A 57,671-nucleotide genomic window follows, 5' to 3' on the forward strand; every position below is an offset into this window, starting at 1 on the left:
GGCGGAAGATGTTTCTGGCGGGCGAACCCGCAACGGCTTTGGCATGGGAGTCTCCGAACAAAGCCGCCCTAGAATGAGAGATAACGTGCTGCGTCACTGTCTCGTGGAGTGTAGGCGCGTAGGGCAGATACTCTTGCCCCAGTCTGGGGTGTATCAAGAGCGCTGGGATGCTGAAGCTTCCGCGAGCAGCTTCCTCGAACAGGCGGCGGAACGCCTCGATGAGTGGCTTTTTCCAGAAGCTGGGGGTGAGTTTCTGCGGGTCGACTATGTAGAGCACGCCTTCAGCGGAAAGCCCATCGTTCGATGGTCTGTCACATGCGAACGCGAGCGCGACCTTGAAGCATCGCGACCAGTCGATCAGGAGAGTGCCGGTGCGACGGCAGTCCTCATCGAAGTCTTCTGGATGCTGCTGCATGCGTCGATGAAGCTCATAGTGTTTGTCTTCGCTTCTTGAACGCTGCAGTTCGTCCGAGGGCACATTGCGAGCGAGTTGATCGAAATAGAAGCGCTTGTAGGCTTGCTCGACACCCTCAGCCGTCCTGATCTGTTTCTGGGTCTCGTCACTGCGGGCAAAGGTCGAGTTGATCGACCAGCTTGCGTCCCTCTGGCCGCGAAACAGGAGGTCACGCTGCGAGCCCTCGCGCAGCGCATCGAACAGCGCTTCGAGCGGTTGCAACGAATCGAACCCTGGTTCCAGCCGCCATGTGTAGTCGTCAACTTGCGTCATGTTGTCGAACTTCATGCGGTTACACCCTCAGTATGCAGGCCGAGATTCTGCTACGACAGCGCGGCTTCTGCGGGCAGGAGCCCGCGCTCTTCCACGGGGCCCCTGGGGAGCGGCGGGAGGCGGTCGATCAGCCCGAAGGGTCGCTGGCAGGGATGCCGGCGAGGGTTGTCGACAGGCCAGGGACGGCCTGTCCGAAAGCCCCGACCCACAGACGGAACCGAGCGTGCCTACATGACAATTGCGCTGGGAAGCGCGTCGTGCGGATTACATCCGGATCCGCTATGGTCGCCCGCTCGCCCCTCGCACAGGTTGATCCATGCAAAGCGCGCGCACGGTTTTCATGTTCTCTGGCCAGGGTTCGCACTATTACCAGATGGGCAGGCAACTGCTGGAGCAGGACCCGGGCTTTCGCGACTGCCTGCACAGCCTGGATGAGGTCGCCAGAAGAATCTCCGGCAAACGCGTACTCGATGCGGTGCTGGCCGGTGGCAAGGCCGATGTGTTCGACCGCACACTGCTTACGCATCCGGCGATTTTCATGTTCGAGTACGCGCTGGCGCAACGGCTGATCGCGGGCGGCCTGCGTCCGGATCTTGTGCTCGGTGCCAGCCTGGGCACGTTCGTGGCGGCGGTGATCGCCGGCAGCGTGGATGTCGAGGATGCGCTGGCTGCTGTGATCCACCAGGCCAAAGCCTTCGAGGCCCATTGCGAACGGGGCGGCATGATCGCCATTCTCGCCACACCGGCGCTCTACGCAGAGCCCTTCCTCAGCGAGCACAGCGAACTGGCCGCGCTGAATTTTGAGGGTCACTTCGCCGTCGCCGCCGCCCTGCCGTCGCTGGAACCGATCGAAGCCGAGTTGAAGCGCCGGGGCATCAGTCATCAGCGTCTGGCGGTGTCCTACGCATTTCATTCGCGCTGGATCGATGCTGCTCGCGACGACTTCCGGGCCTTCATGGGCGGGCTGCCCGTGCGCCCGCCGCGCCTGCCGCTGATCTGCTGTGCACGCGCGGCCGCGCTCGACCGGCTGGGGGCCGAGGACTTCTGGCATGTGGTGCGACATCCGATCCGCTTCCGCGAGGCGCTGGCGGCATTGGAGGCGCAGGGGCCGCACCGGTACGTCGACCTGGGCCCGTCCGGCACTTTGGCGACCTTCGTCAAGTACGCCTTGCCGAAGGACTCGGCATCCAGCGCACATGCCACCCTGACCCCCTACGGTCAGGACGCCCGCAATCTCGCCGCCGTGCTCGCGCTGGCCTGAGGACACTGTGCATGAACGAGTGGAGCCGTGAACTCGAAGCCGCCCTGCATTCCGGCGATGCCGAGCACATGCAGGCCGCGTTGACGCGCGTGCCCGACAACCTGCTGCATGCCGCCAGACCGTATCTGCAGCATATGGCCGAGCAGTGCGAGCAGCAGGGGCAGGACGAAGCCGCGCTGGGCTATCGCGAGCAACTGCTGCGGCTTGAGCCCGACCACCCCGAGCATCTTTCCGCCTGCGCGCGTCTGCTGCAGGGGCTAGGGCGCCTGAGCGAAGCCTTGCAGGCCGCGCGGCGCCTGCGGTCCGTGGAGCCTGCAGCGGGGCAGGCCCTGGAGCAAGCGATCGAGCAGGCCCTCCTGCAAGCACAGGCCGCAGCGGCTGCTGCCGAAGCCGATACGCAGACCTTCAAGGGCGTGAGCCCGGATGTGTTCGATGCGCCAGAACTGCCCGTCGATGCAGAGGACTTTCGCGTCGAAGGTCTGCGTCAGCTGTTGCGCCGCTACAGCGGCCAGCACGCACCGCGACACAGCCTGCAGCGTCTGCAGGATCCACAGTGGCTGGCGGCCTGGCAGCCGGTTCTGGATGGGCTATCGGGGGCCCGGCCCTGCTTTCGCGGCAGCGAACTCGGGGTGTTCGCTCTGCGCGCGCTGCAAGCCGGTGCTCAGCAGGTGCGCTGTGTGGAAGATCATCCACTGCAGGCGCGGATCGTTCAGGGCATGGCGCAGAAGCACTTTCTAGCGCATTGGCTGCCGGGCGAACTCGATGCAGTGCAGCTAGATGCACAGCCGGCGGATGCCGAGCAGGCGGCTGCCGCTCGCCAGGCGGCCTTCGAACAGTTCAGCGAGAGATTCTCTATCGAGTGCGCCGAGCACATTGCGGCTGGTGACGGTGATTGCCTGGTGTTCCCGGGCATCGACCATAGCCTGCTGGGCACTGGCATCGTGCAGGCTGTGCGTGAGTTCGCGCAGGGGCTGCCGGCGGATCAGGCACTGCGTGTCTTGCCGGCGTCTGCCCAGGTGTTCGTGATGGCGATCGAATGGCGCTATCCGCAAGCGCCTTTCGCCCTTGAGGCGCTGGCACCGCTGCGCTGGAGCCTGTATCCGCAGCCGCTGGATGCCGATCCCGCGCTGTGGTCGGCGCTGAGTGCGCCGGTCAGTGCCGGCCGCATCGATTTTGCGGACTTCCATGAGTGCAATTGGGAGTTGGCCTTGCCGGTGCTGCGCGCGGGCCGTGTTGACGCCTTGCTGTACTGGTTCGAGCTGGACCTCGGCACGCAGACGCTGAGCTCCGCACCTGACAGCCCGCTGCGCTCTCTGCGCCCCGCCGTGCAGCACGTGGGACCTGTCGAGGTCGCCGTTGAGCATCCCTTGCAGGTGCAGATCGCTGTGCGCGAGCAGCGCCTGCGTTTGCGCCTGCCGTTTGGCAACGAAGCGGTACGCGAGCCCCCCTTGCCGAGTTGGTTCGGCCCGATGCTGGGCGATGCGCAGCGCAACCGGGCCTATGCCGATGCCATCGCGCGGGAGCTTGCGGTCGCGCCGAAGGCACGGGTGCTGGACATCGGCGCGGGCTGTGGGCTGTTGTCGATGCTGGCGGCGCGCGCCGGCGCCGAGCAGGTCCTTGGCTGCGAACGCAGTCCAGCGCTGGCCAAGATCGCGGGCGATATCGTGGCGGCCAATGGGCTGGCCGAACAGATTCGGATCGTGGGCAAGGACTGCCGGCAACTGAAACTGCCGGAGGACCTGCCGCAGCGCGCGGACCTGGCGCTGTTCGAATTGTTCGACTGTGGCCTGCTGGGTGAGGGCATCCTGCATTTTCTGGCCTATGCCCGTGAACATCTGCTTGCAGCGCATGCGCGCTATCTGCCCCGCGCAGCGCGGCTGTTCGCGCAAGTGGTGGAGTACCGCTTCGAACGCGTACTGGGTATCGACGCCAGCCTGCTCAACCCCTATCTGGCAAGCCCTGGCTACAGCAATGTGGACGCGGCCTGCCTGCCCTATCGGCCGCTCTGCGCACCCATCGAAGTGTTCGCGTTCGATTTCGCACAGGCCGACCTCAGCCCCGCTACGCGCGAGTTATCGCCTGTCGTCATCGAGTCCGGCGTGGCCAGTGCGGTGCTGTTCTGGTTCGACCTGCAGCTGGACGGCGAGGGCCAGCTGTCGAATGCCCCTGGCTCGACCCTGCATTGGAAGCAGGCCCTGCAGTTCGTTGCTGAGCTTGAGGTCGATGCCGGCCAGACCTTGTCGATCGAGGCCAACCACGATGGCAGCGCACTGAGTTTTCGCTGGCGTCCGGAGGCGATGAACGCCGCGCGCTTCTCGCGAGTGCCGCGCATGGATCCACGCTGGCTGGCTGCCAGCGCGGAGCTCGATCAGCAGACGCAGAGCCTGCTGCAACACTGTGCCCAGCACCCGGAGGAGCGTGCCAAGGTGCGCGAACTGGCCCTGCGCATGGCGATCCTGCCGGCTGCGCACGGTCTGGATCCGGTGATCGCACAGCGCTTCGCCCACATGCTGATAGCGAGCCCATAGATCGCAGCCGGAAGACCTTCGGCCATGAATTGTTCTCCGCCCGCGATTGACCGCGCGTGCTGCGGAGCAGGCGCTCTCAATGCGAGTGCAGCGATGCGGTGAACCACTGGCGCACGTATGCGAGCGGCGAGGAGGTATGCGCGTCGTGGCTACGGATGATCGTGCCTGGCTAGGCAGTAGGTCCGAATCCACCGCAGCGCAGTGGGGGCAAGTCCAGCGCTTCGTCGTGGACGTCAGGAATGATCTGCCGCGCCCGCAGAAGAGTCGGTGCGGACGCTCGTTCGGCACACAGGGCGAGCAGGCAGGAGTCGCTGGGTGCCAGTTGCCAGAGCTGCCAGCGCTCCGCTGGATCGTTCAGTTCTGGATGTATCTGCAGTTGCACTCCATCGTCCGCTGGAAAGCGGAAACTGAAGCGATCCAGCGGCAGGGACAGGCCCATGCCACGCGCCTTGATGTAGGCCTCCTTGAAGGTCCAGTACTCGAAGAAGCGCCGCTGCTGCAGTGCGCCGGGCAATTTCGCTAGCGCTGCGGCCTCCTCTGCCGAGAAGAAGCGGTCGGCGATTCCGAGTGAGGGCTGGCGTTCGGCGAGATTCTCAACGTCGATGCCAAAGACGCGCCGCCGTGCCACCGCCAGCGCAATCAGGCCGCGAGTGTGCGAGAGGTTGAACTCCAGATCACTGCCGTGAGCTGGGTCGATGGCCGGCCGGCCGTAGGCGTTCTCAGCGAAGCGCCAGTCGGCAGGGGCGACCGTGGCGTAGCGCGACAGCACGCAGCGCACCAGGGCCCGGGTGAGCAGGTAGCGCTGACGATCGTCAGCGAAATGGAAGCGCTGCTGGCGCTCACGCTCGGTGGGGTTCAGCAGGCCCAGATAGTGCTGCAGCAGACGTGGATCGTGGATGCTCTGGTAGCGGCAGAGCCAGAGGTCGATTCTCCCGGGCTCGAGCTCAGGCCGTCTCATGGATACACAGCAGGCGCTTGGCTGCGATGACGTCTTCCTGCGGATAGCCGTAGGCGTTGTTGATGTAGCGCACTCCATCGATTTTCAGCGAGCGGTTGATGTGGCTGTGGCCGTATACGTGGATGTCTGGCTGCAGTCTGCGCAGCTGCTGCTCGATGCGCACACTGCCGAGCACCGGATCGAGTACGCGATGACGCGTAGGCACATAGCTCGGCACCAGATCGATGCGCGGCAGAAAGTGTGAATAGCTGATCACGGTCTTCACATCATGGCGCGCGGGTAGCCGATTCATGCGCTCGAACAGCAGGGCCACTTCGGCCATTTCCAGCTCTGGCCAGCAGCAGGCCCGATAGTCGGCCCAGGTTCGCAGCAGTTCCTCGCTGGGCGCGCCGAAACTGTAGTCATACCAGCCCAGCAGAGGCACCAGCAGGGTATCGCCGACCCGGCAGGCAGCGGTCTGTACCCCGCACTCGGCGGCGGTGCGCTGCACCTCCTCGAACTTGTCCAGCGAGGTTCTGCCGGGCTCGCCCGGCACCCACAGATCGTGGTTGCCGGGCACGAACAATACCTGCTGGAAGCAGGCCACCAGGGCCTGCAAGCTTGTCCGCAACAGGGCTTGCCGATGGCTGACATCGCCCGCCAGGATCAACACATCCTGGCGGTAGTCCTGGCGCGACAGGCCCTGGATCCAGCGGGCGTTGGCCTCGTAGTCGACGTGGATGTCGGAGAGCGCGAAGATCCTGCTCGGCATCAGGCGGCGCTGAGCTCGTCGAGGTCGAAGTAGCCGTTGTAGCCCTTCAGATAGACCGCGGCGCGATGGCCGAACAGCAGTACAGCCTCGCTGCGAGTTTCCAGAGCCTGCTCGGGCAGCAGCTTGGAGCGCACGGCGGTGCCGACCGGGTGCTGTTGGTTCCAGTGCGCAATCTTGCCTTCAGCCGCGAGCTGATGCGCAGGTGTGGCCCCGACCTGCGTCGGCGCGCTGACAGTCGGCGCGATCGTGGCTGGCGTTGGCACCTCGACGGCATTGCGCTGCGCTGAGGCAAGCTTCTCCTCGCTCAGAATTTGCTCGATCCGCGTCGCCGGGGTCTGCTGGCGGATCGCTTCGACCAGGCGGGTCAGCACCTCACCCGGGCCGAGTTCGACGAACTCGATCGGCTCATTGCGTGCCTGGGCCAGTGCCAGCAGGTACTGGACGCTGTCCGACCATTGCACCGTGTTGGCGATCTGCCGCGCGAGGGTGTCGAGCAGGGCACCGGCCTGGTAGGGGCGCGCGCTGACATTGGCGATCACCGGTATCGCGGGCGATACAAACTCGAACTCCTGCAGGAAAGCCCGGAAGGCCTCCATCGACTCACGCATATAGGCCGAGTGGAAGGCGCCGCTGGTGTTCAGGGGGTAGAAGCGGATCTTGCCTTGCTTGAAGCACTCGCGAGCACGCGCGATTTCCTCGGCCAGGCCGGAGATCACGATCTGCGACGGCGAGTTGTAGTTGGCCAGTGACAGGTTGGAAAGGCCGTTGTCGGCAAGGATCTGTTCGATTTGCTCGCGGCTCGCATTCAGCACGGCCGCCATGCCGCCGCCGACCACCTGGCCCATCAGCTCCCCGCGCTTCTGCACCAGGCGCAGGCCGGTTTCGAAGTCGAAACAGCCAGCGGCCAACAGGGCATTGAATTCGCCCAAACTGTGGCCGGCCAGAAAGTCAGGGCGGCCTGCGTCTTCGATGCGCGCATAGCCGCTCAAGGCATTGACCACATACAGGGCCGGTTGGGTGTACTGGGTCTTGCCCAGGCGCTCCTGCGGATCCTCAAGACACAGCTCGCGGATCGAATAGCCCAGCACGGCGTCGGCGCGCTCGCACAACTCGGGAAAGCGCTCGAACAGGCCGGCGCCCATTCCTTTGGCCTGTGAACCCTGGCCAGGAAACATATAGGTCTTCATTGCGACTCCGAATGACAGACGAAGGGGAGCAGGCGGTGCGCCTGCAGGGTCAAACGGCCTGGATGCAGACCGCGCTGTTGATGCCACCGAAGCCCATGCTGAGATTCAGTGCGGTGCGGATCGGGTGGGGCTCGGCGCTAACGCCGACCCAATCGAAATCCGCATCGATCGGGTGTTCGAGATTGCGGCAGGGATGCAGCTTTCCAGCGCGCATCTGCAGGAGCACGGCCACCAGCTCGACCGCACCCGCCGCACTCAGGCCATGCCCGGTGATCGACTTGGTGGTGTTCAGGCGCACGCCATGCAGGCCCGCGCGGCGCAAGGCCTCCAATTCGGTCACGTCGCCCAGTGGCGAGCCGGTACCGTGCGGATTCAGATAGTCGACCTGGGAGGCCTCGACCCCTGCCCTGCTCAGGGCCTGCGCAATGGCTGCGAGTTCGCCCTCTACCGAAGGATTGGGATTTCGATTGCCGTCCAGGCTCAGGCCCCAGCCACTCAGGCGCGCATAGGCGCTGCGGCGGCGCTGCTGCAAGGACGATTCGGATTCGACCACCACGGCAGCGCAGGACTCGCCGTAGATGAATCCATCGCGATCGCGGTCGAACGGGCGACAGGCCAGCGTTGGTTCGCTGGCATAGCGATCACTTCCCATCGCGCCCAGTGAACGCAGGCCCTGGCACTCCCAGTAGGACAGGTCCATCAGGCCACCGAGCGCGATGCAGATGTCGACGCGGCCACTATGCACCGCGCGCATCGCCTCTATCACGGCCACCTGGCCGCTGGCCGACGCGCTGCCCAGCGTATGCGCGAAGCCGCGGATCGGGAACAGTTCGGTGGCGAGTCCGCACAGGTCGCTGTCCATGAAGCTCAGCCCGTAGGTCGGGCGCAGGAAGGCCTCGCGTCCGCGATAGTGCTCGTGCTGGCAAACCAACTCGCGCTGCTGCAGGTTGGAACCGCCCACCACCAGACCGATACGCAGCGGATCGATGCCATCGAGCGCGGCATCTGCCCAGGCCTCGTGCAGGGTCGTCACTGCCACCTGCGCCGAGAGTGAGGCGGTGCGCAGTGAGCGTGCCGGCAGCTCGGCCGGCACCTGCAGTTGTTCGATTTCCGCGCCCAGATAACTCAGCGCGCTGCCGCCTTCCGGCGCTGGCCGCTGCCGGCCGGGCCGGCGCATCGGCGCAAAACGCTGAGCACCGGCCAGTAAAGCTTGCGAGAAGGCCTGCTGGCCCTGGCCGATGGCCGAACAGACGCCAAGCCCGCTGACGAGGGGCGCGGGCTCAGACACGGGCATGGAGGATGCCGGCCAACTCGCCCATGTTTTCGGCCTTGGCCATATCCACCAGGGGCACGTCCAGGGACAGGGTCTCCAAGGTCATCATGATGATGTCGGCGCGGTCGATCGAGTTGGCGCCGAGCGCGCGCAGCGAATCGCTGGGTTGCAGGCTGCGCCCTTCAAGTGCAGGCAGCACTTCCAGGGTGTGGCGGACGATGATTTCGAAGATGGCTTCACGGCTCTGCATGGTGGACTCCTTGGGACATCGGAAGGGGCGGGATAGATCGTGACGGGATGGATCGAGCGGCGTGTTGGCTCCCGGTGATCGCGTGCAACTCGACAGGCTCGGCATGCAAGGATCAGCGGCCGAACAGAGACTCGATGCGCTGCCGGACTTCCGGCTGGTGAAAGGTCTGCGCGTGCAGGGCGACTTCCCGTTCGATGCAGACAGGCAGTTGGGCGCGCAGCTCGGACACCAATTCATCCTTCAGCGCGACCAGCGAGACTCGTGGCTTCTCGGCCAGGCTGCGTGCGAGTTCCAGCGCGTGCGCCTGCACCTGCTCCCGAGGCAGCACAGTAAACGGCACGCCACGCAGCTTCAGGTCCTCGCCGCGGTAGGTGCCGGCGCCCAGCATCATCTCGGTCGCCAGCGCAGGGCCGAGCTTGTGCGGCAGGATCAGGGTCGAACCCATGCCCGGTGTGAAGCCGTACTTCATGAAGTTGGCCGTGTAGACACTCTCGCGAGCCAGCACCACCAAGTCGGCGAACAGACCGAGCACGAAGCCGCCACCAATGCCATGCCCCTGCATGGCGGCCACCACCGGGATCGGACAGTTCAGGGCCAGACTGTAGAGGTCCTTGTCGGTGAACTGGATGCGCCCCTCGTACAACTCACGCAGGCCTTCCTGGGTGCCGCCGCTGGAGAAATAGCTGTCGTATCCGGTCAGGATCACCACCTTGCAGTCGCCACGCTCGGCGATCTGCGCAAAGGCCTCACTCAGGCCGGCGATCAAGGCGTCGGTGAAGGTGTTCTTGTGCACGCGGTCCTGCATGGTCACCCGCACGATGCCGGGTTCGAGATCGACCATCTCGACCACGGACATCGGTGTTCCCGGAGCCTGCACGGACGCCGACATCAGTGTGTCTCCCAGGGGAAGCGACCGGTCTCCACGTAGCGCGAAATTCCGGCCAGATTGGTGAGATCACTGAACACTTCATGGTTGGCGGCCAGGGCCGGCGCACACGCGCGATCGATCAGGCTGTCGAGCTCGGCGGCGTAGCGCTTGTAGCGGGCGATCGCCCCCCGATCCAGGCAGCGCAGGCGGCGCAACTGTCGGCGCAGCAGGGCTGCGCTGTTGTCTTCGCAGGCATCCACAAGACCCCAGTCGCGGGCCTGGGTGGCTTGGATCGGCTGGGTGCTCAGAGTCATAAAGTTGGCTCGCGCCGGCCCGACCCGACGAATCAGGAAGGGCAGCACGCAGGCCGGCATCAGCCCGAACAGCAGCTCGGACAAGCCAAAGCTCGCGCTGTTATCAGCCAGTACGATGTCGCAGGCGGAGACAAAACCGACACCGCCGGCGTTGGCCCTCCCGCGCACATGCGCCAGGCTGATGCAGGGCCCCAGCGCGAGCCGCCGCCAGAGTGCGTACAGCGGTTTGGGATCCTGCGCGGGCTTGGCCTGCGCGGGCCCATCCTGGACCTGTGCTGCCTGGATTTCCGCGAAGTCGGCGCCGGCGCAGAACACTTCGGGCTGGCCCTCCAGCACGATCACGCCGACCTCGTGCTCAAGCGTGTCCAGAGCCTGAGCCAATTCCACCACCAGGCGGTCGTTGATCGCGTTGCCGGCTTCGGGCCGATGCAGTTGCAGGAAGCCCACGCCGTCCTCGATGCGCAGACGGATCGTCGAATACGCCGTGCTCATGAGATCCACTCGTACTCGCGATGGAACTCCCGGATCTGCTTCAGGAACAACACCGGCTGCCCAAGGGCCCGGTAGGCCTCCGGCACGAAGCTGGTATCGGGCTCCATGTTGCGGGTGCCGAATTTGATCGCGCGGCTGCGCTCAAGCAGCTCGTCGTACTGCGGCATGCTCAGCTCGTGACGACGATCCAGACGGGCGCCGATGCCCTGCGCGCGCAGACGCTCCTGACCTTCCTTGCGAGCAATGCCGCTGAAGAACTCAGAGCAGCAGCCGGAGCCATAGGAGAACACGCCGACCCGCTGCGGCAGTTCGAAATCGCCATGCTCAATGGTGCTGGCCAAGGACAGGGCTGCAGTGGCGCCCATGATGTTGCCGACCCGTTGGCAGTGCTGCAGGCCCGGGGTGACGCGCTTGTTGAAATCTGCCTCGATCTGGTCAGGCTTGGCCTTAACCAGCTTGCGCAGCATGTTGCGGTGTGCGCCCTTGACCATGCCGCCGAAGGGCGTGTGGTACGCCAGATATCCGAAGGTATGGCTGAAATCCGCGCCCTCCACGCGCTTCTGGTACTCCAGATACGCGTTCTCGCAGCAGGTCAGGTAGGAGAGCAGAGACAGATCGGTATCGCCGGCATCGCCATCGGTGGAAGGCCGGCAGGTGTCCATCACCTCATAGCCGTAGTAGCCGTTGGCTCCGACATCGATCTGGAACACGTGGGGGCGGTCGCTGATCAACATCGCCACAGCGCCGGAGCCGCTGCTGGGCTCGGCAAAGGACCAGTCGGCCGACAAGGCCTCGCCGCCTTCTTCGACCATGAAGCGGGAGATGTCGGTGGCGATCACCAACACCTTGGCACCCGGCGAGGTCTGTGACAGCACAAAATTGATCGCCATCTGCAGGCCCGCCACGCCCGAATAGCAGGCGTTCTTCAGCTCGAACAGTCGGCAGTTGCGATTGAGGCCAAGCAGATCGTGGCAGTAGGTACTCATCGATTTGCCGAAGTCGAAGGCGGATTCCGTACAGGTAATGACCATTTCGATACGGTCGCGTTCCTCCGGCGACAGCGCGTCGATTAGCGGCTTGGCGGCATTGACTGCATAGGTGATTGGATCTTCGCAGGGCAGTGCCACGGATTTTTCCTTCATGAGCAGATTCTCGAACCGGCTCATGTCGAGGCCGCGATGGGCCGCGAGTTTCTTGACATCCAAAAAGGCGGTGCCGGCAAAGGCATTCATCGCTTCGATTCCAACCTGGACCACGGGTGTTCTCCAATCAGGGGATTAGGCAGCAGACGCAGGGCCTGCCAGGGCGTGCGAATCAGCGGAAATTGAGCAGGGACTGGGCGCTTTGCCCGCGGCGCAGGCGATAGGCGGCGAACGAGTCGCGGTCGCGAAACTGCAAATACATGTTGAAACCCTGCACATCGCCGAAGCGCTGCCCAGGTGGGCGGACATAGGTATGCCCAGGAAACACATGCACCTGCGGGGGCAGCCTGCGCTTGAGCATTTCCAGGCTGTCAAACATCTGATGGGCCGCGTCGACGCTGGTGCAGATGCCGCAGCCCTCGGCGAACAACACATCGCCAGTGAACAGGTTGTCGCCGATCCGAAAGCACACGCAGCCCGGCGTGTGGCCGGGGGTGAGGATAGGTTCGATCCACAGGCCACCGACCTGCCAGGGCCGTTCGTCAATCGGCTGCAGGCTGGGGGCGCCGAAGCCCGAGTGCGCCACTTCCTGCGCGGACATCCAGATCGGGCAGTTGTAGAACTCGGCCAATGGGCGTGCGAGATCGATGTGGTCGTAATGGGCGTGAGTGAGCAGGATCCCGCTCACCTGTGCATCGGCCGCAGCGATAGTTGCCTGCAGCTTGTCGACCTGCCAGGCCGGGTCGACCAGCACGGCCTGCCGGCTGGACGGATCGACGATCAGGTAATTGTTGTTCTTCATGCGCCCCCGTTCGACCTCGATCAGAAAAACTCGGGGCGAGGAATCGGGGCGGTTCTGCAGTACTGCCTGGTTCATACCGGCCTGCTCATTCAGCCGGCTCCAACGCTCGTGCCTGCGCGGGTGCCGTCGCGCTGGCGAGGCCACGGACGTAGAAATTGCGCAGCAGCAGCAACAGTTCGCCACGACCGTTGAGAATGCGCAGGTCGAACTGCCGGATCTCACTGCCGATGCTGGCCGCGCGGGCAGGCTCGACCAGCACCAGGCACTGCGGCAGAAGGGGGCGATGCAGTTCGATGGCATCGATTGCGAACGGCAACAGCGGGCCGCTGCCCGGGCTCGCCAGCCCAAGCACGCTTTGCAGGGCGCCATCGATCAGGCTGGGATGCAGCAGGTACTGATCGAAGTCGCACAGACGTTCGGCTGCCAGTTCCAGCCGCGCCAGCGCGTAGTCGGCACCGATGTGCAGCTCGCGCAGGGTTCGGAAGCCTGGTCCGTAGACCAGCCCGTGCGCGGCCAGCTGGCGATAGCACTGCCCGCCATCCAACTGGCGCAGGGCGCGCTCGCGCAGGCTGTGCAGGTCCACCGGTGCTGGCGCCTGCAGCTCGGATTCACCGCAGATCAGGCGGGCCTCGCTGTGCAGTACGCGCTCCCCGTCGCCCGTGCCCGAGACCAGCAGGCAGTCCACGCCCAGGCCATTGCTGCGCAGCAGGGCCTTGAGGTTGGACCTTTCCTCACCGAGCACCAACGGCTGCATCCACACCAGGTCTTCGATGCGCCGCACGGGCTGCTCGCTGGCCATGGCTGCACTGACGCAGGCGATCTCCAACTGGATGGCGCCGGCCAGCACGGCTTGCCCCTGCACCTGATGGTCGAGTGCATACCAGGCGTGGGCGCTCAACTCGGCACTGAAGGCGGTCTGCTGCAGGGTCGAGACATTGGCTCGCAGCAGGGGATGCAGTCCGCTCGCAGGCGCAGTCGATGGCGCATTTGCGGGCGGTACCTGCAGCCAGTAGCGACGACGCTCGAACGGATAGGTCGGCAGGGGCAAGCGCTGTACGCGCTGAGCAGACTGCAGCTCCAGCCAGTCGAGTTGTTCGCCGCCGATCCAGCGTTCGGCCAGAGCAGCAAACTCGCCGGCGACGTACAGGCTGTGTGCCTCCATGCGCTGCGGGGCACTCGGGCGCCGCCGCTGATGCGGCTCGACGCGACCCAGCCACAGGTCTGCGCCCTCGCCTTCGGCGAGGTAGCGGGCCAACAGCATTTGCAGCGCGCTGCGATCAGGCACCACGGCCGCCAGGCGCTGAGGCATAGCTTCGCGGCCGCGCTGCAGGGTGCAGGCCAAGCGGCACAGATCCAGCGCGTCGTCGTTGGCCAGCCTTGCATGCAGGGCCTGCACCTGCTCGCGCAGACGTGCCTCATCACGCGCCGACAGCAGGATCAGCTGCGGCCCGGTGTGCTCCACCGTTGCCGGTGCTGGCAGGTACTCCTCCAGCAGCAGACTGGCGTTGACGCCACCGGCGCCGAAGCCATTGATCAAGGCGCGCCGCGGCTCACCGGCGGCTACCGGCCAGGGCTCCAACTGCAGGGGCAGGCGGAACGGGGAGCGCTGCAGATCCAGATCGGGATTGGGCGGCTGGCAGTGCAGGGTGGCGGCGATCTGTCGGTGGCGTAGTTGCAGCAGCAGTTTGGCCATGCCGGCGATACCGGCGGCAGCCTCGGCGTGGCCGAGATTGGACTTGACCGAGCCGAGCGCGCAGAACTGCCGGGCCTCACTGCTGCGGCGGAAGGCCTGGCTCAACGCGGCGACCTCCAGGCTGTCACCCAACTGAGTACCAGTACCGTGGGCCTCCACATAGCCGACTTTTTCAGCCGCGATCCCACTGCGTTGCAGCAGGCCGGCAATCAACTCGCCCTGGGCCTGTGGACTGGGGGCCGAATAGCCGTTCGAGCGCCCTGCGTGTGCGCAGGCGCTGCCAGCGATCAGCGCATAGATGTGGTCGCCATCGGCCTCGGCCTGCGCCAAGGGTTTGATGACGAAGGCGCCGACGCCCTCGCCCGGGACAAATCCATCGTCGCCCGCGCCGAAGCTGCGGCAGCGCCCCTGTTCAGCGAGCATGCGGCGGCCACACAGGGAGCGGTACTTGCTCGGGTGCAGATACAGGTTGACGCCGCCCGCCAGGGCCACTTGGCATTCGCCGCGACGCAGGCTTTCGCAGGCCTGGTGGATCGCCACCAGGGAGGACGAGCAGGCGGTATCCACCGGCAGGCTGGGGCCCTGGAAGTCGAACACATAGGACACCCGATTGGCGATCGACCAATCCATGCTGCCCGGCACCCGCTCTGGCACTCTTTCAGGCGTGCCGGTATCCAGCAGTGCATAGGTGCGCGTAGTCACGCCGACAAACACCCCCACCGCCGCGCCAGCGCCAGGCCGCTCAGAAGCAGGGTGGCGACGCTTCAGCTCGTCGCGGGTGTAGCCAGCATCTTCGAACGCGGCCCAGGCCGATTGCAGGAACAGCCGCTCCTGCGGATCGATCAACGGGGCGTCTTCTTCGTTGATGCCGAAGAACTCGGCATCGAAAGCGTCGACATCCTCCAGAAAGGCGCCGTCGCGACAGTAGATGCCGCGGCCTTCAGGATCCGGATCGAACAACTGTTCGGCGTCCCAGCGTTCGCGGGGCACGCGGCGAACCAGATCAGCGCCGCTGCTCAGGGCCTGCCAGAGCGCGTGCAGGGTGTCGGCTCCAGGCAGACGCACATGCACACCGACGATGGCGTAGCGCTCGGCTTCGCCAGGCGGCGGCTCGCTACGCACTGCCCGCGTTGTATGCGTGCCCGGCGCGACTGCGATGGCCTCAACTTCCCCCGGGTTCGGTTGTGTCTGCGTGGGGTGGGGCGCAGCAGCGCGCACTGGCAAATCAGGCTCACTCCGCAGGCAGCGGGCCAGTGCGGGTGCGGCGACGGCCTGCAGATGCGCGGCCAGTTCGGCGATGCTGGCGTACTCGTAGAACAGGGTGCGCGGCAGTTCGCCCAGATCCGCCTGCAGGCGATCGTTCAAGCGGCCCACCATCATCGAATCGAGCCCGTAGGATTCGAAGCGCTCCTCGCTGTCGATGCGATCGGGCAACAGCTTGATCTGCTCACCCAGCAAGCCCTTGAGATAGGACTCGATCGCAGCGATTGAGCTCTCCGCTGTGCCCTGCCCTTGTGCAAGGGGGGCCGACAGCGGTGGGGCGCTCGCGAACTGTGCAGCCTGGCCTGGCCACAGGCGCGCGCGCAGCAGCGCCGCTTGGCCATACAGAGCGATGTGCTGACTGCCCTCAGCGGCCAGTGCCTGCTGCAGAAAGTCCAGGCCGAGCGCGCTGGGCAGCGGCTCGAAACCGTACTGCCGGCGCATGCGTGCGAGCGCCTCGGTATCCAGTTGCATGCCGCCCTCGGCCCAGTACGGCCAGTTGATCGACAGGCTGCGGCCCTGGCGTTCGCCTGCGGCCACACGTTGCTGACGACGCTCGGCAAAGCCATCGAGGAATCGGTTGGCGAAGGCGTAGTCGGCCTGGCCGGCATTGCCGAACACCGCCGCCACCGATGAGAACAGGACGAACAGATCCAGGGCATCGCGGCGCGTGGCACGGTCCAGGTTGATGCAGCCCTGCAGCTTGGCCGCCAGCACGGCCTGCAGATCCTCGCGTGATTTCTGCAGCACATAGGCATCGCGCAACACACCGGCACTGTGGAACACCCCGTGCACTGCGCCGAAGCGCTGCCGCGCGGTCTCCAGTGCAGCATGCACCTCGGCCCGCTCGGCCACGTCGGCCTGGATGTACAGCACCACCTCGCCACTGGGGTCGAGCGCGGCCAAGCGCTCGCGGGCGGCCGCGTCGAGTGGTGAACGCCCGGTCAGGACCAGACGCGCATCGCACTGCCGGCGCAGAGACTCGGCGAACAGATAGCCGAGCCCGCCCAGACCGCCGCTGATGACGTACACGCCGGCCTGGCGCAGGCCGGTTGCTGTGTCCTGGTCTGCGCGCGCGCTCGGCACGGCTTCGATCACGCGCAGCTCACGATGCAGCGCAGGCGGTGCGGTGTCCGACCCACCGGTAGGCATCTCGCCGGCGCGCAGATAGCGCAGTTCCTGGTTCCAGTTTTGCGGAGAGTTCAGTTCGTCGCTGAGGCGCTGCGCCAGCAGGCCGAGGTCGAGTTCGGGTGCGGCGCAGACCAGCTTCCATTCGAACCGCGGATTCTCCTGCGCCAGGCTGCCCAGGTAGGCTGCCAGTGCTTCGTGCAGGGCGGCTTGTTCGGACTCGGCATGCTGTCCCAGCAGCAGGATTTGCAGGCGCGCCTGCGGCTTGCGGGCCAGCAAGGTTCTGCACAGGGCGTGCAGGGAGAACAGTCCGCGCTCCAGCAGTTCGCCGCGATTCGGCGCGTCTTCCAGCACCTGCACAAAGCGCATGGGGCGCAGATCGTCTTCTTCCAGCGCATTGAACAGGCGCGCGAAGTCCGGCTCGCTGTAGTCCAGCCGATAGCTCAGCCGGGACTGCCGACGGAAGCTGCGCGCCGGCCGCGCACGCACGCACGCCGACCCCCGCAGCTCGGCTCGTAAAGCCTCCTGCACGGCATCCAACAGAGGGCCCGGCAGGCCCAGCAGCAGGGTCGCCCCCGCCGAGATCGCTGCGGACGCCGCGAGTTCGCTCGGCTGCCAAGCGCCGCGCAGGTGGAGCAGCTGCGGAGTGCTCGGAGTGGCCGGCTGCGGTGCGAGTGCAGTCAGGGCGCTGGGCTGGAAGTGCGCCGCCTGCCCGTCCGTCGGCGCTGCGCGATCCAATTCAACCGTCGCGCCAGCAATCCAATGGCGCTCGCGGGCAAAGGGATAGCCCGGCAGGCGGATGCGCCGCGGCGCCCGCGCGCGCGGCAGTGCAGTCCAATCGATCTCGGCGCCTGCCACCCAGGCCTGGGCCAAGGCCGCCAGATCGCGCTGCTGCAGGACCTGGGTGAGGCGGATGGGGTCGTCCATGCGGCGCGGATCGATGCGTCCGCTGAGCACGCCAGCGAGTGGCGCGCTGGGCGTCTGCAACCACTGCCGCAGGCGGGCCAGCAGTTCCTCACGATCGCCCACCTGCAGGACCAAGCGTTCGGCAAAGGCGCTGCGACCCAGTTGCAGGGTGGTGGCGATATCCGCCAGCGCCGCGCTCGGGTCGAGCTGCAGGGCCTCGATCAAGTGCTCGGCCTGCTCCCGCAGCTGTGCCGACGTGCGTGCGGAGAGCAGGCACAGCTCAGCTTCGCCGCTGGCTGCCGCGCCTGGGCGCGGATCGATGAACTCCTCAACGATCAGGTGCGCATTGGCGCCCCCGGCACCGAACGAGCTGATGCCAGCACGACGCGCCCGCCCCGCGGGGCGGGGCCAGTCGGCCAGCGTGGTCTGCACCCGGAACGGAGTGGAGGCGAAGTCGATGTGCGGATTGCCGGGCTCGGAATGCAGGGAGGGCAGCAACTGCCCATGCTCGAACTGCAGCAAGACCTTGCTGAGCGCGGCGATTCCCGCAGCCGATTCCAGATGGCCGATGTTCGACTTCACCGAACCGATCGGCAGCTGGTGATTTGCGTGAGGCGCTTCGCCCCAGGCACGCAGCAGTCCGTTGATCTCGATCGGATCGCCCAGGGAGGTGCCGGTGCCATGGGTTTCGATGTAGTCGAGTTCGCCCAAGCCGAGGCCGGCACGCTGCAGCGCGGCGCGGATCAGGTCGCCCTGCGCCACCGGGTTGGGCACGGTGTAGCCATTGGTCTTGCCGCCATGGTTGAGGGCGCTGGCACGAACCAGGCCATAGATTGCGTCGCCGTCGGCCAGGGCGCGCTGCAGTGGCTTCAGCAGCACCGCACCGACGCCTTCACCGGGCACGTAGCCATCGCCGCCGGCGCCAAAGCTGCGGCAACGCCCATCGCTGGATGCGAATCCGCCCTGACTGAGGCTCAGGTACTTGTTGGGATGCAGCGTGACATTGACGCCACCGGCGATGGCCAACTCCACGCTGCCCTGGCGCAGGGCCTCGCAGGCCAGATGCAGGGCGCTCAACGAGGACGAGCACATGCTGTCCACCGCCAGGCTGGGGCCGTGGAAGTCGAAGAAGTAGGACACCCGATTGGCCACCGAGGCGAAGGACGAACTCGGCAGGCCGTGCACGCCCTCGCCCGCATACAGTTCGTATTGACCCCACATCACGCCGACGTACACGCCGACCTGGCGGCCCGCCAGGCTTTCGCGGCTGTAGCCGGCGTCTTCCACCGTGTGCCAGACCGTCTCCAGGAACAGCCGCTCCTGCGGATCGATGAGCTCGGCTTCCTTGGGCGAGATGTTGAAGAACAGAGCATCGAAGCGGTCGATGCCAGACAGGAAACCACCCCACTTGCTGTAGGTCTTGCCGGGCTGGTGGCGAGTCGGCTCGAAGTACTGGGCGTGGTCCCAGCGCTCGGCCGGGACTTCGCTGATGCAGTCGCGCCCTCCGGCGAGATTGCGCCAGAACTCGCGCAAGCTGTCCGCCTGCGGGTAGCGTCCGGCCAGACCGACGATGGCGATCCGGTCCTCAGGCACAGTCGATGGGGCGCTGGCAACGTGTCGGCTGGCGCCCAGCCGCAGTGCGCGGGCAGCGCTAGGTGCGGGCCCTGCGCCGGCAGTTGTCGCGCGTACTGTCGGTGCAGGCGCGCCTGCTGGCATCTCGGCAGCTTGTCCGGCTGCGCGCTCGCCCAGAATCCGTTCGCGCACGATCTGTGGGTGAGACTTCAGCAGGTGCGTGGCCAGTGCGGCCAGATTCTGATACTCGAACAGCAGGGTCTTGGAGAGGTTGCCGAAGTGCTGTTCCAGAGACTGGATCAGCTTCATCGCCAAAACCGAATCGATGCCGTAGTTCTCCAGCGGCGCGCGTGGATCGATCTGCTGCGGATCGATCTGCAGCAGGCTTGCGAAGGCCTCGACCAGGAAGGCCTGCAGCCGCAGCAGCGGGTCTCCGGCCTCTGCTGGAAGCGCCGAGCGAGCCGGGGCTGGAGCAAATGCGGTGACGGTCTTTGGCGGTACGGGCGAGGACCTGGGCGCCAGCCGCGGCGCGGCCAGCAGGCTGGCTTGCAGTCGCGAAAGTTCACCCTCGGCCACCAGCACCTGATCGCAGCCCAGCAGCAGGGCCTGTTGCAGGGCGCGCAGACCAACCTCGGTCTGCAGCGGCTCCAGGCCAGTCAGACGCCGCATGCGCGTGATCGCATCCGCATCCAGCTGCATGCCGCCGTCCTGCCACAGCGGCCACAGGATCGAGACGCTGCGACCGCGCCGGAGCCCTTGTTCGACCAGGCGATTGCGCTGCGTGGCGAAGCGATCCATGAAGGCGTTGGCAGCGGCATAGTCGGCTTGGCCAGCATTGCCCGCGAAGGCCGACAGCGAGGAGAACAGCACGAAGAAATCCAGCGGCAAACTCGCCGTGGCGGCATCCAGATTCACGCTGCCGGCCACCTTGGGTGCCAGCACCTCGGCCACCTCGGTCGCACTCTTGTGCAGCAGCAGTCGATCACGGGTGGTGCCGGCGCTGTGCAACACGCCGTCCAGGCGGCCATGCCGTTGCAGCAGTGCAGCCACGCCGGCTTCAACCGCTGCTGCGTCGGCCAGGTCCAGCTGCAGGTAGCACAGGCGCCCGGTGGCGAGTTGCAGCTCCTGACGCAGGGCGAGCAGGCGCGGCTCGTGCTGCTCCTCCAGGGCGGCGCGACCGCTCAGTACCACCACCGAATGTTCGGCCTGGCTGAGGATTTCGCGAGCGCACAGCACGCCCAGCCCACCCAGCCCCCCGGTGATCAGGTACACGCCGTAGCTGCGCCAGGCGCTGCCAGAGGCTGAAATGTGCTCCAAGGCGCTCCATTGCGGTCGCTGCGGCAGGGCTGCGGCGTGGCTGAAGCGCAGCTGCGAACACTGTGGATAGGCCTGCGCCTGGGCCAACCAGCGGGCCAGTTGCTCGGCCTGGGTATCGTGCGGGCACAGCAGTAATTGCGCCTGCAATGCCGGCTGTTCCTGGCGGGCGCTGTCGAGCAGTCCGCTCAGACCCGCCTTGAGACTGTCGCCCTCGCGACAGCCGACCACCAGGTGCAGAGGCTGGCGATGTTCACCCGATTGCTGCAACAGCGCCTGCAGATGACTCAGGCTGTCAAGCACGGCGGCTTCGAAGTCTTGCGCACTGCCGCGGCCGCGGTTGTCGCCCGGGCCGCTGCCGTCGACAACGTGCAGCTGCGCATCCGGGAGGGCCACGCGAAGTGCGGCGATGTCCAGTTCGGGCAGGTCGCAGAGCAGCACGCGATGCCCGGCACCCGTCGCAACCGCTGCCCCAGTGGCAGTGACCGGTTCGGCGGCCGGCAGGCTGAGCCACTCGCGTCGTGCCAGCAGCAGGCCGTGCTCGATGGCGGGCTTCAGTGGGCGTGAACTCAGGCCACGCAGGCTCAGGCAGAGCACGCCCTGCGCATCGCACAAATCCAGATCGAGCTTGCGCAAGCCCTCGCGCCCGGTGGCGGGGTCGCTGGCCGAGTCGCGCACCCAGGCGTACAGCCGGTGCGGACACGGCTGCAGAATGTGCAGTGCATCGAGAGCGAAGGGCAGAGCCGGCGTATCGCCGGCATCAAAGTCCGGCAGCAAGGCAAGTGCTGACTGCAGGGCGCTGTCGAGCAGGGCCGGCGGCAGGTACCAGCGCGGGTCCGGATCGGCCTGGGCCGGCAGTTCCAATTCGGCCAGCAGTTCACCCTGGCCCAGCAGGATGGTGGTCAAGGCGCGCATGCGCGGACCGTAGTGCAGGCCCATGCTGGCGTAGCTGGCATACAGCCGGCCGGTGTCTACCTGGCGCGGCAGTCGCGCACGCAGGGCGGGGAGGTCGAGCCGCTGCTCATTGCCGCCAGGGTCGGAGTGGCTGACCAGCGCAAGGCCCTGACAATGCAGCACGGATTCGCCGGACTCGCGGCTCTCGATGCGGAACTCGAAGCGGTCATCGGCCAGCGGTTCCAACTGCAGCTCAAGATCCAGCGGCTGCGCCACCTGCAGCGGCTGCAGCCAGGCCACATTGTGCAGTTCGATGGGCGCGGTGCTGTCCAGTGACAGCGCCTGAGCGAGGGCGGCGCGCGCCATTTCCAGATAGGCGACACCGGGCAACACGCGCTGGCCAGACTCGCCCGCGGCTTGAACCTGGTGATCCGCGAGGAAGTATTCGCTGCCGCGCAGGTGGGCCGCATAGCGTTGCTGGAACAGGTCCGAGGTGTTGGCCTGCAGCAGCGGGTGCAGGGCCGCGCGAAGCGCCTCCTGACGCGGGCGTGGCAACTGCAACCAATAGCGCTCGCGCGCAAATGGATAGGTTGGCAGGCGCAGGCGCTGCGGTCGCGACTCTGCGTACAGGCGAGTCCAATCGATGCGCAGGCCCTGCACCCACAGCTCGGCCAGCTTGTCGAGTTTGCGCCGTGCGATCCAGCGGTCCACCGCCTGCAGGAAGTCTTCATCCTCCGCCAGGACGGACAGGCCTTCACCGGCGGCACTGGCTTGGCCCTGATAGCAGGCGCAGGGGGATGGGGTCGGCTCCAACCAGGCGACGAGCGCAGCCTGCAATTGCTCGGGCGAGGTGAGCACCCAGGCAAGACGCTGGTCCATGTCCTCGCGACCGGTTTGCAGGGTGTGCGCCAGCGCCTGCAGATCGGGAGCCTCGGGCTGGCCTTGCAGCCAGGCCAGCAACTGCTCCACCTTGAACCGCAATTGCGCCGGCGTACGCGCCGACAGCGGCAGCAGGACGGGCGCCTCAGGGCCCGTGTTGCGCGGTCGACGGTCCACATACTCCTGCACCAGCACATGGGCATTGGAGCCGCCGGCACCGAACGAGGACAGGCCGGCCACACGCGGCAGGACACGGCCCTCGACTTCCGGGGCCGGCCAGGGGCGCAGGGTCTGATTGACCACGAACGGAGTGGCGGCGAAATCGATGTGCGGATTCAGTACCGCCGAATGCAGCGACGGCACCAACTGGCCATGGCGCATCTGCAGCAGCACCTTGGAGAGCCCGGCGATGCCAGCGGCCGATTCGCAGTGGCCGATGTTCGACTTGGCCGAGCCGATCGCGCAGAACTGAGTGGCCTCGGTGTCGGCGCGGAACACCTGGGTGAGTGCGGCGATCTCGATCGGATCGCCGAGTTTGGTGCCGGTGCCATGGGCCTCGACATAGCCGACCTGCTGCGGCCGCACGCCGCTTTCGCGCAGCGCGCGTGCGATCACTGCCGCTTGGGCCTTCGGGTTGGGCACCGAATAGCCATTGGTGCGGCCGCCGTGGTTGAGCGCCGAACCGAGGATCAGGCCATGGATGGTGTCACCGTCGCGCTCGGCGTCAGACAGACGCTTCAGCACCACCACGCCAACGCCCTCACCGGGAATGTAGCCGTCTCCGCCTTCTCCGAAGCTCTGGCAATGGCCGTCGCTGGAGATGAACTGGCCCGCACTCAGGATCAGGTATTTGTTCGGATGGATGCTGATATTGACGCCACCGGCGAGCGCCGCGCAGATACGCCCTTGGCGCAGGTCCTGGCAGGCCAGATGCAGGGCGGTGAGCGAAGACGAACACATGGTGTCGAGCGTCATGCTCGGGCCGTGCAGGTTGAGCACGTAAGACACCCGGTTGGCGATGCTGGCATAGCTTTGTGGCACGCCGACGCGACGCCCCAGCAGGCTGGATTCAGCGCCGAGCAATTGGTACTCGCCATACATGACGCCGACGTAGACGCCAACCTGTCCCTGTTGCTCCTCAAGCGCCGCTGCACGCAGCCCGGCGCGGGTATAGCCGGCGTCTTCGATCGCCATCCAGGCGTGCTGCAGGAACAGGCGTTCCTGTGGATCGATCAGTTCGGCGCCGACCGGCGGAATCGCGAAGAACAGTGGGTCGAACTCATCGACGCCCGAGATGAAGCCGCCCCATTTGCTGTAGTGATGGCCCTCGACGCTGCGGTCTTCACTGAAATACTCGCGCCAGTCCCAGCGCTGCTGGGGCACCTCGGTGATGCAGTCGCGGCCCGCGCGCAGGTTGTCCCAGAACGCATCCAGGTCATCGGACTGCGGATAGCGGCCGCTGATGCCGACGATGGCGATGGGCTCAGCCTGGCCTGCGCCACCGGGTAGCCGCTGTGGCCGGCGCCGTCCTCTGCGAGTGCTTTGCGTCTCCGCCGATGGCGCAGCGGGCGCTGCGGCTGCTACCTGCGCAACCGGCGCGGCCTGTACACGCGGCGCCAACAGGGCGGACAAGGGCGCGGCATGCCGCTCGACCAGGGTCTGAGCGAGTTCGCGCAGGCTTTGATTTTCGAAGAACAACGTCTTCGGCAGCGAACCCAGTCCGACTTCCAGCGCGCTGGTCAAGTCCATGGCCAGGATCGAATCGATGCCGTAGCGCTCAAACGCGGTATCGGGCTCGATCCGCTGTGGCGCGAGCTTCAGGACCTCGGCGAACTGCGTACGCAGGTAGGCGATGGTGCGAGGCAACAGGTCCATGGCGGCCTGCGCAGGCGGCGAAGACTCGAACCTGTCTGGCTCCCCGTTGCGACTGCCGGTGGGACTGCCCGGTGCGGCCAGCAGGTAGGCGCGCAAAAGCGGCAGGCGACCCGCCACCACCAGCAGGCGTGGCAGCTTGCGCTGCAGGGCGAGTTCGAAGGCCTGCATGCCTTGCGCTGTGCTCATTGCGCGCATGCCGCTGCGACGCTCCAAGTGCGCCTGATTGCCCGCATCCACGCGCATGCCGCCGTGCTGCCACAGCGGCCAGTGGATGGACAGGCACAGGCCCTGGCGTACACCGCGCGATCGCAGTGCGTTGCGGTATTCGGCGAAACCGTCCATGAATCCATTGGCGGCGGCATAGTCGGCCTGGCCGCTATTGCCGAATGCCGAAACGCCCGACGAAAACAGCAGCAGGAAATCCAGCGCCAGATCGCGGCTGGCGTGGTCGAGGTGTACGCAGCCGTCCACCTTGGGCGCGAGCACCGCGCGCACGTCCTCGGCCCGCTTGCGCTGAATGAAGTCGTCGCGCGTCGTGCCTGCGGCGTGCAGGATGCCGTCCAGGCGGCCGAACCTGGCGACTGCGGCGGCCAGCACCTCCTCGCATTGGCTGCGATCCGCGGGGTCGAGCCTGTCGTAGTGGACACGCGCCGCGGTCTCGCCGAACTCAGACTGCAGTCGCTGCGCGATCTCCTCTGAGGCCGACGCCCTTCCGCACAGCAGTACCTGTACAGACGGTCCCTGCGCCAACAGCCGATGCGCAAACAAACTGCCCAGGCCGCCGAGGCCGCCGGTGATCAGATAGACACCGTCGGTGCGCAGCGCGACCCCGCCATCATCGTGCGTGCTCGCTGGATCAAGCTCGCGCCAGCGACGCACTCGGCGTTGCTCCTGGTCGCGCCAGATCAAGGGTTCCTGCGGATGGGTCGCCTCTTCCACCAGCCACGCCGCCAGGGTGTCGATCGCGATGTCCGCAGGCACCCGCAGCAACTGCGCGTGCAGGTTCGGCTGCTCCTGCTGCGCGGTCTGCAGCAGGCCCGAGAGTCCTTCGAAGACAGCGGCGTCGACGCCCTCGGGCACGACTACCTGCAGCAGACACGGCAGTCCGCCAGGACGCCCGAGCAAGGCTTTGAGCTCGTCGAACAAGGCCAGCACGGCTTCCGTATAGCTCTGCGGCAGGGCGGTGGCCGTGCCGACCAGATGGCAACCGCCCTGAGCCGATTGGGACAGTTTGGCCAAGCGGTCCACGTCCAGCCCCGGTAGGCAGCACAACAGCAGACGCCGCGGCAAGACAGAAGGCACCTGTGCAGACAGCTCCGCTTCCCAGCAGGGCTCAGCCAGCAACAGGCCGTCCTGGCTCGGTGCACTGGCAGCGGCTGACAGGCGCCGCGCTGAAAGGCCCTGCATGCGCAGGCGCAATTCGCCATTGGCAGCGTAGAGGTCGATATCAAGACGGGCGATCCGGGCCTCGGCCTGCGCGTGCCCCAGTTCCAGTCGGGCACGCGCCCACATCGTGGGTTCACACGGGCCTAGCACCTGCAGACGATCCAGAGCGAAGGGCAGCGGTGTGCCGGCGTTCTCATCGTCGTGGGCCAGCAAGCGCATAGCGGCCTGCACGGCACTGTCGAGCAGGCTGGGATGCAGGACGTAGTCCTGTGCCGTCGCCACGACGCTTTCCGGCAAATGCAGTTCGGCCAGCACTTGCCCCTGGCCTAGCCAGAGCCTGCGCACGCCACGCTGCGCCGGCCCCAGCTCGATGCCGGCGCGGGCAATCGCTGTATAGAGCTGCTCGCCGCTTTCCTGCCCGGAGCTGCAGTCGGATTTCAGAACATCGATCGAAACCGCAGGCGCCGCGGCGGCCGAGACGAAACGCGCCTGTGCCTTGAAGTGCAGATAATCAGCAGCACTGCACACTTCGATGTTGAGCGATCCGGGCGATGCATCTTCATCAATGAGCAGACTGAGTTCGGACTGTCCGGGCACACGCACAGGCTGCGCCCACACCAGATCACGCAATTCCAGTTGGCCCTGGCCGGCTTCTTCTGGCAACGCCAGGGCCAAGGCCGCACGCGCCATTTCCAGGTAGGCCACCGCAGGTAGCACGCTGGATCCGGCGACGCGGTGATCGCGTAGAAAGAACTCACTGCCATCGAAGCGGATCGCAAAGCTCAGTTGGCCCAGCTCAGAGGTGTTCCGGTGCAGCAGCGGATGCAGCGCCGCCGCAGCGCGGGCGACGCCACCTCCGTGCTGGCGGATCAACCCCAGCGCCTCCTGTTTGGACAAGCGTTTGTGCTTGAGTTCGGAGACGACGTACTCGACGAAATCGATCATGGCCAGGACAACTCGATGATGTGCGATGGAGGCGGCAGCCACCGACGGGTGGCGCTGCAAGAGCCGCGCGGCGGCGTGTTCAGACGAGGGCGCGCAGCAGGCGGGCGCCTTCAGCGGGAGCGATCGCTTCGTCGACCACGCGCTGCAGGATCTCGTCGAGCGCCTGATCGCCGTCGACAGGCTCGGCAGGCGCAGGGATGGGCGCCATGACGGTGTCCGGCGAGCCGAAAGCGGAGGCTGCCCAATAGCGCTCCTTGGCGAAGGGATAGCCCGGCAATGCGATACGCCGAGGGTGGCGACCACGCCACAGCGCAGACCAATCGAGCGTGTGGCCTTGTGCCCACTGGGCCAGCAGTTCGTTGGCCGGTGCATCGGCCGAGGCGCTGATGCGGGCGCGTTGTTTGCCTGCCTGACCCTGATGCAGTGCTGCGGGCTCCGTGCCGGCCAACCAGTCGCGCAGCCCCTGCATCAGTTCATCAAGGCGGCTGACCGCCAGACCCAGACGATGCTCCATGGACTCGCGCCCGCACTGCAGGGTGAACGCAAGGTCGCCAAGATCGATGCTCTCCGGCTGCTCGGCAAGCCGCGCCAGCAGGTCCTCCACACGCTGACGCAACTGCTCGGCAGTTCTGGCCGACAGCGGTATCGCCTGCCGCCGTGCAGAGTCTTCCTTTCTCGGCGGCAGCAGGTGCTCGCGCAGGACCAGATGCACATTGGTACCGCTGTGACCGAAGGAGTTGACTGCCGCCATGCGTGGCACCCCCGCGGGCGACGTCCACTCGCGGGCGTGTTCGGGTATCTGGAAGGGCGAGTCGGCGAACTCGATCAGCGGGTTCAGCTCGCGGAAGTTGAGCAAGCGCGGCAGGTGTCGGTGTCGCATCGACAACAGCACCTTGATGATGCCGATGACGCCGGCTGCGGCGGCCGCATGGCCAAGGTGCGATTTGGCACTGCCTACCACGCACCAGCCGGTGTCGGCGCTGTGGCGGCGGAAGGCACGGACCAAGGCATTGGTTTCCACCGGATCGCCCAGCCGAGTACCGGTGCCGTGCGCCTCGACATAGCTGATTTGCCGCGCATCAATGCCGTAGCGGGCATACACGCTGTCAATCAACTGCTCCTGCGCCGCGCCACTGGGTGCCGTGATTCCGTTGCTCGCGCCGTCCTGGTTCATGCCCGAGGCACACAGGAGGCCATGAATGTGATCGCCATCGGTGATGGCTTCGGGCAGACGCTTCAGCACCAGCATGCCCACGCCCTCGGAAATCAAGGTGCCGTCGCCGGAACGATCGAAGGTATGGCAGCGCCCACTGGGCGAAAGCATTTCGATCTGATCGAGGCGTACCAGGACGTTCTGGTGCAGGCAGGCGTTGACTCCGCCAGCGAGCACCAGATCGGATTCGCCGGCACGCAGACTCTCGCAGCCCAGATGGATAGCGACTGCCGAAGACGAACAGCCGGTGTTGACCACGAAGGCTGCACCCTTGAAGTCGAGCGCGTACGACAGCCTTGAGGCGATGATCGCGTCCGACAATCCGGTGAAACTGTCGCCCACATAGCCGCTGGGCTCGGCACCGACATAGATCGCGGTCTGGCTTCCGGCCAGCGCGCGTGGATCGTAGGCGGCGTCTTCCAGCGCATTCCAGCTCTCCTGCATCACCAGGCGCTGGTGCGGATTCATGGCCTCCGCTTCCTTGGGCGAGATGCTGAAAAACAGCGGATCAAAGCAATCGCGGTCGGCGAGGATGCCGCCCCATCGACAGCGCGTGCGACCGCGCTGCTTGACCGGGCTGTAGCCGGTGGCCAGATTCAGGTAGTGCGGTGGCAGCTCCTCCACTGCATCGATGCCATTGGCCAGGTTGTGCCAGAACTCGCGCACGTTGGTGGCCTTCGGAAACTGGCCGGACATGCCGATGATCGCGATCTCGCAGGCGTGGGAAGTGGCAGTCGCAGAAGCGATAGAGCCCCTCATCGGCATCGGCGCTACAGGTGCGGGCGGCGTCGCAGGGACCTTGGCAATGGGGGCGTCCTGCAGCTTCCTCTGAGCGGGCGCTGCCGCCGCCGCAATGGCTGTTGCATGCTGCTCAGCCAAATGGGCGCTCAGGCGGTCGATCGAAGCGTATTCGAAGATGATTGCGGTGTTGAGGCTGAGCCCGAGGCGGGCATTCACCTGGTCGACGAAGCCGACACCGAGGATGGAATCGACCCCGTAGTCAGAGAACGCCATGCCCGGGTCGATGGTTTCGACACGCAGCTTCAGGGTTCTTGCCAGGCAGTCCAGAATGACTTCGTGAATCCAGCTGGGCAGGTCGGTCTGTGGACGCGCGACCACCGGAGTCTGCGGCTTGCGCACCGCAGTCGGCGGGCCGGGTAATGGCTCGGCGGCCGAGCTCGCGGTCACCGTGCGACGCTGGGTGAGCAAGCCGTCGCTGGCCGCGACCAGTACCTGATTGCCGAGTGCGTGTGCCTCGCGAGCCGGTAGCCAGACCGGACCGAAGCCCAGCTCGGCCAGCACCCGCTGCCAGGTCTCAGGAAACAAACCCGGACAGCCGGGAATGCGCAGCTCGGGATCCTCAAACAGCCACCAGCCGTCGAGCAAGCCGAAGCTCAGGTGTGTCGCCAGTGAGCGCTTGCACATTTCGTTGACGATCAAGTACCCGCCACCGCGCAGTGCAGATTTGGCATGGCGCAGGGTCGTGCGGATGTCGCGGGTCGCATGCAGCACATTGGTGGCCAGCACCAGATCGAAACTGCCCAGCTGCAGCCCTTGGGGCTGCAACTCCTGCTCGATGTCCAGGCGCTGACAGGTGAGGTAGGGGTTGTCCGGCAGGAAGCGATCCTGTGCGTGTAAGAAGAACGCCTTGGACAGATCGGTGTAGCAGTACTGATCAATCGAATCGCGGTAGGGCTGCAGTTGCCGGAATACAGCTGCCGAAGTGCCGCCCGTGCCGGCCCCGATCTCCAGAATGCGCAGGCGGGCCAGTGGCTGCTGCTGCAGCCGTGCCTCGACATAGCGGGCCACGGTCGCGGCGACCAACTCGTTGAAGGTGTCGGCTACGGCATTGTCTCGATACAGGGCACCGACCCGGTCCATGCAGCCCTGCGGGAACAGCACATCGGTGGCCGTCATCCGTCCGCGCAGGATCTCGGGCAAGCGGCGCAGGCACTCTTCACTCAATTCGATGAGCGCGTTCACGTCGCGCTCGGCATGCAGGCTGGTTCGGTGGGCTTGCCAGGCAGTGATCAAGGTGTTGCGCGCTTCAAGCTGCAGGCTCAGCAGGCGTGGACCCTCCACGTGCGCCAGGCCGGCCTCGGCAAGCAGATCCAGGCTGTAGTGGAACCAGTTGGCATGCCGCTCGACAACACCACAGGCACGCCTCAGTGTGTCCAGTCCGACCGGCAGACCGATGCCCGCCTCGGCGATAAGCGAACCGATCTGCTGGGCAAGCAGGCGGGCGAACCAGCCCTCCAGCCCGCGTCGACTCTGGGCCCCCAACAAGTTCTCGATATGCTCGCGCGGCGGAGCCACCGTGTGCAGCAAGTCGCCCATCGCGACTGATGGACTACAGGGCGCGAGGGCAACGGACTCTCCGCTGCCATCGCGCATCAATGCTGCTACCTCGCTCGATGCACGCATGCACAGCAATTGCTGCAGGCGACCGCGCTGCAGTTCGCCCAGAAAGTGCTCAAGGCAGGCGAAGCCCTCGGCGTCTTCAAGGGCATCCAGGCTGCGCGTCGAGACGCCGTCGAGCTTCTCGACGCGTTCGTTGACCGCGGCCCGCCAGAAGCCCCAGTTGATGATCCCAACAGGGCAGTCTGCGGAGCTGGCCACGGCGCGCGCATAGGCATCGGCGGCGACGATACCGCTGGCGTAGGCAGGCAGACGAGCCGCGCCGGAAAACGCGTATGCCTGGCCGGACGAGAAGTGGCAAAGGAAATCCAGGCCGGCGTCAGCGAACACGTGGTGAAAGGCTTGAATGCCGCGAGTCTTGACCTCCAACACTTCGCGGAAATCCGCCTCTTCGACCTGTTCGACCAAGCCTTCAGCGGCAAACACCATGCCCGAGAACAGGGCGCCGTGAAGCTGCGGGTGTCGCTGGCGGATGCGTGCGACCGCAGCCCCAAGCGCGGCTGCGTCCAGCGCGTCTGCCTGCTCGTAACTCAAGCAACCGGGCAGGCCATCGAGTGTGTGCAGCGCTGCACGTATACGTGGTGCATCAGCTGCACTGCGGCCAATCCAGACCACCTGCGCTGCGTACTTCTGGCGCAAATGACGGGTAATGATGCGGCCGACGATGCCGCTGCCGCCGACGATCACGTAGACACCGGCGTGGCGCAGTGCGCTCGCTGCGCTTGCATCCCAGACCAAGGGGCGGAAGCCTTGCAGCAGGCGTTTGCCTGCGCTCAGCTTCACCACTTCACCGCGGTCGGAGGCAGGTTCGGTACAGATCGCATGCAGTAGCGCCTGCCGGGCCTGCGGATCCTGAAGATCGCTCGTACTGAGATCGATGTTGCGCACCCGGTGAGCGTGGCTGCCCTGGGCCAAGGCATAGGCCAAGCCGCTGGCGCCCGCCCCCCAGTAGCGGGCCTGTGCGCCGGCCTGCGGATACAGATCAAGGCTGAGTACCCAGGTTTCCACGCGGGCGGCGATCCGCGATTCGCGCTTCAAGGCCTGCAGCAGTCGCAGCAGCAGAATGGCATTGCATTCCTGCGCTCGCTGCACGCTTTCGGCGTCGAAGCGCACGGGCTCTGAGTCGAGCGCGAGGAAGAACAGACAGTCGATTGCTGTGTTCAGGTCCAGACCCATCAGCAGCGTGGAGAAGTCTGCCAACTGCGTCGCTTCGACCAGATCGACCGCGGTCCAGCCCAGGCGCAACAATTCGCTGTACAGCGTTTGCGCGAAATCGATGCTGCCCGTGCTGACGATCAGTGCCCTCTTGCCGAGCGTGACGGGTACCGATGCCGCGGGTTCGACCTGCCAGCAGGGCAGGAAGCAGTTCGGCTGCGGGCCCGGTTGCGGCTCCCCACTCGGTGGGCTTGGTAGTGACTCACCTGAGTTCGCTGGCAAGCATGGGGCATCTGGCTCGCGCCCCAGCCAATAGCGTTCGCGCGCAAACGGATAGCCCGGCAGGGCGAGCCGCAACGGGCGCTCGGTGCCGTAGAGCAGGCCGAAGTCGAACTCCATGCCCTTGGCCCACAGGCCCATCAGTTTGCTGAGCTGGCCCTGGCTCAGCCATTTTTCGACCAGGGTGGCGCGCATTTCGGCGTCCTGGGCGATCAGCTTCAGTTCTTCGCGGTGACGACGGGTCTGGCCGCGCAGGGTCTCGATCGTGGCGGAGCCCTGGCCCAGCCAGTCCTGCAGGGCCTGCCGCAACTCATCGAGCGTACTGACCATGAAGACCAGGCGTTCGTCCATTGAGTCGCGGCCAAGCTGCAGGCTGCAGGCCAGTTCCTCGATCCGCAGGCTGGCATCGGCCGAGCGCAGCCAGGCCAGCAGATCCCCGACGCGCTGGCGCAGTTGCGCTTCGGTGCGCGCTGACAAAGGCATGGGCAGTCGGCCCGCGGGGTCTCGGCGCAGGCTTGTGGCCGCGCGCGGCGCAGCCACGGGCGGCTCGGCCAACACCAGGTGCGCGTTGGTGCCGCTGAAACCGAACGAGCTCACCGCGGCACGTCGGCGCTGCCCACTCTCCACCGTCCATGGGCGCAGGCGGTCGTTCACATAGAACGGGCTGCCATCGAGCCGGATATGTTCATTGCAGTGCTGGTAGTGCAGGCTCGGCGGCAGCATTCTGTGCTTCATCGCCAGAACGATCTTCAGCACGCCGGCCACGCCGGCAGCGGTCAAGCAGTGACCGATGTTGCTCTTCACCGAGCCCAGTGCGCAGTAGCCGCTGCGTGTTGTGTGGGGCTTGAACGCCGCCTTCAGACCGGCGACTTCGATCGGATCGCCCAGCTTGGTGCCGGTGCCATGCGCCTCGATCAGCTGCAGCTCGTCGGGCTTGATCGCGAATCGGCGGTAGACCGATTGCAGCAGTCGGGTCTGCGCCTCTTCGTTGGGCGCGGTGATGCCATTGGTCTTGCCATCCTGGTTGATGCCCCAGGCCTCGATCACCGCCTGGATGGAATCGCCATCGCGCTGCGCGTCGGCGAGGCGTTTCAGCAGCAGTACGCCGACGCCCTCGCCAGGCACGAAGCCGTTGGCGCGCTGATCAAAGCTGTGGCAGCGGCCGTCGGTGGACAGCATGCCGGCCTGGGCGGTCATGACGTGCATGCCCGGGCCCGCCATCACATAGACACCGCCTGCGAGCGCCAGATCACTGCTGCCGGCGTTCAGGCTGTCGCAGGCATTGGCGATGGCGACCAGGGAGGACGAGCAGGCGGTGTCGATCGATACACAGGGGCCACGCAGATTCAGCACGTAGGCGATGCGCGCGGCCAGGATCGAGGTGGCGGTGCCGGTGAAGCCCTGTGCACTGAACTGTTCGGGCGCTGCATGCAGGTAGTCGCTGGGGCCGCAGCCGACGAACACGCCGCATTGGCTGGACGACAGCGATTGCGGCGCGCGGCCTGCGTTCTCGATGGCATGCCAGCAGGTTTCCAGGAACACCCGTTGCTGTGGCTCCATGCATTCGGCCTCGGTCGGCGAAATGCTGAAGAACAACGGATCGAAGCAATCGTACTCAGGCAGGGCACCCAACCAGCGGCTATTGGTCTTGCCGGGTGCCGGCGCGCCGGCCTGGTACCAGCGCTGCAGTGACCAGCGTTCGGCGGCGACCTCATCGACGCAATCGACGCCGCCGGCCAGATGGGCCCAGAAGGTCTCAAGGTCGCGGGCTCGGGCGAAGCGGCCCGCGCTGCCGATGATGGCGATGGGCGCAGGCACGGGCGCGGCTGGGGCACGGCCGCGTCGAGCTCGCCAACTGCTCAACGGGCTGGCTGGGGATATCGGCGCAGGCGTCGGCGAGGCAACTGGCGCAGCCGACTGCACTACGCGCGTCGTGCTTGCATCAAAACCCGTGGCCGAGGGCGCAACGGGCGCCGCTGTCGGCGTTGGCCGCGGTGGGGCCGCGGGGCTGTCGGCGATCGGTGCGCTCGCAAGCTCCTGACGCAGCAACTGGGCCATCGCGCTCAGGCTGGCGTGGCTGTAGACGCGGGTGGCTTCGATGTCGGTGCCGTAGTCGGCATTGATGCGGCGCACCCAGGTCACGCCGGTGATCGAGTCCAGGCCCAGGTCGATGAACTGCGCGTCGGCATCGATCTCGTCCGGAGCGAGATGCAGCTCCTCGGCCAGCAGGGTGCGCAGTCGGGCGATGAGCTCGGCCGCTGCCGGTACCGTGCGCGGCGCGGGTGTGCGCGCTGGGCTCGGCATTGAGTTGGGCGTCACCACCGAGACCGCAACCGCAACCGCTGCAGACTGCACAGCAGGCGCCGGCGATGAACCTGCCGCGGTTGCACCGACCTGGGCGGCCGCCTCTGCGGCGACCAGTTCGGCCAGCGACTGCAGGGTCGGATGGCTGTAGACCCGGGTGGCTTCGATATCCGTGCCGTACTCGGCATTGATCCGACGGATCCAGGTCACCCCGGTGATCGAGTCGAGGCCGAGATCGATGAAGGGGGTCTGCGCCTCGATCTCGTCCGGCTGCAGAAACAGCTCCTGCGCCAGCATGCCGCGAATATCGACCAGAACCTTGGTGAGGGTCGGGGCGGCCTGAGGTGCCGGCGAGTCGAGCTGCGTGGTCGATAGAGCGACGGGCGGCGATACGGGCTGCGCCGCAGCGTCTGCTGATTCAGGCAGCGACGAGGGCTCAGAAGGCAGCGCGGCGCTCGGCTCGAACCGGCTGCGGATGCGTTGCAGGGTGTCTTCGTTGCCAACGAATGTCTGCGCGTGCATCTTCAGCTCACGCCGGTAGATGTCCGGCCGCGCCTGCAGCAGGGAGTGGCGCCAGGCCTGCTTCAGCGCGATCAGGCGCTGCCGCGGCAGCTCGGCGATGCGTCGGGCGCAGGCCAGGGCGGCGGGCAACAGTTCGGCGCGGGGCAGCACCGGAACCGCGCAGCCGCGTTCGCGCAAGGCCTGTCCGGAGATCTCCTGAGCACCGAACAGGCTCTCCCGCGCCAGGTCCAGGCCCAGTCGCGCCGGCAGCAGCAGGGTCGATCCCGCGCCTGGGGTGAAGCCATAGCCCATGTAGGGGCTCAAATAGCGGCTCTCGGCGCTGAGCAGGTGCAGGTCGGCAAACAGGCCGAATGACAGGCCACCGCCGATGGCATGGCCTTGCAGGGCCGCCAGCACCGGCACGGGGCAGTCCATCGGTAGCTGGAAGACGGTCTCGTCGGTGAAGCTGGCGCGGCCCTGCTGGATTGCCAGCAGGGTGTCGCGAGTACCGCCGGTGGCGAAGAAGCTGTCATAGCCCGTCAGCACCACGACCCGGCAGGCGGGTTCGGCGGCGACCACCTCGAAGGCCTGCTGCAGGGCCTGCACCAGGGCCGGACTGAACAGATTGCGTTCCGCCCGATCATGCATCTTGATCAGGGCCACGCCATCGACGTCGAGCTCCGCGCTGAGCACGGCGCTGCTGATCAGGCTGCGGCCCACTTCGCCGACCGCCACCGAGGGTTTTGCGCACTCGGCAGGCAGCTCGCTGGCAGCGGCCGACAGAGCCCGTCGTTGCTCATCGCGCTGCTGCGCCCACGCCCGCTTGAGTGCAAGCCCTTGCGCCCGCGGCATCGACTCGAATCGTTCCGCCAGATGCAGTGCCTGGCTCAGCACCTCGGTCGCCGGCAGTGCGTGCACCGAGCGGGCCCGGCAGGCCAGTTCCGCACCGCTCAGGCTCAAGCCGCACAGCCGCAGTTCCAGCCCGAAGGCCGCGCCCAGGGCCTGCTCACAGGCCTGCGCGACTGCGTCGGCCAGCGCCGGCTGGGTCCATAGCGCCGAGGCGCTGTACTGCCCGTCTATGCTGTAGAGCGCGAAGTCGCAGAACAGACCGCACAGCCAGCCGGTGGACCCGGCGTCGGCCTCGAACGCAGCGATTACAGGAACCGGACAGGTACGCAACAGCTCGGCCAGCTCCAGCAGCAGGGCCGGTGTCGACAGGGATTCGGTGGCCGTCTCAAGAGGCAAGAAGGCCGGCAAGTCGCTGCTCAGGACCAGGGCGCTGTAGGGCGCACCATCACCAAGGCGCTCGATCACAAAGCGCAGATCGGCCACCAGGGCGGCCAGGTCATTGCCGGAAGCTCCATCGCCGAGGCGCATCAGCACACAGCTTGCGGGCGCTTGAAAGCTCTGATCGTCCACATCGCGACTGTGTTCACCAGCGCTCGGCGCACATGCATAGGCAAAGCCCTCGGCCGTGCTCAGCTGCGCCAGCGGCTGCAGCAGGGGCTGTGACACATGCGCCTTGAGCAGACGCAAGGATTGCTCGGGCTTGTGCGCGAGTTGCCCTGCCCAGCGCAGGGCTGCGGGGACCAATGCCGCGGCAGGCAGCACAGGGCAGTTCCAGCCAAGCGCGGGCAACGCCTTGCCACGCCAGCGCGGGCGTGCGAACAGCAGGTCGAAAGCAGTGCTGGCGCCAAGACGCGCGCCGAAAAACGCCTGTTCCGCCGAGGTCGGCAGCAGGCCACTGCGGTAGTCGGCGTAGGCGTATTCGCCGTGCTCGGCACAAAGCATGAAATCACAGGCGGCCGCCAGCAGCAGGCCGGCGCCGGTGGCATCGCCCGGCAAGGCTGCCAGCACCGCGCAGGGCAGCGTGATCAGGTCGGTCAGCAGGCCGCTGCTCAGCAGGGCGTCGACGTCCTCGCGATCACCGTGCAAGCCGCTGGCAGGAGCCTGCAACAGCAGCACACTCACGGCAGAGCTGCCCTGCAATTGACGCAGCGCCGCCTGCAGGGCAGGCAGGAGCTGCCCGACCGGCAGCGCCGCCAGCTCAACCACGTAGATGCCCTGAGCATGTTCAAACAGCCGCAGCGGCAGCTCCACCCGACCGTACGAATCCTCGATCCCGGCATCCCAGGGTTCTGGCAGGCGAATGCGCGGTTTGGCCGCTACGGCCTCATCGCTGATCACAACGGCGGCATTCAGCGAGCCCAAGCCGATGCTGCTGCTGGGCTTGGGTTGTGGGGTTGAAGGGTCGGTCAGCGCCGGCGGCGCGACGCGCAGAATTGCAGAATCGATCAGTGCGATCTCGGCCAGACGCAGAGGCAACGCATGGATGGGCGCTGACACCTTCACTGGCGCAGCGACGACGGCCGGAGCGCGTTCCGCTGACTGCGCCGCCCTTTCCAGCGGAAGCGCGTCGACTGCGGGCATGTCGCCCTTGATGCGTGGCGAGGCGGTGCCCTGCGGAATCTGCGCAGGAGCGGACTGCAATTGCAGGCCCTGCAGGGCGAGGCAGATGTCGCCCTCGGCGTCGCAGAGATCGATGTCCAGACCGGAACTGCCCGGACGCAGCCACAACCACACGGTCTGCGGGCAGCGCTTTTGCACGCTCAGGCTGCGCAAGGCCAGCGGCTCGACAGCCTGGCCGATCGCCGGCAACAGGCTCGACACCGCCTGCAGCATGGGTAGGGCGTGCACGCCTGGGCCCACGGCTGCCGGCAGTTGGAGTTCCGCACACCACTGCCGACCGAGCCGATGACAGCGGCGCAGTCCGACTACGCCCAGCGCCTCGCATTCGGAGTCACTCAGGGGCGGCAGGCTGGCGATCACCGTGCTCAGTGCGACGCGCCCGATTTGATCTGCGAGTGGACGCGCACGGCCCTGCCAAAGCACCCGCTCGGCATCGAGGCCGATTTCGATATCCAGCCCGCCCTGGTCGACCGGCAGCAGCAGGGTGTCGAGCGCTAGACCGCGCAGCTCGACGGCTGCACCCCAGCGCAGATCGTGTAGCTCCCAAGCCTCAATGCCCTCGTTGGGGCGTGCCGCGGCCAGTGCCGCCAGCGCCATCTCCAACAGCAGCAGGGGCGGCAGCCGGACCTCGTCGCCGGCGCGCTCGAGCACGGACTCGCCGGCATCGAAGCGGCTTTCGAAACGCAGTCCATCCAGATCAGAACAATTGCGGTGAAGCAGCGGGTGCAACCGAGCGGGCGCCTCCATCAGCGCTGCCGCTGGGGCCTGCCAGTAACGTTCACGTGCAAACGCATAGCCGGGCAGGCTGATCCGTCGAGGCAGGGCGTGCGGCGCGTGCAAGGCAGGCCAGTCGATCGATTGGCCCACCACCCAGGCTGCGGCCAGCCGATCCAGCGCACCTGCCTGCATCCACGCAGACAGTTCTTCCACGCTGCTGATTGGCGCCTCTGCTTGCTGCAGACGGGAGCGTGCACGACCACGCCACAGGCCGACGGGCTGCTCGCCTTGCAGATAGGCGCGCAACAGCTGGGCGAGCTGCTCAGAGTCGCTCGCCACCAGGGCCAGGCGCTCGTCCATCGGCTCACGCCCGACTTGCAGGGTCCAGGCGATAGCGAGCAGATCACTGCCGGCACGGCCGTCTTCGATCCAGGTGAGCAGGTCGGCCGCGCGGGCCTGCAGGGCGTCGCTCGTACGTGCCGACAAGGGAAACAAGTGAGCACCCTGCAGGCGAGCTGCCGGGGTGTCGGCACGGTATTCCTCGATCAGCAGATGGGCATTGGAGCCACCCGCACCGAACGAGGACAGGCCAGCGATTCGCGGCTGTGCGCGGCCGTCCAGCAGGGGGGGCTGCCAGGACTGCAGCTGCTGACAGACCACAAAGGGCGTGGCAGCGAAATCGATATGCGGATTCAGTACCCGCGAATGCAGGGAGGGCACAATGCTGCCGTGGCGGAGCTGCAGCAGAATCTTGCTGAGCCCGGCAATGCCGGCGGCCGACTCGCAGTGACCGATGTTGGACTTGGCCGAACCGATCAGACAATCGCCGTGACGGCCGGGCGGGCCAGACGCTTCGAAAGCACGGGTCAGCGCCGCGATCTCGATCGGATCGCCGAGCTTGGTGCCGGTGCCGTGGGCTTCGACATAGCTGACTGCGCGGGCCTCCACCCCGGCTTCGCGCAGGGCGCGGCGGATCACCTCGGCCTGGGCCTGCGGGTTCGGCACCGTGTAGCCATTGGTCTTGCCACCGTGGTTGATCGCGCTGGCGCGGATCAAGCCATGGATGGGGTCGCCGTCGCGCAGTGCGTCAGACAGGCGCTTCAGTACCGCCACACCCACGCCTTCTCCGGGGATATAGCCGTCGCCGCCCTCGCCGAAACTCTGGCAATGGCCATCGCCGGAAATGAACTGGCCGGCGCTCAGCATCGTGTACTTGTTGGGATGCACGCTCAGGTTGACGCCGCCGGCGAGCGCCATGCGGGTACGCCCTGAGCGCAGGTCCTGGCAGGCCAGATGGATGGCGGTGAGCGAGGACGAACACATGGTGTCCAGGCTCAGGCTTGGCCCATGCAGGTTGAGGCAGTGCGACACCCGGTTGGCGATGCCGGCCAGGCTGCCGCTCAGGTTGTACTCGCCGTACATCACGCCGACGTAGACACCGACCTGACCGGGCAGGCCATCCGCCTCGGGCAATTGCAGGGCGGCGCGGCTGTAGCCCGCATCCTCGATGGCCAGCCAGGCATGCTGCAGGAACACGCGCTCCTGCGGGTCGATGGCGGCGGCCTCGCGCGGGGCGATGTTGAAGAAGCGCGGGTCGAACTCGTCAGCGCCTTCGATGAAGCCGCCCCAGCGACTGTAGTGCCGGCCGGGCGCGCTGCGATCTTCGCTGTAGTGCTCGCGCCAGGGCCAGCGCTCCGGTGGCACCTCGACGATGCAGTCGCGGCCCTCGCGCAGGTTTTCCCAGAAGGCCTGCAGATCGGGCGAGCAGGGGTAGCGACCACTCAGGCCGATGATGGCGATGGGCTCGGCGGCGGCTCCGATTGCCGCGGCCGAACCCCCAGCGGTGGAACTCTGTTCCGACATTGCCTGCGCTTGCACAAAGCGTTGGCGTGCGCGCCGCCGCGGCGCCGGCACGCTGGTAGACACCGGTGCCTGCGCGACGACGCTGCGGGAGGCGGGCGACGGAGCGGCCGGTGCCAGTATCTGCAACAGACGCGGACGCTGGGTGCGCAGCAGGAATTCGGCCAGGGCATCCAGGGTCTGATACTCGAAGAACAGGGTCTTGGCCAAGCTGCCGAAATGCGTTTCGAGCTGGCTGGTGAGGTCCATGGCCAGGATCGAATCGATGCCGTACTGCTCCAGCGGTGCACTGCTGTCGATGCGTGCCGCCGGAATCTTCAGCAACTCGGAGAACTGCTGGCGCAACCATTCGCTGGTGTGGCTCAGCAGTTCGCTGTTCGAGGCGGTCGAGGACGAGGCGGTCGTTGCTTGCGTGCCTGAGGCGGCCGCGCTCGAGAGCGCGACCGCAGCGGCGGGCGCAGGATTGCGACCACAGCGCTGCAAGGCTTGGTTCAATTCGGCGCGCGGGCCGTGCACCACCATCAGGTGAGGGATGTCCGCTGCGAGCGCAGCACGGAAGGCCGCCAAGGCCGCTGCGCTCGGCAGCGAGCGCAGGCCGGTGCGCTGCTCCAGCCGACGCAGGCTGGCTGCGTCGATATGCATGCCACCGTCGGCCCAGTGCGGCCAAGCGATCGCCAGGCTGCGGCCGCGACGTGCCCCGCCTACAACCTGGGCTTGGCGCCAGCCAGCGAATTGCTCCATGAAGCCATTTGCCGCCGCATAGTCAGCCTGGCCGAGGTTGCCGGCCCAGGAGGCAATGGACGAGAACAGTACGAAGAAATCCAGATCGAGCGAGGCGGTGGCGGCATCCAGATTTCGTGTGCCGGTGACCTTGGAGGCGAGCACGCGGCGCGCCTGTACCTGGGTCTTGCGCAGCAGAAATTCGTCCTGCAGTTCGCCTGCGATATGCAGCACGCCGTCGAGACGACCGAACTCAGTGACGATGCCTTGCACGAGGGCCTGCACCGCTGCCGGGTCGGCGATCTCACAGCGCCGATACACCAGCTGCGCGCCCGGACGGGCCAGGGCTTGCAGTGCGGCCTGTCGCGGTGGGTCGAGTTCCGAGCGCCCGCACAGGACCAGGGTCAACTCGCCTGCATGGGCCAGCAATTCGCTTGCAAACTGCCGACCCAAACCGCCCAGACCACCGCTGATCAGGTAGACACCGCTCTCGCGGTAAGGCACGGCCTGCGCAGCGGTGTCCTCCACGGGCTGCAACTGCCAGTCGCGGCCGAACCATGCCCCGTCGTGGAGTTTCAGCAGTCGGCGCTGCGGTTGCCGGGCCTGCTCCAATACCGCGAGTGCCAATGCCTGAGGCTGCAGAGTGGCTGGCACGCACAGCACCTGGCCATGCAGCAGAGGGTTCTCCAATCCAGCGCTTTCCAGCAGGCCGGCGAGGCCCGCACCGAAGCATGCAGCCTCGGCTTCGGCGATCACGATCTGCAGCAGGCAAGGCGCCTGTGGTGTCTGCCGCAGCAGGTCCTGGGCGCCTTGCACGGCCGCCAGGGTCCAGCGCTCGAAGGCCAGCGCAGCGTGCTCACCCTCCGCATCGGGCAGGTGCAGGCACTGCGCCTTCGGCAGGGCCACGCGCAATTTGGTCACCGCAGCCTGGTCGAATCCGCACAGCAGCACGGTATGCGTCGAATAGGTGCGCGGATTCGCTGCGGGAGGCTCGCTGAGCGCCTGCCACTGCGGCTGCGCCAGCAGAGTCTCAGCCTGCACGTCGAGCGCGCAGGCTTCGCGAGCGGGCTGCTCTCGATGGGGCTGCTCTCGATCAGGCGGTTCGCGACCCGAGGGTTCGAGAACAGCGGCGCTGCTGGATCCCTGTGCACGGCCTTGCCTCAGCCTGCGGATTTGCTGCAGGGCCTGGTCCTGGTTCAGCCGGCCAGCGGCCAGCTCACGGTAAATGTTCGCCAACTCATGCTTCATCGGGTCAACCCAGTTCCATGGCTTGGTCGGCAGAGAGCTCATGGCTCAGCAGGCCGGCGATGATCGATCGGTAGTGGGCTTCGTCGAAGCCCTCGGCGGACTGCAGTGGCCGTGAAGAGAAACCGTGCAACTGCACGCAGACCTGGCCCTGCGCGTCACACAGATCGATATCGACCTTGTGCAGGGCCTCACCCGCCGTGGATCCGGAGCCAGCGGAACGCCGCAGCCAGGCATACATACGCGGGCCACAGGCAGCGAACACGCGTACACACTCGACCGCGAACGGCAGCCGCAGCTGCGAGTCGGCAGCCAGTTCGATCGAGCCCTGCAGGGCGCCGTCGAGCAGGCTGGGGTGCAGCACATAGGCAGAGGCTTCGGCGCGCAGCGCGGAAGGCAGATCGAGTTGCAGCAGCACCTCGCCCCTGCCCTGCCACTGGGCGACGACAGCACGGAAGCCCGGCCCATAGTCGAGCCCGCGCTCGGCAAAGCGCGAATACAGCGCCGGCAGATCATCGGCCGGGCGCAGGCGCTGGCGCAGTGCGTCCACGTCGAGTACGGCAGTGCGTGCGGTGACCAGCGCGGCGCTGCCCTGGCAGTGCAAGGTCGACAGCGCCGACGCATCTACATCGACATCCGCATCGGTCTCGGTCTCGGTGAAGCTGACGATCTCGAAGCCGAAGCGGCCTTCAACCTCGACAAAGACCGCAGTTTCCACCGCGACCGGCACATCACCCAGCCGCAGCGGCTGGGCCCAGGCGACATGCTGCAACTCCAGCACGCTCGTGGTGTGGCCAGGCAGGGCATCGACCAGGGCCGCGCGGGCCATTTCCAGATAGGCGACGGCCGGCAGCACCGCGCTGCCCTGCACTCGATGCTCGGCCAGGAAGAACTCGCTGCCGTCGAAGCGGCTGACATAGCGCTGTTGACCCAGATCGGAGCGATTGCTGTGCAACAGGGGATGCAGCGCAGCGTGCGCGCCGCCTTCGCGATGGGGCGCTCGGCGCGAACCCGGCTTTTCGGACACCCAGCAACGCTCGCGGGCGAAGGCATACCCGGGCAGGCGCAGGCGACGTGGGCGGCCCTGCGGATACAGGGTGGCGAAGTCCAGCTCGAAGCCGCGCACCCAGAGTTCGGCCAGGCGCTCGTACTGGCAGGCGCGCATCCACTGCTCGACCAGGGCGTGCATGCCGGGATCGCTGGCCAGCATCGACAGCGCATCGTCGGCGCGAGTCAACTGGCCGCGATGCAGACCTTCGATTCGCACCTCACCCTGCACCCACTGCTGCAGGCGCTGAGCCAACTCGGTGAGTGAACGCACACGCAGGGCCAGCCGATGGGGCATCGCGTCGCGACCGGTTTGCAGGGTGCAGGCCAGGCGCTGCAGGTCGAGCCGCGGCCTGCGCTGCAGGGTCTGCAGCAAGGCTTCAACCTGGGCCAGCAGGGCCTCGCTGGTGCGCGCCGACAGCGGCACCAGCACTTCATCGACCTGCATTTCACAAGCCTTGGCCAGCAACTCCGGCTGTGGCGACTGCGCCAGCACCACATGCGCATTGGTGCCGCTGAAACCGAACGAGCTGACCGCCGCGAGTCGCGGCTGCGCGCTGACCCAATCGCAGTGCGTCGTGTTGACGTGGAACGGCCCGCCGTCGAACTCGATGTACGGATTGGGCTGACGGTAGTGCAGCGAGGGCACCAGCTGGCGGTGCTGCAGACAGAGCAGGGTCTTGATCAGGCCAGCGACACCGGCGGCAAAGCCGGTATGGCCGATGGCGCTCTTGATCGAGCCCAGCGCACAGCTGCCCGGCGCCGCGCCGGCTTCGTCAAACACCCGGCGCAGCGCGTTGACCTCGATCGGATCGCCGAGCGCCGTGGCGGTGCCATGTGCCTCGATGTACCCGATCCGCGCCGGATCGATGGCGAAGCGCTGGTAGACATCGCGCAGCAGACGCTGTTGAGCGGTCGAGCTCGGCGCGGTGATGCCATTGGTGCGGCCATCCTGATTGATGCCCGAGCCCACGATCACGCCGTGGATTTCGTCTTGGTCGCGCAGCGCTGCCGACAGCGGCTTCAACACCACCACGCCGCAGCCTTCCGAGAACACGATACCGTCGGCGCTGGCGTCGAAGCTGGCGCAGCGGCCCTGTTGTGAGGGCATGCCGACCTGCGAGGTGAGGATATGGCCGATCGGCGTAGTCAGCAGGTTGATACCACCGGCCAGGGCCAGCTCGCACTCGCCGGCGCGCAGGCTTTCGCAGGCCAGATGGACGGCCACCAGGGAGGACGAACAGGCGGTATCAATCGCCAGTGCCGGGCCCTTCAGATTCAGTTGGTAGGCGATGCGCGCGGCGAGGATCGCGTTTGAGCTGCCCATGAAGGCCGCCCCCGCGGTGTCCTGGCCGTACTCGCCCAGTACCCGCACGTAGTCGCCGCCGCCGCAGCCGACATACACACCGCAGTTGCGCTCAGCCAGGCTGGAGGGCGCGTGTCCCGCGCTTTCGATGGCGCGCCAGCACTCCTGCAGAAACACGCGCTGCTGCGGATCGATCAGCTCGGCCTCGACGGGGGAAATGCCGAAGAACAGCGCATCGAACTCGTCGATGCCGTCCAGCAGACCGGCCCAGCGCGAGTAGGCGCTGTGCGGGTGACGCGGGTCGGGGTGATACCAGCCGGAGTGCGCGCCCCAGCGCTGCTCGGGGACCTCGACCACACAGTCGCGGCCCTCGATCAGGTTCTGCCACAGCGCATCCACGTCAGCCGCCATCGGCAAACGGCAGGACAGGCCAATCACCGCGACCGGCTCCGGATCGGTCGTACGGCGGGCGCGGACAGGCAGAGCAGCACTGGGCTGCAGCGACTGCCGCAGGGTGGCAGCCGCGACCCGGCGCAGCTGGATCGAGTCGACCCTCAGCATCACCTCACCGCTGGCATCCACCAGTTCAAACGCCAGCTCGACGCTGTCGCGGTCGACCGAGAGCAGTTCGGCATGGCAACGATAATTCTGCTGCTGCAGTTCGCCCAGCAGGCGCAGGCGGCTGACTCGCACCGGCAGGAATTGATCTTCGCTGGCGCCGAAGCGTGCAGCCACCGCGTAGGCACCGAAGTTGATCGCGGTGCACAGTCCCCCATAGAGAGCGAAGGGTGAGCACAGGAAGCCGAAGCTGTGCGCGGCTACATGGATCTCACCCAGCGCGTGGCGCTCGCCCAGGTGCAGTGCCTGCAGCGGCGCATAGTGCTGGCCGGCATTGGTTGGGATGGCGGTGGCGGGCAGGGAGTCCAGCACCGTGAAGTGCGGCGCTTGCCGCGGCTGGAGCGGCTCAGGGGCCTCGCGGTCGACGCGGATGAAGCCCTGCGCATGCAGGCGTTCGTCGCTGAACTCAGGCCCGCTGGCCGAGCGCAGGAAGAACTGCAGGTCCTGCTCTGCGCGGCGGAACAGCAGACGGACGTGCCGCGGCTGGCCGTGTTGGCCGAGCAGGGGGCTGGACAGGCTGAGCTGTTCCAGACAGACCCGCGGCGCGTCGAAATAGCTGCGGAAGCCGGCGTACACCAGCTCGACGTAGGCGTCGGTGGGCAGCAGGTGCTCGCCGAACACCACATGTTCGCGCAGGCAGACGTTGCTTTCGGGCGTCAGCGTGCAGCGCAGTTCGAACTCGCCCTGGGCTTCGTAGTCGCCGCGAGCCTCTGCGCAGTGGAAGTACAGCCCGGTGTGCAGGGCATCGAACTTCGGACGGAAACGGATGCTTTGATCGACGCGGCCGCGTGGCAGCGGACGCTTCGACCGCAGCGCGCGCGGGGCGGCTGCAAGGCTGCGCACGGGCAGTGGCTGCGTGGCCTCGACTTCGCTGCGCGTGATCTCGATGCCTGCGGGCGTGACCGTTTCGTTCAGGGTCCGCGCAGACGTCTGCTTCAGCGCTGTGGCGATGTGAGCCGCCAGAGCCTGCAGGCTGGGGTAGTCGTAGATCTGGGTGGCAGCCAGTTGCAGCTCGAAGCGGCGATTGATGACCCGCACCCATTCCACGCCGATGATCGAGTCCAGGCCGAGCTCGCTGAAGGAGCGCGCCGGATCGATGTCGTCGGCCTGCATGAACAGGGCCTCGGCCAGGCTGTGGCGCAATTCGCGCAGCACGGCAGCGGGGTCGACCGCCGTGGTTGTGGAGGCCGAGGCGGTCGCAGGCGCCCGCGCAGGGGCCGCTGTCGGCGGCGAGCTGGGCGCTTGCTCAGGCACTGCCGGCGCCTGCGGTGGCAGCTTGCGCGCCAGCTCGGCGTGCAGGTGTGCCGCCAGGGCGGCCAGATTCGGATAGTCGTAGACCAGGGTGGCCGCGACGCCGAGGCCGAACTCGCGATTGATCGCCTTGACCCACTCGACGCCGATGATCGAATCGAGCCCGAGCTCGGTAAACGAGCGCTGTGGGTCGATCTCGTTGGCTTGCAGGTACAGGGCTTCGGCCAGGCTGAGCGCCAGTCGCTGCTGGATCTGTACGCTGCTGAGTTGTTCGGCCCGCTCAGTGGTTGTCGCGATGCCTGCAATCGTCCGGCTGTCGCTGCGCTCGGCTCTCACCTGCGAGGACTCAGCCTGCATGGACGGCGCCTGCGTGGCCTGCACGGCGACCTCGGCTCCCAGGTCGGTGAGGGCCTCAGCCGTGTCGACTGTGTAGTCCAGCCCGCGCAGGGCGATGCAGCAGCGGCCCTCGGCATCCAGCAGATCGATATCGAAGCGGCCGTCGGATCCTTGCTGCAGCCAGGCCCAGCTCGGGCTCGTGGAACTGCGCCACAGACGCAGATTTGCCAGGGCCTGTGGCGGCTCAGCCGTGGCCGCAAGGGCCGCGGCACAGTGCAGTACGGCTTCCACCAGCACAGGCTGCAGATCCAGCCCCGGCGTGTTGAGCTCCGTCGGCAATTGCAGGTGCAGAAGCACGCCTGCGGTGCCGCGTCGCAGCTCGGCGATGCAGGGCAACAGGGACTGCAGATCCAAGCCGCAACGCTGCGCCTGCTGCATCAACAGTCCCTGAGCGGGCTCGGCCGCGCCCAGACCCGCGCGCAGGGCGACAAGGTCGAACTGCGCCGGAGCCGATGCTTCGACTTGTGCCCAACCTGATAGCGCAGGTTCAACCGGGTGCGCGTGCTGGCCTGCGTGAGCGTTCTGTTCTGCTACGTGGGTGTCCTGATCAGCGGCCAATTCAAAGGCCACTGCTTCGCCATCACCCGCCAGCTCGACTCGCACCGCGCCCGCCGGCAGTCTGGCCGACCAGCGCAGATCGAACAGCTGCAGCCCAGGCGAAGTGCGCGCAGCGGGCAGGGCATCGCGCACAGCGGCTGCGAGCATCTCGATACCACTCGCCGTCATCAGCTGCAGCGCTTGAGTGGACTCGCGGCTGTCTCGCATACAGAACACCGACTGCTCGATGCGGCCAGCGTAGCGCTGCCCGTGCAGGTCCGAACAGTTCTTCTGCAGCAACGGATGCGCAGTGAGGCTTGCGGCGGGCACCGGGGTATCCGTGGCCTGCAGCCAGTGACGCTCACGCAGGAAGGGATAACCCGGCAGGCCCAGACGCCTCGGCGGCCGGCGACCGCCAAGCAGGGCTGTCCAGGGCAGATCAAGCCCTTGCGTCCACAAGTCCGCCAGGCGGCGCAGATCGCCGCGAGCGATCCACTTCTGCAGCAGGCCGCCGAAATCGGGGTCCTCGATCAGGCCGCGCAAGGCGGCTGAGCCGCCGACCTGGCCACGCAGGACCTGCGGCAGGGTGCGGGTGCCGCTGTCGGTCCAATCGGTGAGCACCGCCTCGAGCGTGCGCTCCAGCGTCGGCTGTGAGTCCACCACCAGGGCCAGGCGCTCGGCCATGGCGTCGCGGCCGACTTGCAGGGTGTAGGCCAGACGCTGCAGATCCTGGCCTGGGTTTGCACGCAGCCAATCCAGCAGGCGTGCCGCACTGGCGCGCAGGCGCTCGCTGCTGCGTGCCGACAGTGCCAACAGCACCGCTGCGCCGCCAGTGGAGGCTGCCTCGCTCTGGCCGGCGTGCTCGGCGATGACCACATGCGCATTGGTGCCGCTGAAACCGAAGGAATTGACCGCGCCACGACGCAGCCCGCTGCGAGGTAGCCAGGGCTGCAGGCGGGTGTTGACCTGGAAGGGCGAGCGCTCCAGCGCCAGATGCGGATTGGGTCGCTCGAAATGCAGGCTGGGTGGCAGTTGGCGGTGCTTGAGCGCCAGCAGTAGCTTGAGCACGCCGGACACCCCGGCGGCGGTCAGGCAGTGTCCGATATTGCTCTTGACCGAACCCAGGGCACAGCTGCCTGCAGCCACGCCGGCGAAGGCGGCGCTCAGTCCGGCGACCTCGATGGGGTCGCCAAGGGCGGTGCCGGTGCCGTGAGCCTCGACCAACTCGATACTCGCCGGATGGATGCCGAAACGGGCATGCACCTGGCGCAGCAGGCGCGTCTGCGCTTCGGGGTTGGGTGCGGTGATGCCATTGGTGCGGCCGTCCTGGTTCACACCCCAGGCCTCGATCACCCCATGGATGCAGTCGCCATCGCGTTCGGCCTCGGCCAGGCGCTTCAGTAGCAGAACGCCCACACCTTCGCCATTGACGATGCCGTCGGCACGGGCATCGAAGCTGAAGCAGCGACCCTGCGGCGAGAGCATGCCGACTTGGGCCGTCATGATCTGCATGGCTGGGCCAGACATCACATTGACGCCACCGGCCAAGGCCATGTCGCTATGTCCCAAAGCCAAGCTGTCGCAGGCGCTGGCGATGGCCACCAGTGAGGACGAGCAGGCGGTGTCGATCGACACGCTGGGGCCCTGCAGATCGAGCAGGTAGGCGATGCGCGCGGCGAGGATCGATGGCGCGGCGCCGGTGAAGCCCTGCCCGCTCAGGGCCTCGCGACGCGACAGCTGGTGGTAGTCGCCAGCCGAGCAGCCAACGAACACGCCGCAGCGGCTGCCCGCCATTCCAGAAGGCGCGTGGCCTGCGTGTTCCAGCGCGTGCCAGCAGGCTTCCAGGAACACCCGCTGCTGCGGATCCATGCTGCGCGCCTCGCGCGGCGAGATGTTGAAGAAGCCGGCATCGAAGCAGTCATAGCCGCTCAGCAGGCCCATCCAGCGGCTGTAGGTCTTGCCGGGGCGAGCCTCGCCGGCCTCGAAGCAGGCCTCGATATCCCAGCGCTGCCGCGGGATCTCCTCGATGCAATCGCGGCCTGCGGCCAGATTGTTCCAGAACTGATCGATGTCATCGGCCTGCGCGAAGCGCCCGGCCATTCCGACCACAGCGATCTGCGGAAGGCGAGCATCAAGCCGCGCCGCCGCGGAGAGCCGCCGGTTGCGCCAGGTCTGCAGAGGCTGGCCGAGCAGGGCCTCAGACCGCAGCGCAGCGCGCGCCGGTTGTCGGTCGGGCTGAGGATCGGCCACGGTCTGGACCGTTGGCGCGACTTCCACAGCTGAGCTCGGCCGCGCCGTAGCGGCCTCTGCCAGGATGTGTTCGGCGAGCCGGCGCAGGGTCGGGTAGCTGTAGACGCGGATGGCTTCGATCGCGGTGCCGTAGTGGGTATTGATTCGGCGCACCCAGGTGACACCGGTGATCGAGTCCAGTCCCAGGTCGACGAACTGTTCGTCGTCGTCGATGTCCGGCTCGGGCAGGCGCAACTCGTCGGCGAGCAGACTGCGCAGATGCGCACGCACGCTGGCCGCATCCAGTGCGTTGGGTGGCGCTGCGTTGGCTTCCGTCGTGGTGGTGGAACCCGGTGTGGCGGGCGCGATCGCAGCCTCGGCAACGCTCGACAGCGGCGCCGCCTGGAGCAGTTCGGCCACATGCTCAGCCAGACGAGCCAGAGTGGGATAGCTGTAGACGCGGATCGCCTCGATGGCCGTGCCGTAGTGCTGATTGATCCGTCGCACCCAGGTGACGCCGGTGATCGAGTCGAGGCCCAGGTCGACGAATTGCTCGTTGTCGGCGATGTCTTCAGCCGGCAGACGCAGCTCGTCGGCAAGCAAGCTGCGCAAATGCTCGGCGATGGCCTGCAGGCCCGGCACTGCTGTGGACTGCTGGGCTGTTGAAGGCGCCTTGGTGGCGGCTAGCGTGGTCGATACCGTGTGCCGCTCTGCAGCAGCCTGGGCTGCTGCAGAGGCTGCATCGGCCCCGCCCTGCCCCAGTCGTGCCTGGATGCGCGCCAAGGGTTCAGCCTGGCCGACGAAGCTTTGCGCATGCATGTCCAGCTCGCACTGCAGCAGGGCGGGCAAGGCCTGGCGCAGGCTCGCCGCCTGCCAGCGCTTCAACGCCTGCAGGCGCTCGCGCGGTAGGGTCGCCAGTCGCTGCGCCAATGCCAGAGCTGCTGGCCGCACTTCGGCGCGCGCCAGCACCGGCTGGCGCAGGCCGCGCGCCGCCAGCGCCGCGCCGTCGAACTCGCGAGCGGTGAGCAGGCTTTCACGGGCGAGGTCCAGGCCGATACGGGCAGGGAACACCGCCGTCGCGCCGGCACCGGGGGTGAAGCCGTAGTCCATGTAGGGGCTGCGGTAGCGGCTCTCGGCGGCCAGCAGGCTGGCATCGGCAAACATGCCCAAGGCCCAGCCGGCGCCCAGGCCATGCCCCTGCAAGGCGGCAATGACCGGAAGGCGGCAGATTAGGGGCTGTTCGAACAGGGCGTCGTCCGTGAAGCGTGCGCTGCCTGCGTGGATGGCGAACAGGGTGGCGGGTGTGCCGCCGCTGGCGAAATAGCTGTCGTAGCCGCTCAGCACCACCAGCTTGCAGGCGGTCAGGTGTTCCGCCCAGGCCAGGGCTTCACGAAGTCCGGACGACAGTTCTGGCGTGAACATATTGCGGGCCTGCCGATCGCAGAGCCGGAGATCGAGTACGCCGTCGTCCAGCAGTTCGGCTTCGACCGTGCCCGAGCCAAAGCTGCGGCGCCTTTCGCTGGCTGTGGGTTCAACGTCGCTGCCAGCGCTGGAGTCCTGCCCAGCCGCGGAGCCTGAGCCACCCAGCAACTGCTGCGCTTGGGCCTGCAGTAACTGCAAACGCTGATGGCGATGGATGCGCCAGCGGCTGAGCTCGGCGGGCGCCAGCGCCGCCAGACGCTCAGCGAACGGCCTGGCCTGTGCCTGCGCGTCGGCGGCGGACACCACGCGCGCGGAGGTGCGAGCCTGCAGCTCGGCGCCGCTGGCGGGCAAGCCGCCGGCCAGCGGCAGCAGCCAAGCCTCACCCAGGGCGGCAGGCAAGACCGCCAGCCAATCCGCGGGTGCCGCCGCGTCGAACAGGTATTCGGCGGTGTCGACGTGCAGGCAGAGGTCGCACAGCAGGGCGAAGTGCCAGCCAAGCCCCCGCGCGCCGCCTGCAGGCAGGGCCAGTACGGCGCATGGCGCCAGCGCCAGGGCCTGCTGAAGGCGCTGGCTCCATGCCTGCTGCTCAGTGGGATCCGGGGTGGGCAGGAAACCTGCCTGTGTGCCCTCCAGGATCAGGCAGCGGACCTGTGGATCAGGCTGCCGCAGCAGGGTCTCCAAGGCCTGCAGTTGGGCCTCGCCTGCATGGGAGGAATCGGTGTTAAGCAGCTCGACCCGCAGCACGGCCCCCTGCGGCTGCAGGCTCAGGCCGTGCTGCAGGGACTCGACGCTGCGCTCTGCAGCATCGGTCGATTGGGCAACGGGTTCGGCAACCGCTGCGGTTACCGGCGCAGTGAGGGCCGGCAGGCTGTTCAGGCGTGCACACAGCTCCCGAAAGGCCGCGCGCTGTGGCTGGGCCAGGTGCTGCTTGAGCAGTTGCAGGGCCGCTGCCGGCTTGTCAGTCAGTGTCTGGGCCAGCTCCAGCACCTGGGCGGGCAGACCCTGCGTCTCGGCGGCGGTGTCGGAACTGCTCAAAATCAGACAGCCCAGGCCACGTGCTTGCAGCTCAGTGGCAGCGAGCTCGCCTTCGTACAGCAGGGCCTCGGCCAGGGGCAGCCCGAAGCGGGCTTCCAGCAGGGTCTCCACTGCGCTTGGCGGCAGGGTGTCGGTGCCGAGGCCACAGTGCGTGGTCTCTTGCAGCAACAGGAAATCACAGAGCGCGGCCAGCAGCAGCCCGACGCCGATGGCCTGGCCGTCGACCAGGGCAATCAGGGGCTGGGGGAAGTTCAGCAGCTCCTGGCCGAGTGCGCCCAGCGCATCAAACTCGCTGGCGGCGCACTGGCTGCCGAGAAACTGCGAGCCGCTGCTGCGCAGCACGAGTACACGCAGCTCAGGTTGGGCTGCAGCAGCAGCCAGGGCCGCGCGCAGATCCTGCAGGGCGGGCGCAGACAGCGGCTGCGGCTGCGGCTGCGACTGCGACTGCGACTGCGACTGCTGCGAGTCTGCCGCCAGGGTGTCTGCCCCCGGGGTGTCTACCCCCAGCTCAGCCTCGTACTGCAGGACATACACACCCGCACCGAGCTCGAACAGCGATACCTCTGAATCCGCGGCTGAGGGCACCGCCGCTGCTTCGAAGCTCGCGGTCTGCAGCGCCTGCAAGGCCTTGCGCGGCTTGCCCGGCAGGGCATCGGCGGCAGCCAGTACGGGCTGCGGGTCGAGGTTCAGACGCACGCTGCCGCGTGGCTTGGCCGGGGTCGGCGCACTCAACTCAGCGGGTACTGCGGTGAGAGTCTTGACGTTCGCGGGACGAACAAAGGCCACGCGGCGCGGTGCCACGCTGACTGCAGGCGTGTTTGCGACTGGCAGGGCTGCGGTGGTCTTAGCGACAGGCAGGGCCGAGGTGTCGGTGGCAGGCGCGTGCTGCGCATGGCGTAGACCGCGCAACTGCAGGCAGGGCGAGCCGGCGGCATCGAGCAGATCGATATCAAGGCTGTCGTCAGCGCAGGCCCAGATCTGTGCCTGTGTCGGTGCGGTGGTGGCCTGCAGGACCTGCAGGCGCTCTAGCCGCAGTGGCCAGGCAGCGACGTTCGGCTGCAGAACATGTTGCAGCAGGCCGGGATGCAGGTCGAGCGGCGCACCGCGCAAGGGACCCAGTGGAGGCAGGTCCAGCTGGCGAGGTGGCTGCGAGTGCAATGGCTCGACTTCGGCCGCGATCGAGGCCCAATCGGCCCGACCCTGACAGAGCACCTGCTCATCTGCACCATCGGCATGCAGACTGATCTCGAAGCAGTAGCCGGCCTCGTTGTTGGCCCATACCGTGCAGTGGACCGGGCGCCCGGCCAGGGCGGGCCGCGGTTGCACCCAGGCGATTTCACGCAATGCCAGCGAGGCCGAAGAACGCGGCGGAAGCGCGCGCATCAGCGCCGCGTGGGCCATGGCCAGCGCCGCGGCCTCACCCAGCGCAGCGCCCTCCGGGGTTTCACTGAGAATCGCTTCGTTGCCCTCGAAGCGAGTGGCGTAGCGGTGCCAATCGAGATCGGACACGTTGGCATGCAGCAGGGGATGCAGCTGAGCCGGCAGGCGCGCGCGTCGACGCGCGCTGTCGGCGGCCTCGGCCCAATGGCGCTGGCGGGCGAAGGGATAGGTCGGCAGGCGCAGGCGCTGCGGCCGGTACGCATGCAGGCGTGACCATTCGACCTCCAGGCCGTGGGTCCACAGCTCGGCCAGGGTGTCCAGCGAGGCCGTGTCCAATGCCTGCTGGACGCGGCCCTGCAAGCTGCTCTCACTGTGCTGCGCCAGCAGGCGTTCGCGGCCGGCGCGGGCCTGACCGCGCTGCAGGCGCGAATCGCTGCCACCGTCCAGCCAGGCACTCAGGCAGCTGCGCGCCGCGTCCAGCGATTCCGCGCGTAGGCACAGGCGTTGCTCCATCGCTTCGCGGCCCACTTGCAGGCTGTAGGCCAGGGCATCCAGGGCGGGCGTCGTCTGCTCCATGTACTGCAGCAAGTCGGACACTTTGTGCCGCAGTTGCTGTTCGTTGCGCGCCGAGATCGGCAGCACATGCTCATTGCTGCTGAGACTGCTCTGGCTGAGATCGGCCAGAGCGGGCGCGCGGTATTCCTCGACGATCAAGTGCGCATTGGCGCCGCCCGCGCCGAACGATGAGATTCCAGCGATGCGCGGCTGCTCGACGCCATCGATCAGCGGTCGCTGCCAGGGCTGCAGGACCTGGTTGACCACGAAGGGGCTGGCCGCGAAGTCGATGTGCGGATTCAGCCGTGTCGAATGCAGGGAGGGCACGATCTGCGCATGCCGCATTTGCAGCAGGACTTTGCTGAGCCCGGCGATGCCGGCCGCGGCCTCGCAGTGACCGATATTGGATTTGGCCGAGCCGATCAGGCAGAAGCCCGTCGCCTCTGTGTGTTCGCGGAACACCTTCTGCAGGCCAGCGATCTCGATCGGATCGCCGAGCTTGGTGCCGGTGCCGTGCGCCTCGATGTAGCTGATCGCACGGGCGTCGATACCGGACTCGCGCAGGGCCTGACGGACCGCGCTGGCCTGTGCCTGCGGGTTGGGCACGGTGTAGCCGTGGGTGCGCCCGCCATGGCTGAGTGCGCTGCCGCGGATCACCGCATGAATCAGATCGCCGTCGCGTTCTGCATCGGCCAAGCGCTTCAGCACCACCACGCCGACGCCTTCGCCGGGGATATACCCGTCACCGCCCTCGCCGAAGCTCTGGCAGTGGCCATCGCCGGAGATGAACTGGCCGGCGCTCAGCATCAGGTATTTGTTCGGATGAATACTGATGTTTACGCCGCCGGCCAGTGCGAGGTCGGTGTGGCCCAGCTTCAGGTCCTGACAGGCCAGGTGGATGGCGGTCAGTGAGGACGAACACATGGTGTCCACGGCCAGGCTGGGCCCGTGCAGGTTGAGCACGTAGGACACCCGGTTGGCGATGCTCGACAGGTTGCTGGCAAAGCCCATGCGTTCGCCGCCCAGGCTGGCCTCGGCACCGAGCAGTTGGTACTCGCCGTACATCACGCCGGCGTATACGCCCACCTGGGCCGGCAACTCGTCGCCGTGCGGGATCTGCAGGGAGGCGCGGCTCAGGCCGGCATCTTCCAGCGCCAGCCAGGCCTGCTCCAGGAACAGTCGCTCCTGCGGATCAAGCAGATCGGCTTCGATCGGAGCGATGCCGAAGAAGCGCGCATCAAACTCGTCGACGCCTTCGATGAAACCGCCCCAGCGGCTGTAGTGGCGCCCAGTCTGACTGCGGTCCTCGCTGTAGTAGTCGCGCCAGTTCCAACGCTCGGGCGGCACCTCGACGATGCAGTCACGGCCTTCGCTGAGATTGCGCCAGAAGGCTTGCAGGTCACGCGCCTGCGGGTAGCGGCCACTGATGCCGATGATGGCGATGGCAGGGTCGACTCGGCTGTCCTCTGCGCTGCTGCTGTGCGGCGCATGGCTGCGACCGAGCGCGCGGATGCTGATGCTGCGGCCCGAGCTGCTGCGGGCATCGCTGTCGACCGTATCGGAGGGCGATGTCGAAGCAGCGGCGTGTTGAACGGACAGCAGCTCGGCCAGACGCGGTGCTTGCAGCCTGACCAGATAGTCGGCCAGCTCACGGATGTTCTGGTACTCGAAGAACAGAGTCTTGGGCAGCGGCCCGAAGCTGCGTTCCAGGGCGCGGGTCAGATCCAGCGCGAGGATCGAGTCGATTCCGTAGTCTTCCAGCGAGGTGCTGGCCTGCACCCGCGCAAGCGGCAGTTTCAACAGGCTGGCAAACTGTGCGCGCAGCAGCTCTTCTGCGCCGGGCTGCAGTTCGCTCTCGGCCGGCAGGGCCTCGCCCGGCGTGGCACTGGCGCTGATGCGGGGGGCTGCGAAGTCGGGTGTCCCGGTGTGCAGCAGGGCGCCACAGCCCAGGCTGCGCTGCATCTGCGCGAGATCGCCTTCCATCACCAGGCATTGCTCAAGGCCGAGCGCCAGACTGCGGTGGAACAGGCGCAACCCCGTCGCGCTTTGCATCGGCTCGATGCCGGTCTGCTGGCGCAGCTGTTCTATGCCAGATGCATCTGGCTGCATGCCGCCCTCGCGCCACAGCGGCCAGCGGATCGCCAGCGTGTGGCCGCGGCGCAAGCCTGCAGCCACCTGGCGATTGCGCGCGACGGCGAACTCGTCGAGAAAGCCGTTGGCCGCGGCGTAATCGGACTGGCCGAGGTTGCCCAGTGCCGCACTCAGCGAAGAGAACAGCACCAGAAAGTCGAGGTCACAGTCAGCGCTGGCGCGATCGAGGTGAACACTGCCCTGCACCTTGGGCGCCAGTACCTCATGCAACTCCGCACGGGTCTTGCGCAGCACGTAGCCATCGCGGGTGGTGCCGGCACTGTGCAGAATGCCGTGCAGCTCGCCGTGACGGGCGCGGATGCTGGCGATGGTGGCATCGACCTCGGCCTGATCGCAGGGGTCCATGCGGACATACTCGGCACGCGCACCGAGCTCAGCCAGCTCGGCCAGCAAGGTCTGTGCTGAAGCATCCTCGGCGACCTGCGCAGCAGCTGCGCGGCCGCTCAGGATCAAGCAGGGTGAGGTCCCGCATTGAGCGAGCTCCCGCGCAAAGATCCGCCCAAGCCCACCGAGCCCGCCGGTGATCAGATAGACACCGCCCTGACGCAGGGAGAGGCTCGCCGGTGCCTCGCCACTGGCATCCAGCAGACGCCAACGGGTGACTTCGCGATACCCATCGCCAAGGCGCACCAGCACCTCGTGTGGATGCGCGCGCTCGGCATGCAGCAGGGCGGCCACGCGTTCGCTGTCCAGCTGTGGATCCAGCAGCAGCACCTGGCCAGCCAGCAGCGGGTTCTCCAGGTGGGCGCTGCGCAACATTCCGGCGAGCCCGGCCAACAGCCGGCCCTGTTCAGTGTCCGGCAGCGCGAGTTGGAGCAAGGCCGGGGCCCGCAGGCGCGAGCCCAGCAACTGCTGAAGCTTGTCGAAGCAGGCCTCGGCCACGCGGGCATACAGTTCGGCCGGGTCTTGGGCTGCATCGTCTTCGGGAAGGGGAACACGCTGACAGTCCCGGGCGATGCGCGTCGTCTGCAGATGTGGCAGACCGCAGAGCATTACGTGCGGCTCCGCCTGGGGCAGCTCGTCTGGCTGCAGCGGCACCGCTTCCCATTCGCGGGTGGCAAACAGGGGTGCGCGCGCATGCCGAGTCAGGGGGCGCGGCATGAAGCCGCGGATCGCGACTGCTATCCGCCCGTCCGCGTCACACAGATCGATATCCAGACAGGCACTGCGTGCAAGCTCGGCCGAACCGCTGGCACGACGCGCATGCACATGGCGAATGGCCAGGTCGGGTTCGATCAAGCGCAGGGATTGCAGGGTGAAGGGCAGCAGGGGCTGACTCGGCAGCTGCGCGCGATCGACCAGCAGCAGGGTGGCGGCCTGCAAGGCGCCATCCAGTAGGCTGGGGTGCAATACGTAGTCGCCCGCGCCGCCTGCCAGATGCTCGGGCAGTTCCAGCTCGGCCAGAAGCTCGCCAGCGCCAAAGTGCACAACTTGCAGGGGCTGGTGAGCGGCTCCGTAGCTCAAGCCCATCTGCACGAAGGCCGGGTAAATCTGTGCGGCGGTCCAGCAGTCTTGCTGCAGCTCGGCCAGCAGTTGCGGGATGTTCACGGGCGGCAGTGGCTGTGGCCGCTGGAAGCGGCAACGGCCCTGGCAATGAATCTGGTCATCCTGCGTGTAGATCTCGAAATCGACACGGGAACCGTCTTCGGCGCTGCGTGCCACCAGGGCGATATGCACGTCGACGGGGGCGCTGCCGGAGATCGGCTGCAGCCAGACCAGATCCCGCAGTTCGGGCAGTTGCGTATCGCAGTGTTGTGGTGCGGCCCGTTCCACGGCGGCACGCGCCATTTCCAGATAGGCCACCGCCGGCAGTACCGGTTGGCTAACCGAGCCGGCTACACGTACGCAGTGGTCGCGCAAAAAGAATTCGTCGCCGGCAAAGCGCGAGCGGTAGCGCTGCTCGTTCAAGTCCGAGGTATTGGTGTGCAGCAGCGGATGCAGGTGCAGACTCGCGATGCTGGCAGCGGCGACCACAGGCTCAATCCAGCAGCGTTCACGCGCGAACACATAGCCGGGCAGATGCAGGCGGTGCGGGGGCTGCGCGTGCGCGGCCTCCCAGTCCAGCGATTCGCCGGCCTGCCAGCGCTGCGCCAGCTCTGCTGCGGAGCCCTCCGTGGCTTTCAGTTCAGCCGCAGACGCTTCTATTGCGAGTGCTGGCCCGCAGTCAACAAAGGCTCGCAGTGCGCCGCACAAATCGTCCAGGCTACGCACCACGAAGGCGTGGCGGCAGACCATTTCGGTGCGACCGGTCTGCAAGGTGTAGGCGAGTGCGTCCAGGTCAGCGTCCCGTGGGCGGTCCGGTGCCTGCTCCAGGAACTGCAGCAGGCGCGCAGCACTGGCCTGCAGACACGAGGGAGTGCGTGCTGACAGCGGCACCACCACCGGCCCTGCGGAATTCGACCGCCGGCTCGCCCGGCGCGTCCGCGCGACACGATGCTCCTCGATCACCACGAAGGCA

The 57,671-nt window shown here is 66.9% G+C and carries 15 protein-coding genes (1 of these 15 running past the window's edge); 2 read left to right on the forward strand and 13 right to left on the reverse strand.

Going from position 1 to position 57,671, the window contains the following annotated elements:
• Nucleotides 1-742 (reverse strand): FRG domain-containing protein (locus tag ACIQ7H_RS01180; protein WP_395787527.1); only part of this gene is annotated, 742 nt, incomplete at its 3' end.
• Between the two features lie 301 nt (nt 743-1,043).
• On the opposite strand from ACIQ7H_RS01180, the gene ACIQ7H_RS01185 reads away from it, so the two are divergent.
• A complete protein-coding gene (locus ACIQ7H_RS01185; RefSeq protein WP_395787529.1) occupies nt 1,044-1,988 on the forward strand; it encodes an acyltransferase domain-containing protein in 945 nt (314 codons plus the stop codon).
• 11 nt (nt 1,989-1,999) lie between these two features.
• Nucleotides 2,000-4,516, forward strand: a complete 2,517-nt coding sequence (locus tag ACIQ7H_RS01190; RefSeq protein ID WP_395787530.1) for a 50S ribosomal protein L11 methyltransferase — start codon at nt 2,000-2,002, stop codon at nt 4,514-4,516.
• 169 nt (nt 4,517-4,685) lie between these two features.
• Here the strand turns inward: ACIQ7H_RS01190 and ACIQ7H_RS01195 are convergent, their stop codons facing one another.
• The 12 genes from ACIQ7H_RS01195 to ACIQ7H_RS01250 all read right to left on the reverse strand — a co-directional run.
• Nucleotides 4,686-5,474, reverse strand: a complete 789-nt coding sequence (locus tag ACIQ7H_RS01195) for a 4'-phosphopantetheinyl transferase family protein (RefSeq protein ID WP_395787532.1) — start codon at nt 5,472-5,474, stop codon at nt 4,686-4,688.
• Nucleotides 5,461-6,225 carry a metallophosphoesterase gene (locus ACIQ7H_RS01200; RefSeq protein WP_395787534.1) on the reverse strand — a complete coding sequence of 255 codons (765 nt, stop codon included), beginning with the start codon at nt 6,223-6,225 and terminating at the stop codon, nt 5,461-5,463. The genes ACIQ7H_RS01195 and ACIQ7H_RS01200 overlap by 14 nt, the downstream gene beginning before the upstream one ends.
• Nucleotides 6,225-7,412: an ACP S-malonyltransferase gene (gene fabD, locus ACIQ7H_RS01205; RefSeq protein ID WP_395787536.1), complete on the reverse strand. Its 1,188-nt coding sequence runs from the start codon at nt 7,410-7,412 to the stop codon at nt 6,225-6,227. Before fabD ends, ACIQ7H_RS01200 begins: the two co-directional genes overlap by 1 nt.
• 49 nt (nt 7,413-7,461) lie before the next feature.
• Entirely contained in the window at nt 7,462-8,706 is a 1,245-nt protein-coding gene (locus ACIQ7H_RS01210; protein WP_395787538.1) for a beta-ketoacyl synthase N-terminal-like domain-containing protein, read from the reverse strand.
• Complete coding sequence (locus ACIQ7H_RS01215; protein WP_395787540.1) at nt 8,693-8,935, reverse strand: acyl carrier protein; 243 nt, start codon at nt 8,933-8,935, stop codon at nt 8,693-8,695. Before ACIQ7H_RS01215 ends, ACIQ7H_RS01210 begins: the two co-directional genes overlap by 14 nt.
• Nucleotides 8,936-9,047: 112 nt before the next feature.
• Nucleotides 9,048-9,824, reverse strand: coding sequence for a polyketide synthase (locus ACIQ7H_RS01220; protein WP_395787542.1), 777 nt, complete (start codon nt 9,822-9,824; stop codon nt 9,048-9,050).
• Nucleotides 9,824-10,609 carry an enoyl-CoA hydratase/isomerase gene (locus ACIQ7H_RS01225; RefSeq protein WP_395787544.1) on the reverse strand — a complete coding sequence of 262 codons (786 nt, stop codon included), beginning with the start codon at nt 10,607-10,609 and terminating at the stop codon, nt 9,824-9,826. Before ACIQ7H_RS01225 ends, ACIQ7H_RS01220 begins: the two co-directional genes overlap by 1 nt.
• Nucleotides 10,606-11,865 carry a hydroxymethylglutaryl-CoA synthase family protein gene (locus ACIQ7H_RS01230; protein ID WP_395787546.1) on the reverse strand — a complete coding sequence of 420 codons (1,260 nt, stop codon included), beginning with the start codon at nt 11,863-11,865 and terminating at the stop codon, nt 10,606-10,608. The genes ACIQ7H_RS01225 and ACIQ7H_RS01230 overlap by 4 nt, the downstream gene beginning before the upstream one ends.
• Before the next feature lie 58 nt (nt 11,866-11,923).
• On the reverse strand, nt 11,924-12,628 hold the full coding sequence (locus ACIQ7H_RS01235) for an MBL fold metallo-hydrolase (protein WP_395787549.1): 705 nt from the start codon (nt 12,626-12,628) through the stop codon (nt 11,924-11,926).
• Between the two features lie 10 nt (nt 12,629-12,638).
• The gene (locus tag ACIQ7H_RS01240; protein ID WP_395787551.1) at nt 12,639-26,405 is read right to left on the reverse strand and encodes an SDR family NAD(P)-dependent oxidoreductase; all 13,767 of its coding nucleotides are present in this window, start codon (nt 26,403-26,405) and stop codon (nt 12,639-12,641) included.
• Between the two features lie 79 nt (nt 26,406-26,484).
• Nucleotides 26,485-41,331: an SDR family NAD(P)-dependent oxidoreductase gene (locus ACIQ7H_RS01245; RefSeq protein WP_395787553.1), complete on the reverse strand. Its 14,847-nt coding sequence runs from the start codon at nt 41,329-41,331 to the stop codon at nt 26,485-26,487.
• On the reverse strand, nt 41,294-57,671 hold the 3' portion of the coding sequence (locus tag ACIQ7H_RS01250) for an SDR family NAD(P)-dependent oxidoreductase (protein WP_395787555.1). Its footprint extends 1,274 nt past the window's final position; only the last 16,378 of its 17,652 coding nucleotides appear in the window; its start codon lies beyond the right edge, outside the window; the stop codon is at nt 41,294-41,296. The genes ACIQ7H_RS01245 and ACIQ7H_RS01250 overlap by 38 nt, the downstream gene beginning before the upstream one ends.

The sequence above is a fragment of the Aquimonas sp. genome (assembly GCF_044377145.1).
GTDB lineage: Bacteria > Pseudomonadota > Gammaproteobacteria > Xanthomonadales > Xanthomonadaceae > Aquimonas.

Coding starts and splice junctions, on each gene's coding strand:
- ACIQ7H_RS01185 (WP_395787529.1), top strand. CDS start 1,044: ATGCAAAGCGCGCGCACGGTTTTCATGTTCTCTGGCCAGGGTTCGCAC.
- ACIQ7H_RS01190 (WP_395787530.1), top strand. CDS start 2,000: ATGAACGAGTGGAGCCGTGAACTCGAAGCCGCCCTGCATTCCGGCGAT.
- ACIQ7H_RS01195 (WP_395787532.1), bottom strand. CDS start 5,474: ATGAGACGGCCTGAGCTCGAGCCCGGGAGAATCGACCTCTGGCTCTGC.
- ACIQ7H_RS01200 (WP_395787534.1), bottom strand. CDS start 6,225: ATGCCGAGCAGGATCTTCGCGCTCTCCGACATCCACGTCGACTACGAG.
- fabD (WP_395787536.1), bottom strand. CDS start 7,412: ATGAAGACCTATATGTTTCCTGGCCAGGGTTCACAGGCCAAAGGAATG.
- ACIQ7H_RS01210 (WP_395787538.1), bottom strand. CDS start 8,706: ATGCCCGTGTCTGAGCCCGCGCCCCTCGTCAGCGGGCTTGGCGTCTGT.
- ACIQ7H_RS01215 (WP_395787540.1), bottom strand. CDS start 8,935: ATGCAGAGCCGTGAAGCCATCTTCGAAATCATCGTCCGCCACACCCTG.
- ACIQ7H_RS01220 (WP_395787542.1), bottom strand. CDS start 9,824: ATGTCGGCGTCCGTGCAGGCTCCGGGAACACCGATGTCCGTGGTCGAG.
- ACIQ7H_RS01225 (WP_395787544.1), bottom strand. CDS start 10,609: ATGAGCACGGCGTATTCGACGATCCGTCTGCGCATCGAGGACGGCGTG.
- ACIQ7H_RS01235 (WP_395787549.1), bottom strand. CDS start 12,628: ATGAACCAGGCAGTACTGCAGAACCGCCCCGATTCCTCGCCCCGAGTT.
- ACIQ7H_RS01240 (WP_395787551.1), bottom strand. CDS start 26,405: ATGATCGATTTCGTCGAGTACGTCGTCTCCGAACTCAAGCACAAACGC.
- ACIQ7H_RS01245 (WP_395787553.1), bottom strand. CDS start 41,331: ATGAGCTCTCTGCCGACCAAGCCATGGAACTGGGTTGACCCGATGAAG.